At 71.9% G+C, this 57,671-nt stretch carries 46 protein-coding genes, 1 tRNA gene, 1 pseudogene and 1 riboswitch (2 of these 49 cut by a window edge); of the genes and pseudogenes, 30 read left to right on the top strand and 18 right to left on the bottom strand.

Annotated features, from left to right (window positions below):
• Together ACFWV2_RS21810 and ACFWV2_RS21805 are read left to right on the top strand one after the other, a co-directional pair.
• Positions 1–8,120: the 3' portion of a LamG-like jellyroll fold domain-containing protein gene (locus ACFWV2_RS21810; RefSeq protein ID WP_384406729.1), read on the top strand. The gene continues 2,509 nt to the left of window position 1, outside the view; 8,120 of the gene's 10,629 nt are visible here — the last part of the coding sequence; the start codon falls outside the window, past its left edge; the stop codon is at positions 8,118–8,120.
• Positions 8,095–8,580, top strand: coding sequence for a DUF4265 domain-containing protein (locus ACFWV2_RS21805; protein WP_384406727.1), 486 nt, complete (start codon positions 8,095–8,097; stop codon positions 8,578–8,580). Before ACFWV2_RS21810 ends, ACFWV2_RS21805 begins: the two co-directional genes overlap by 26 nt.
• A 28-nt stretch (positions 8,581–8,608) precedes the next feature.
• Here the strand turns inward: ACFWV2_RS21805 and ACFWV2_RS21800 are convergent, their stop codons facing one another.
• Entirely contained in the window at positions 8,609–9,232 is a 624-nt protein-coding gene (locus ACFWV2_RS21800; RefSeq protein ID WP_384406725.1) for a HEAT repeat domain-containing protein, read from the bottom strand.
• A 557-nt stretch (positions 9,233–9,789) separates the two neighbouring features.
• Between ACFWV2_RS21800 and ACFWV2_RS21795 the strand changes: the two are divergent.
• Positions 9,790–10,426, top strand: a pseudogene (locus ACFWV2_RS21795) (serine/threonine protein kinase); the annotation flags it as partial.
• A 121-nt stretch (positions 10,427–10,547) separates the two neighbouring features.
• Positions 10,548–10,949, top strand: coding sequence for a hypothetical protein (locus ACFWV2_RS21790; RefSeq protein ID WP_360793412.1), 402 nt, complete (start codon positions 10,548–10,550; stop codon positions 10,947–10,949).
• Between the two features lie 97 nt (positions 10,950–11,046).
• On the opposite strand, the gene ACFWV2_RS21785 is transcribed toward ACFWV2_RS21790, so the two are convergent.
• The 3 genes from ACFWV2_RS21785 to ACFWV2_RS21775 all read right to left on the bottom strand — a co-directional run bounded on the left by ACFWV2_RS21785 (position 11,047) and on the right by ACFWV2_RS21775 (position 12,554).
• The gene (locus ACFWV2_RS21785; protein WP_384406723.1) at positions 11,047–11,430 is read right to left on the bottom strand and encodes a hypothetical protein; all 384 of its coding nucleotides are present in this window, start codon (positions 11,428–11,430) and stop codon (positions 11,047–11,049) included.
• Positions 11,427–12,050, bottom strand: coding sequence for an RNA polymerase sigma factor (locus ACFWV2_RS21780; protein ID WP_384406721.1), 624 nt, complete (start codon positions 12,048–12,050; stop codon positions 11,427–11,429). The genes ACFWV2_RS21785 and ACFWV2_RS21780 overlap by 4 nt, the downstream gene beginning before the upstream one ends.
• Positions 12,051–12,134: 84 nt before the next feature.
• On the bottom strand, positions 12,135–12,554 hold the full coding sequence (locus ACFWV2_RS21775) for a hypothetical protein (RefSeq protein WP_384406719.1): 420 nt from the start codon (positions 12,552–12,554) through the stop codon (positions 12,135–12,137).
• 477 nt (positions 12,555–13,031) lie between these two features.
• Here ACFWV2_RS21775 and ACFWV2_RS21770 point away from each other — a divergent pair, with 477 nt between their 5' ends.
• Both ACFWV2_RS21770 and ACFWV2_RS21765 read left to right on the top strand, forming a co-directional pair.
• The gene (locus ACFWV2_RS21770; protein WP_384406717.1) at positions 13,032–14,360 is read left to right on the top strand and encodes a collagen-binding domain-containing protein; all 1,329 of its coding nucleotides are present in this window, start codon (positions 13,032–13,034) and stop codon (positions 14,358–14,360) included.
• 234 nt (positions 14,361–14,594) lie between these two features.
• On the top strand, positions 14,595–15,239 hold the full coding sequence (locus tag ACFWV2_RS21765) for a GNAT family N-acetyltransferase (protein ID WP_384406845.1): 645 nt from the start codon (positions 14,595–14,597) through the stop codon (positions 15,237–15,239).
• Here ACFWV2_RS21765 and ACFWV2_RS21760 read toward each other — a convergent pair.
• On the bottom strand, positions 15,175–17,577 hold the full coding sequence (locus ACFWV2_RS21760) for a YfhO family protein (RefSeq protein WP_384406715.1): 2,403 nt from the start codon (positions 17,575–17,577) through the stop codon (positions 15,175–15,177). The two genes, ACFWV2_RS21765 and ACFWV2_RS21760, sit on opposite strands and share 65 nt — an antisense overlap.
• A 126-nt stretch (positions 17,578–17,703) precedes the next feature.
• Between ACFWV2_RS21760 and ACFWV2_RS21755 the strand changes: the two genes are divergently transcribed.
• The 3 genes from ACFWV2_RS21755 (at position 17,704) to ACFWV2_RS21745 (ending at position 20,442) form a co-directional block, all read left to right on the top strand.
• Positions 17,704–18,732, top strand: coding sequence for a glycosyltransferase family 2 protein (locus ACFWV2_RS21755; RefSeq protein ID WP_384406713.1), 1,029 nt, complete (start codon positions 17,704–17,706; stop codon positions 18,730–18,732).
• Between the two features lie 80 nt (positions 18,733–18,812).
• On the top strand, positions 18,813–19,457 hold the full coding sequence (locus tag ACFWV2_RS21750; RefSeq protein ID WP_384406711.1) for a SurA N-terminal domain-containing protein: 645 nt from the start codon (positions 18,813–18,815) through the stop codon (positions 19,455–19,457).
• A 19-nt stretch (positions 19,458–19,476) separates the two neighbouring features.
• Complete coding sequence (locus ACFWV2_RS21745; RefSeq protein WP_384406709.1) at positions 19,477–20,442, top strand: nucleoside triphosphate pyrophosphohydrolase; 966 nt, start codon at positions 19,477–19,479, stop codon at positions 20,440–20,442.
• A gap of 15 nt (positions 20,443–20,457) precedes the next feature.
• Here the strand turns inward: ACFWV2_RS21745 and ACFWV2_RS21740 are convergent, their stop codons facing one another.
• Entirely contained in the window at positions 20,458–21,654 is a 1,197-nt protein-coding gene (locus tag ACFWV2_RS21740) for a globin domain-containing protein (RefSeq protein ID WP_384406707.1), read from the bottom strand.
• A 98-nt stretch (positions 21,655–21,752) separates the two neighbouring features.
• Between ACFWV2_RS21740 and ACFWV2_RS21735 the strand changes: the two genes are divergently transcribed.
• From ACFWV2_RS21735 to ACFWV2_RS21695, 9 genes are all read left to right on the top strand, one after another.
• Positions 21,753–23,060, top strand: a complete 1,308-nt coding sequence (locus ACFWV2_RS21735; RefSeq protein WP_384406705.1) for a cytochrome P450 — start codon at positions 21,753–21,755, stop codon at positions 23,058–23,060.
• Between the two features lie 93 nt (positions 23,061–23,153).
• On the top strand, positions 23,154–24,284 hold the full coding sequence (locus tag ACFWV2_RS21730; protein WP_384406703.1) for a transglycosylase family protein: 1,131 nt from the start codon (positions 23,154–23,156) through the stop codon (positions 24,282–24,284).
• 258 nt (positions 24,285–24,542) lie between these two features.
• Positions 24,543–24,714: riboswitch (cyclic di-AMP (ydaO/yuaA leader) on the top strand.
• A gap of 3 nt (positions 24,715–24,717) precedes the next feature.
• The gene (locus tag ACFWV2_RS21725) at positions 24,718–25,437 is read left to right on the top strand and encodes a transglycosylase family protein (protein WP_360793429.1); all 720 of its coding nucleotides are present in this window, start codon (positions 24,718–24,720) and stop codon (positions 25,435–25,437) included.
• A gap of 323 nt (positions 25,438–25,760) precedes the next feature.
• Positions 25,761–27,041 carry a phosphopyruvate hydratase gene (eno, locus tag ACFWV2_RS21720; protein WP_384406700.1) on the top strand — a complete coding sequence of 427 codons (1,281 nt, stop codon included), beginning with the start codon at positions 25,761–25,763 and terminating at the stop codon, positions 27,039–27,041.
• A gap of 161 nt (positions 27,042–27,202) precedes the next feature.
• Positions 27,203–27,673: a septum formation initiator family protein gene (locus tag ACFWV2_RS21715; protein WP_360793433.1), complete on the top strand. Its 471-nt coding sequence runs from the start codon at positions 27,203–27,205 to the stop codon at positions 27,671–27,673.
• 30 nt (positions 27,674–27,703) lie between these two features.
• Positions 27,704–28,246: a DUF501 domain-containing protein gene (locus ACFWV2_RS21710; protein WP_384406698.1), complete on the top strand. Its 543-nt coding sequence runs from the start codon at positions 27,704–27,706 to the stop codon at positions 28,244–28,246.
• A complete protein-coding gene (locus ACFWV2_RS21705; RefSeq protein WP_384406696.1) occupies positions 28,243–29,181 on the top strand; it encodes an exopolyphosphatase in 939 nt (312 codons plus the stop codon). Before ACFWV2_RS21710 ends, ACFWV2_RS21705 begins: the two co-directional genes overlap by 4 nt.
• 369 nt (positions 29,182–29,550) lie before the next feature.
• On the top strand, positions 29,551–30,930 hold the full coding sequence (locus ACFWV2_RS21700; RefSeq protein ID WP_384406694.1) for an NAD(P)/FAD-dependent oxidoreductase: 1,380 nt from the start codon (positions 29,551–29,553) through the stop codon (positions 30,928–30,930).
• A gap of 172 nt (positions 30,931–31,102) precedes the next feature.
• Positions 31,103–32,410, top strand: coding sequence for a class I SAM-dependent methyltransferase (locus ACFWV2_RS21695; protein WP_384406692.1), 1,308 nt, complete (start codon positions 31,103–31,105; stop codon positions 32,408–32,410).
• Positions 32,411–32,470: 60 nt separating this feature from the next.
• On the opposite strand, the gene ACFWV2_RS21690 is transcribed toward ACFWV2_RS21695, so the two are convergent.
• Both ACFWV2_RS21690 and ACFWV2_RS21685 read right to left on the bottom strand, forming a co-directional pair.
• Complete coding sequence (locus ACFWV2_RS21690; RefSeq protein ID WP_384406690.1) at positions 32,471–35,002, bottom strand: ABC transporter permease; 2,532 nt, start codon at positions 35,000–35,002, stop codon at positions 32,471–32,473.
• A 59-nt stretch (positions 35,003–35,061) separates the two neighbouring features.
• Positions 35,062–35,832: an ABC transporter ATP-binding protein gene (locus ACFWV2_RS21685; protein WP_384406688.1), complete on the bottom strand. Its 771-nt coding sequence runs from the start codon at positions 35,830–35,832 to the stop codon at positions 35,062–35,064.
• A 409-nt stretch (positions 35,833–36,241) separates the two neighbouring features.
• Here ACFWV2_RS21685 and ACFWV2_RS21680 point away from each other — a divergent pair.
• A tRNA-Leu gene (locus tag ACFWV2_RS21680) sits at positions 36,242–36,326 on the top strand.
• 167 nt (positions 36,327–36,493) lie between these two features.
• Positions 36,494–37,396 carry a Bax inhibitor-1/YccA family protein gene (locus ACFWV2_RS21675; RefSeq protein ID WP_360793447.1) on the top strand — a complete coding sequence of 301 codons (903 nt, stop codon included), beginning with the start codon at positions 36,494–36,496 and terminating at the stop codon, positions 37,394–37,396.
• Between the two features lie 87 nt (positions 37,397–37,483).
• Here the strand turns inward: ACFWV2_RS21675 and ACFWV2_RS21670 are convergent, their stop codons facing one another.
• The gene (locus ACFWV2_RS21670) at positions 37,484–38,041 is read right to left on the bottom strand and encodes a TetR/AcrR family transcriptional regulator (RefSeq protein ID WP_384406686.1); all 558 of its coding nucleotides are present in this window, start codon (positions 38,039–38,041) and stop codon (positions 37,484–37,486) included.
• Positions 38,042–38,151: 110 nt separating this feature from the next.
• Between ACFWV2_RS21670 and ACFWV2_RS21665 the strand changes: the two genes are divergently transcribed.
• Both ACFWV2_RS21665 and ACFWV2_RS21660 read left to right on the top strand, forming a co-directional pair.
• Positions 38,152–39,024, top strand: coding sequence for an alpha/beta fold hydrolase (locus ACFWV2_RS21665; protein WP_384406684.1), 873 nt, complete (start codon positions 38,152–38,154; stop codon positions 39,022–39,024).
• Between the two features lie 71 nt (positions 39,025–39,095).
• Positions 39,096–39,425 carry a hypothetical protein gene (locus ACFWV2_RS21660; RefSeq protein WP_384406682.1) on the top strand — a complete coding sequence of 110 codons (330 nt, stop codon included), beginning with the start codon at positions 39,096–39,098 and terminating at the stop codon, positions 39,423–39,425.
• A 15-nt stretch (positions 39,426–39,440) separates the two neighbouring features.
• Here the strand turns inward: ACFWV2_RS21660 and ACFWV2_RS21655 are convergent, their stop codons facing one another.
• From ACFWV2_RS21655 to ACFWV2_RS21645, 3 genes are all read right to left on the bottom strand, one after another.
• Positions 39,441–40,274 carry a hypothetical protein gene (locus ACFWV2_RS21655; protein WP_360793455.1) on the bottom strand — a complete coding sequence of 278 codons (834 nt, stop codon included), beginning with the start codon at positions 40,272–40,274 and terminating at the stop codon, positions 39,441–39,443.
• A 230-nt stretch (positions 40,275–40,504) separates the two neighbouring features.
• Positions 40,505–41,725, bottom strand: coding sequence for an acetyl-CoA C-acetyltransferase (locus tag ACFWV2_RS21650; RefSeq protein WP_360793457.1), 1,221 nt, complete (start codon positions 41,723–41,725; stop codon positions 40,505–40,507).
• 180 nt (positions 41,726–41,905) lie between these two features.
• Complete coding sequence (locus ACFWV2_RS21645; RefSeq protein WP_384406843.1) at positions 41,906–42,895, bottom strand: SGNH/GDSL hydrolase family protein; 990 nt, start codon at positions 42,893–42,895, stop codon at positions 41,906–41,908.
• A 118-nt stretch (positions 42,896–43,013) separates the two neighbouring features.
• Here ACFWV2_RS21645 and ACFWV2_RS21640 point away from each other — a divergent pair, with 118 nt between their 5' ends.
• Positions 43,014–44,402 (top strand): cystathionine beta-synthase, encoded by a 1,389-nt coding sequence (locus tag ACFWV2_RS21640; protein ID WP_384406680.1) that lies wholly within the window; start codon positions 43,014–43,016, stop codon positions 44,400–44,402.
• 321 nt (positions 44,403–44,723) lie between these two features.
• Positions 44,724–45,566, top strand: a complete 843-nt coding sequence (locus ACFWV2_RS21635; protein WP_384406678.1) for a MurR/RpiR family transcriptional regulator — start codon at positions 44,724–44,726, stop codon at positions 45,564–45,566.
• Positions 45,567–45,590: 24 nt separating this feature from the next.
• On the opposite strand, the gene ACFWV2_RS21630 is transcribed toward ACFWV2_RS21635, so the two are convergent.
• From ACFWV2_RS21630 to ACFWV2_RS21605, 6 genes are all read right to left on the bottom strand, one after another.
• Positions 45,591–45,962: a hypothetical protein gene (locus ACFWV2_RS21630; RefSeq protein ID WP_384406676.1), complete on the bottom strand. Its 372-nt coding sequence runs from the start codon at positions 45,960–45,962 to the stop codon at positions 45,591–45,593.
• A gap of 25 nt (positions 45,963–45,987) precedes the next feature.
• A complete protein-coding gene (locus tag ACFWV2_RS21625; protein WP_384406674.1) occupies positions 45,988–46,404 on the bottom strand; it encodes a roadblock/LC7 domain-containing protein in 417 nt (138 codons plus the stop codon).
• Between the two features lie 41 nt (positions 46,405–46,445).
• Positions 46,446–47,216, bottom strand: a complete 771-nt coding sequence (locus ACFWV2_RS21620) for a transcriptional regulator (RefSeq protein WP_384406672.1) — start codon at positions 47,214–47,216, stop codon at positions 46,446–46,448.
• Positions 47,213–47,605, bottom strand: coding sequence for a hypothetical protein (locus tag ACFWV2_RS21615; RefSeq protein ID WP_384406670.1), 393 nt, complete (start codon positions 47,603–47,605; stop codon positions 47,213–47,215). The genes ACFWV2_RS21620 and ACFWV2_RS21615 overlap by 4 nt, the downstream gene beginning before the upstream one ends.
• A 149-nt stretch (positions 47,606–47,754) precedes the next feature.
• Positions 47,755–48,234, bottom strand: a complete 480-nt coding sequence (locus ACFWV2_RS21610; protein ID WP_360793473.1) for an SRPBCC family protein — start codon at positions 48,232–48,234, stop codon at positions 47,755–47,757.
• Between the two features lie 4 nt (positions 48,235–48,238).
• On the bottom strand, positions 48,239–49,636 hold the full coding sequence (locus ACFWV2_RS21605; protein ID WP_384406841.1) for a diaminopimelate decarboxylase: 1,398 nt from the start codon (positions 49,634–49,636) through the stop codon (positions 48,239–48,241).
• Positions 49,637–49,741: 105 nt separating this feature from the next.
• Between ACFWV2_RS21605 and hutU the strand changes: the two genes are divergently transcribed.
• From hutU to ACFWV2_RS21575, 6 genes are all read left to right on the top strand, one after another.
• Positions 49,742–51,424: a urocanate hydratase gene (gene hutU / locus ACFWV2_RS21600; RefSeq protein WP_384406668.1), complete on the top strand. Its 1,683-nt coding sequence runs from the start codon at positions 49,742–49,744 to the stop codon at positions 51,422–51,424.
• Between the two features lie 17 nt (positions 51,425–51,441).
• Positions 51,442–52,638 (top strand): allantoate amidohydrolase, encoded by a 1,197-nt coding sequence (locus tag ACFWV2_RS21595; RefSeq protein ID WP_384406839.1) that lies wholly within the window; start codon positions 51,442–51,444, stop codon positions 52,636–52,638.
• Positions 52,629–53,969 (top strand): formimidoylglutamate deiminase, encoded by a 1,341-nt coding sequence (locus tag ACFWV2_RS21590; RefSeq protein ID WP_384406666.1) that lies wholly within the window; start codon positions 52,629–52,631, stop codon positions 53,967–53,969. The genes ACFWV2_RS21595 and ACFWV2_RS21590 overlap by 10 nt, the downstream gene beginning before the upstream one ends.
• A 17-nt stretch (positions 53,970–53,986) precedes the next feature.
• Positions 53,987–55,288: an imidazolonepropionase gene (gene hutI, locus ACFWV2_RS21585; RefSeq protein ID WP_384406664.1), complete on the top strand. Its 1,302-nt coding sequence runs from the start codon at positions 53,987–53,989 to the stop codon at positions 55,286–55,288.
• A gap of 277 nt (positions 55,289–55,565) precedes the next feature.
• On the top strand, positions 55,566–56,657 hold the full coding sequence (locus ACFWV2_RS21580) for a GNAT family N-acetyltransferase (RefSeq protein ID WP_384406662.1): 1,092 nt from the start codon (positions 55,566–55,568) through the stop codon (positions 56,655–56,657).
• A 147-nt stretch (positions 56,658–56,804) separates the two neighbouring features.
• Positions 56,805–57,671, top strand: the 5' portion of a protein-coding gene (locus ACFWV2_RS21575) for a glycosyltransferase (RefSeq protein ID WP_384406660.1). 459 nt of this gene lie beyond the right edge of the window; only the first 867 of its 1,326 coding nucleotides appear in the window; the start codon lies at positions 56,805–56,807; its stop codon lies off the right edge, out of view.

The following is a 57,671-nucleotide window of genomic DNA, read 5'->3' as shown; positions in this document are numbered from 1 at the left end:
AGCTCACCAAGGTGTGCCCGCCCGCCGACTGGACCAAGTGCACGACGTACACCTACGCCACCGGCAACCACTACCGCACCACCGTCCTGGACGCCGACCCGTTCGCCTACTGGCGCCTCGGCGAGACCTCCGGCACGCTCGCGGCCGACACCATCGACGCCAACCAGGGCCAGTACAACGCCACGTACAAGAACGTGACCCTGGGCAGCTCCCCGGTGCTCGCCGGCTCCACCCAGAAGACGGCCACGTTCAACGGCACCACCTCGTACGTCGAGATGCCGAGCGCCCCCGGCGCGACGCCCTCGTACACCTCGGTCTCGCTCTGGTTCAAGACCACGCAGGCCGGCGGTGTCCTCTTCTACTACGGTGACAAGCCGCTGAGCGACCCCAACCCGGTCGCCAACACCACCAAGAACACCCCCGCGGTCTACGTCGGCATGGACGGCAAGCTGCGCGGCTGCCTCGCCATGTCGCCCGGCTGCATGTCGACGATCACGTCCACCTCCACCGTCACCGACGGCCAGTGGCACAACGCGGTCCTCACCGGCATGGCCACCAGCCAGACCCTGTACCTGGACGGCGTCTCCCAGGGCTCCCTCGCGGGCGCCATCAACGACTGGGTGCAGCCCTACATCACCCTGGGCGCGGGCGTGAACACCGACGGCTGGCCGTCGATGAACCCGAACGACCAGCTCGGGCACTTCGCGGGCCAGATGGCCGAGGTGGCCGTCTTCTCCGAGCCGCTCACCGCGTCCGTGATCGCCACGCAGTACCAGGCCGCGAAGCGGGCCGCCGGACTGCTGCAGAAGATCACCACGCCGGGCGGCAAGACCCAGGCCTCCGTCGTCTACGGCACCACCGACGACCTGGTCCAGCAGGCCACCGACGGCAACGGCGGTACGTGGAAGCTCAACCCGGCCACGATCACCGGCTCCTCTCAGGTCTACCGCTCCGCGGTGATGGGCACCGCCCCGGCCGGCTACTGGCGCCTGGACGACACCCAGGCCGCGGCCCAGGCCGCCAACCAGGTCAACACCGGCTTCGGCACGTACAACAACGTCACCCAGGGCGCCGAAGGCCCCTTCGGCGCGGACGACGTGTCGGCGGCGACCTTCGACGGCACCAGCTCCTTCCTGGAGATCCCGTACGGTCCGCTGCACGCCAAGCCCGACCGCTCGGTCGAGCTGTGGTTCAAGACGGCCGAACCCGGCGTGATCATGAGCGACCAGAGCGTCGCCCCGAACAGCGCGGGCGCTCCCACCGGCAGCTGGAGCAACCTGCTCTACGTCGGCGCGGACAACAAGCTGCACGGCCACTGGTGGAGCTCCACCTGCAACGGCGCGGCGACCCTCGGCTCCACGGGCACGGTCACGGACGACAAGTGGCACCACGCCGTCCTGTCGGCCAGCGGCACCACGCAGACGCTGTACCTCGACGGCGCCAAGCAGGGCACCTGCACCGGCGCCCCGAGCGACCAGACGACGTCGCGTACGTTCGTCGGCGCCGGATTCGGCAGCAACTGGTTCAGCTCGCCGGGTGCCGTCAGCTACTTCACCGGCTCCATCGCGGAGGTCGCGGTCCACGCCAAGGGCCTCACCGACGCCGACGTCGCCACCCACTGGTCCGCCTACAAGGCGTCCTCCGGTGTCGCCCCGGTGCGGACGGTCAAGCTGACCGACCCGACGAACAAGACGCTGACCTACGTGTACGACGCCGAGATGGGCAACCGCCAGCTCGCGTCGATCGACACCGAGGGCAAGCGGACCACCTACGGCTACGACACCGGCGGCTTCCTCCACACCATCACGGACGCCAACGGCAACCGCTCGATCACCGGCCACGACGTGCGCGGCAACGCGGTCTCCCAGACCACCTGCCAGAACACGGCCGCCGGCAAGTGCTCGACGGAGTACTACACGTACTTCCCGGACGCCACGACCGCGTTCCCGACCATGGACCTGCGCAACGACCTCGTGCTCACCGAGCGCGACGGGCGTTCCTCGGGCCCGACGGACGACACGTACAAGACGTCCTACACCTACGACACGGCCGGCAACCTGACCGCGGTCACCACCCCGCCGGTCCCCGGATTCCCGGCGGGCCGCACGGCGACGACCACGTACACCACCGCCACCACCCCGGCGATGGAGGGCGACCCGGTGAAGGCCCCGGCGGGGCTCGTCGCCCAGGTGACCACCCCGGGCGGCAAGAAGACGTCGTACACGTACTACGCCAACGGTGACCTCGCGCAGATCACCGACGCCAACGGCGCCAAGGTGCGGTACACGTACGACAACCTCGGCCGGCAGATCACCAAGACCGAGATCTCCGACGCCAACCCTGCGGGACTGACGTCCTCGCAGACGTACGACAAGTACGACCAGGTCGTCACCGACACCGACCCGAAGGTCACCAACCGGGTCACCGGCGCGGTGCACCAGGCGAAGACGACGACGGCCTACGACGCGGACGGCAACATCCTGTCCCAGTCGGTCGTCGACCTCACCGGCGGTGACACGGCGCGCACGACGTCGATGACGTACGACGCGTACAACCGGATGGTGACCAGGACCGACCCGGGCGGCGACACCACGTCGTTCGAGTACGACGTCTACGGCAACAAGGTGAAGGAGACCGATCCCGCGGGCACGGTCAACACCTACACCTTCGACGCCGAACAGAGGCCGCTCACCACGAGCCTGCTGAACTACACAGGCGACCCCTACAACCCGTCGCCGCCCACGACCCTGGTCCAGGAGTCCCGGGCCTACGACCCTGCGGGCCGCCTGGCGTCGATCACCGACGCCATGGGCTGGGTGACGGCGTACACCTACACCGACGACGGCCTGTCGGCCACCGTGGTCCGCAAGGACCCGCAGACCGGCAAGTCCTTCACGGAGCAGGCGAACACCTACGACGCCGCCGGCAACCTGATCGAGCAGGTCACCAACGACGGGCAGACCCGCACCACCTTCACCGTCGACGCGGCCGACCGCACGGTGTCCGAGATCCTCGACCCCAACGGGCTCGCCAGGACCTCGCACACCGCCTACGACCCCGACGACAACGTGGTGACCGAGACGGACCGCGACCCGGCGACGGGTGACGTGTCCACCACGGACACGCGGTACGACTCCCTGGGCAACATCACCGGCACCACCGTCCACGACGGCACCACGGCCCCGGTGGCCCGCTACAAGCTGGACGAGACCACGGGCTTCGGCCTCGCGGACTCCTCCGGCGCCAACAACACCGGCAGCCACGGCACCGGCATGCACTGGAACACCGACCGGAGCGGCAGCGCCGCCTTCGACGGCGACGCCAACTCGTGGGCGCAGAGCACGGGACCGGTCGTGAACACGAGCGGCAGCTTCACGGTCTCCGCCTGGGTCAAGCTGACCTCCACGGCGGCCAACCGCACCTTCGTCGCGCAGGACGGCAAGGAGGCCTCCGGCTTCCAGCTCTACTACTCGACGGCGTCCGGCTGGACCTTCAACCGGCACGCGACCGACACCTTCGACCCCGCGATCGTGCGCGTGTCGTCGGGCACGGCCGCGGTCGCGGTCAACACGTGGACGCACCTGACCGGTGTGTACGACCAGGCGACGGCGAAGCTGCGCCTGTTCGTGAACGGCACGGAGGTCGGCACCGCCGCGACCTTCTCCACCCCCTGGGAGGCCACCGGGCCGCTCCAGCTGGGCCGCCGCTGGTACAAGGGCACCTACGCGGAGAACCACCTCGGCGGCTTGGACGACGTCCAGGTCTACGCGGAGGCGCTGACCCCGGCGCAGGTCACCGCCCTGAAGGGCGGCACTCTGCCGGCCGCCGGCAGCACGGTCCGCACGACCACGTGGAAGCTGGACCAGCGCGGTCTGCCGGTGTCCCAGACGGACACCGCGGGCAACGTCACGGACTACGGCTACGACGAGCTCGGGCAGCAGACGTCGGTCACCGAACCCGCGGTGATGGCGGAGCAGAACGGGGGGACGCCGGTCTCCGTCCGCCCCGTCACCATGACCGGGTACAACACCTTCGGTGAGCCGACGGAGTCGTCGGACCCGAGGGGCAACGTATCGACCACGGCGTACGACGCCGAGGGCCAGGAGTCCTCGACGACCTCGCCGCAGTACCTGGCACCGGGGGCCTCGACCCCGATCACGGCCACGTCCTACAACGAGTACAACAAGCTCGGACAGGTCACGGCCGAGGTCGACCCGCTGGGCAACCGCACCACGTACTCGTACACGCAGCTGGGCGACCTGGCCTCGGTCACCGAGCCGGGCGGCGGTACGACGAAGTACACGTACTCCACCAACGGCGACCAGCTGTCGGCCACCCGGCCGAACGGCGCCCGCCAGGAGAGCACGTACGACTACCTGGGCCGCGAGCTGACCAGCACGGACATCGTGCGTCAGCCGACCCAGCGGGCGTACACGGCGATCAACGAGTACAACGCGCCGGGCGGTGAGCTCTCGCGCGTCGTCTCGCCGACCGGCGTCTCCGAGTCGTACAAGTACAACGCGGTGGGCGAGGTCACCGAGGTCACGGACAGTGCGGGCAAGGTCTCGCGCTTCACGTACGACATGGACGGGCAGCCGCTCACGGTCGTCGAGCCCGACGGCACCGGTACTCGCAACACGTACGACGGCTTCGGTCAGCTGGTGAAGACGGACGACCTGGACGAGACCGGTGCCGTGCTGCGCACGGCGAGCACTGGTTACGACCGGGCCGGCAACCTGGTCTCGGCGACCGATCACCGCGGTCATACGAAGACCTTCTCGTACGACGTCTCGGGGCTGATCACCAAGGTCGTCGAGCCGGTCTCCGCGACCGAGTCGATCACCACGACCTACGGGTACGACGTGGCGGGCAACCGGACCCGCTTCACCGACGGGCGGGGCAACCCGTTCCTGACGACGTACAACACCTGGGGTCTGCCCGAGTCGCAGATCGAGCCGTCGACGCCGACGCACCCGAACCTCGCGGACCGGACCTTCACGGCGGTCTACGACGGCGCGGGCCGGATCAAGGAGTCCCTCTCCCCCGGCGGGGTGAAGATCTCCTTCGAGTACGACGTGAAGAGCCGGCTGGTCCGCCAGTCGGGTACGGGTGCGGAGGCCGTCACGGCCGACCACACGTACGACTACGACGCGGACGACCGGATCACGGCGGTCGCGGGACTCGGTACGGAGAAGAACACCTTCACCTACGACGACCGGGGCCTGCTGCTCTCGGCGAACGGCCCGTCCGGCGCCTCGTCCTTCGGGTACGACGGTGACGGCGGGATGACATCCCGCACGGACGCGTCGGGAACGTCGACGTTCGGCTATGACACCGCCGGCCGACTGAAGACGGTCAACGACGGTGCCACCGGTTCGACGGCGACGTACGGCTATGACGTCAACAGCAACGTGACGACGATCGACTACGGCACGGGCAAGGCGAAGCGCAGCTTCGGCTACGACAAGCTCGAACGCCCGACCAGCGACACGCTGACCTCGCCGACCGGCAAGACGCTCGCGTCCTTCACCTACGGGTGGGACGCGAACGACAACATGACGTCGAAGACGACAACAGGGCTCGCCGGTTCGTCAGCCAACACGTACACGTACGACTGGGCCGACCGCGTCACGTCCTGGAACAACGGGACGACGAACGAGGTCTACGGCTACGACGCGTCCGGCAACCGGACCCGGGTGGCCGGCGACACCTACACCTACGACGCCCGGAACCGGCTGACCTCAGACGGCCACAGCGCCTACACGTACACCGCGCGTGGCACGCTGGCGTCGGTGACGGACGAGGCGAGCCGGGTCACGGCCATGAAGGTGGACGCCTTCAACCGGGTGATTCAGGAGGGCGACCGCACCTACGCCTACGACGGTCTCGACCGGGTCCTGAACGCCAAGGACGACACGGGCACATCGGTCTACTCCTTCCAGTACAGCGGCGCCGGCAACGACGTGGCCTCGGACGGCGTGACGTCCTACAGCCGTGACGCCGGTGGTGACCTCGTCGGCGTGAAGACCGGATCCACCGCCGTGCTGGCCCTGAAGGACCTGCACACCGACGTGGTGGCGCAGTTCACCACGACGGGCGAGGCGCTGGTCGGCTCCACGACCTACTCGCCGTTCGGCAAGGTCGTGCAGTCCTCGATGATGCTCGGTGCGCTGGGCTACCAGTCCGGCTGGACCGACCCGTCGACGGCCAAGGTCAACATGGCCGCGCGCTGGTACTCGCCGGAGACCGGCCAGTTCAACAGCCGTGACACGGCCACCCTCAGCGGGATCCCGACCTCGATCACGGCGAACCGGTACGCGTACGCGGACGGCAACCCCATGACGGGTATGGACCCGACCGGTCACTGGCCGGGCTGGGCCGACAAGATCGTCAAGAAGGTCAAGAAGAAGGTCAAGAAGACCGTCAAGTCGGTCTACAAGAAGGCCAAGAGGGTCGTCAAGAAGGTCGCCAAGGTCGTCAAGAAGGCTGCCAAGAAGGTCAAGAGAGCGGTCAAGAAGGCGGTCAAGAGGGCCAAGAGGGCGGTGCGGAAAGCCGTCCGGTACGTCTCCGACAGCGTCAAAAAGGTGAAAAGATACGTCAAACGCGTCTACAAACGCGTGAAACGTGTCGCCCACAAGGTCGTCAAACACGTCAAGAAGGCTGTACGCAAGGTCGCCAAGGCCGTCAAACACGTGGCCAAGAAGGTGGTCAAGGCAGCCAAGAAGGTCGGCCGGGCCGTCAAGAAGGCGGCGAAGGCCACAGCCAACTTCGTCAAGCAGCACGCCTCCACCATCGCCTCCGTTGCCGTCGGCATCGCCGTCTTCGCGGGCTGCACCGCGATCACGGCCGGTGTGGGCGCCATCGGCTGTGCCGCCCTCGCGGGCGCCGCGGCCAACGGCGTCGGCTACATGATGAGCGACGGTCCGAAGTCGGTCGGCGGCTTCCTCGGCGCGGTCGCCATCGGCGCCGTGACGGGTGCGGCCGGTGGCGTCGGCGGCCGTCTCGCCGCGGGCGCCGCAGGCAGGCTGCTCTCCGGTACGGCCGGCAAGGCCGGCGTGAACGTCGCGGAGAACGCCGGCGAGGAAGCCCTTACGGGCGCGGTCGAGTACGGCACCTCCTGTGTGAACAGCGAGGAGGGCTGCTCGGTCGCCGGAGCTGCGAAGGCGGCGTCGGTCGGTGCCGTCATGGGCGGCGCGTTCGGCGCGAAGGGCAAGGGCAACGGCCCGAAGTCCAAATCGTCTCCGGAGCCGGACGGTGGTTCCGGCGCGGGCTGTCCGAGGCCGCGCGGGGGTACCCCGCACAGCTTCACGGGCAAGACGCCGGTGCTGCTGGCGGATGGCAGGACCAAGGAGATCTCCAAGGTCAAGGTCGGGGACAAGGTCCAGACGGCCGAGCCCGGCAAGAAGACGAAGGAGATCCACGAGGTCAAGGAGGTGATCGTCACCAAGACCGACCGCAACTACGTCGATGTCGTCGTAGCCACGAAGGCCGGTCCCAAGACGATCGAGACCACCAAGCACCACCAGTTCTACGAGGCCACCCGGAACTCCTGGACCCAGGCGGGCGACCTCCGGGTCGGCCAGAAGGTCCAGAACGGCGACGGTGGGCTGACGGCGATCGTCGAGGTCAAGTCGTACACGGCGCAGCGCGTCACGTACGACCTCAGCGTTGAGGGTCTGCACACGTACTTCGTGCTCGCGGGGTCCGCCGCTGTCCTGGTCCACAACGACGACGTCCCGGAGTTCTGCCAGCTTCCGCTCTTCGTGCTGCGAGACGGTGAGGTCGCTTCGCCGAGGCAGATGGCCGCCAGTCGTGGCGGGGCGACGGCGAAGAAGAACGTCCCTAGCTCGATCCGAGACGCGATGGTCGCCAAGGCTCAGGCAGAGGGTGACGGGGTTCTGCAGTGCTGGCGTTGCGGAATGACGACCACCAACCCGGCCAACGTCCAGATCGGACATGTCAACGTGGCCAGGAGCAAGGGTGGCAACCTGGAACCGGAGAACCTATGCATCGAGGGCGCCGCGTGCAATAGCAGTGCCCAGAACAGAGGTGCTCCTTCCAAGGGTAAGTCGTGTGTTGAGAGAGGAGGCTGTGGTGCCGGGTACAAACGGTTCGACTAGCGGCAACAGCTTCGCCGGGATTCGTCTCACAGTAGGTTCCCAAAGCGGGGCGACCGCCGATGAAGTGGTGGCTGTCACCCCGTTGAGTGATGGTCTCTACCTGGTCCGTCTGTCGCCTGGATTCGTCAGGGGAATCGCGGCTGGTGACGTGATCGCTTACGACGAGCACACCAAGAGCGCCAAGGTGGTCGAACGAGGCGGCAACGTCGTGGTCCAGGTCTTCTACAAGGGAATTCCTGCCGACGTCGTCGAATCCCTCAAGAAGAAGGCCGCACGGATCGGTGGACGGGTCGACGGCGAACTCGAGTCGCTCGTAGTCCTGACCTTTCCGGTCCGGGTTGGTTTCCCGACGATCGAGTCGCTCCTGGACGAGCTTCCCGAGGAGGGGGTGGAATGGGAATACGGAAACGTGTTTGACGAGCAGGGAAATCCTCTTGCCTGGTGGAAAGAGACCACCTGACTTGTGACACGTCGGACGTGACGGTAAGTCAGGGCCGCTCCTCGCGGCCCTGACGCCGATCTTCCAGGGACGTGGCCGCAGCGTCGGCCACGTCCGCCCTGGGGCCTGCGGCGCAGGACTCCAAGAACACGCGGACGCGGTCACCGGGCCATCTCGCGGCCGCGGTCGCGGCCCAGAAGCGGAGTCCGTCGTAGGGATCCAGTGGGTCGAGGAAGTCCAGGACGCGGTCAGAGGTCCGGAGGTCCAAGACGGCCTGCAACGCGGCGGTGGCGCGAAGGGCTCCGTCGACCAGCGACGGATCTCCGTGCTCCAGACACCATTCCAGGGGGGCTGTGAAACCCTCTTCCGGGCTTCGCAACCGCACGATGGAGTCGCCCAGTGCCAGGAGCAGCGCATCGGCCTCGGTCGGCTGCTGGGCCAGATCCGCCAGGAACGCAGTGGCGGGGTGGTATTCGCACGCCCCGAGCGCCATGATCATTTCGTACTGGGTCTCCCAGGTGCGGCGGTCGCCGAGTTCGCGCTGGAGCGCTTGCAGCAGGGCAGGCCCCGCTGCTCCGTTCGCCAGTTTGCTCAGTCGCTTCGCTGCCGAGCGGCGTTTCGCCGACGCTCTGTCGCTCAGCTGACTGATCGCTTCTTCCAAGGTCAGCGCCATCGTCCATCCTCCTGAGGGCCCTCGCTGGTGTGTCGAACGCTAAATGATGGTGCAGGCGCGAGGGAGCGCCCCGCCCCGACGAGTCGAGACAGGGCCCTGGTGCAGGCGGTCAGTACAAGAGCGCGCCCCGCTTCAGTGGAGCGCGCTTCTTTTTGATCATCGAGACCGGAGAGGAAGACCGGTCACGAGGGGACCCTACTGACCCACCACCTCGGGCTGAAGCTCTCCTCCTCTTCGAGACGGTGCCCGTGGAGCGGTAGAGGCCGGGCTTCACGCCCGCGCCCACCTCGAAGTCGCCGTCGCCGTCGATCGTGACGGCCTTCCTCCCGGGGGTTTCGGGCGCCTTCGAGTCCTTCGACTCCGGGGCCCTCCTGTCGCCGCCCTGCTGGGCGGGCTGCTCCTGCTTGGCGCCGGTGGCGGGCGACTCGCCGTCGCCACCCCCGCCCGACCGCCGCACCGATCACGACGACCGTGACGACCGCGCCGGCGGCGGTAAGGACCTTGTGGCGGGCGAACCAGTTGCGCTGCTGCTGAGACATGGCTGTGGCACCTTCCGGGGCGCTGTGAGGGATCCCACCTCTCCGCCCATCCCTCAGCCCGCCCCTCCCCCCACCCCTCCGTCCACTCCTCCCCCCGCGGCCAGGGCCGATGTCGCCGCCGCCGTGGACGAGGTCAAGCGGCTGCTGGAGGAGGGCTCGTTGACGCAGGCCGTGGACGTCCTCGGGGGGATCCTGCCCGCCGCCTCGGCCGAGCACGGTGAGGGATCGCCGGTCGTCCGCATCCTGCGCAAGCAGTACGCGTCGACGCTGATGGACGACGGTCAGTACCGGCGCGCCCTGCCGGAGTTGCGCCGCCTCGCGGCGGACCGGGAGGCGGAGGCCGGTCCGGCGGACCCGGGGGCCCTGCAGTTCCGGTACGACGTGGCCCTGTGCCCGGAGCAGCTCGGGGAGCCCGGCGCCGCGCTCGCCGGGTTCCGCGGTCCTGCCGTACTGCGAGCGGGATCTCGCCCGCGCCTTCGACATCCGGCAGCGGATCGGGCTGCTCCTGGCGGCGACAGCTGAGCACACGGCGGGCCAGGGCCAGCTCCAGCAGTTGCTGTTCGACGCGGAGCGCGCGTACGGCCCGTATCACCCGCTTCCGGTGGACTTGCGGCGCGCGCTGGAGCACCAACGGCGGCTGTGGCGAGGTTCCTGACGGGGCGGCAGAGTCACGACTCGGCAACTGATCAGCCAGCGGATCTTCTTGATCCTTTTTGCCTGTTTTGGTGCATGTAGCGTTCGCGTCTGATCATGTCCGCGCTCACAAGGAACACCTCATGACGACGCCTTCCGCGCCCCCCGCCCCCGAGCAGCCCGCCGCACCCGAGCAGCAGCCTGCCGCCCCCGCGAAGAAGGGCAGCCGCATCCTCAAGAAGGTCGGTGGAGTCGTCGTCGCGATCGCCGTCGCCCTGGCCGTCAAGTTCGGCCTCCCGCACCTCACCGGCGAGGCCCCCGTGCACGCCGAGGCCGGCGAGTGCGTCACCGTGACGGGCCCCGACAACGACCCCAAGGTCGACACCACGGACTGCTCCTCCGGCAAGGCCGACCTGTACAAGGTCGTCAAGGTCATCGACGACACCTTCGACGTGAACAAGTGCGGCCCGGAGGTCACGGCTCTCGCGCAGCAGCTGGACTCGGACAAGTTCGTCCTCTGCCTCGAAGCGGTCCCCGCGAAGTAGTCGCGCCACGACTTCGAGAAGGGCCGGAACCCCTGGGGGCTCCGGCCCTTCTTCGTGCGTGCGTGCGTGCGTGCGCCTGCCCCTGGCCGCGGTGCGCTCACCCCTCCCGCGGCGCTCCCGCCGGCCCCGGGGCGTCGCCGGTCTCGGCCACGGACGGCGTGGACGGGGCGGCCGGGCGCGGTGTGGGCGGTGTCGTCGGCACGCCGATGCCCGGGGGGCGGGCGGGTTGCACCGGAGCGGGGGCGACCTGACCGCCCGGCGCCACGGCGAGCAGGTACGCGGCCGCCACGGCGACAGCGGCGCCGAAACCGGCGACGGCGATCCCGCGCACCCGGCGCACCCCCCAGCCGCGTCCCCGCGGGGGCTCGTCGCGCCGCAGGTCGCGGTACGTGACGAGGGCGGCGCGGGCGGCGAACGCGGCGCGCAGCCGGTCCTCGACGGGGGAGCGGTGGTCCTCGTCCTGCGGTGTCAGCGGTCTCATCGGCCCGCCTCCAGCTTCTTCTCCAGGGCGTCGAGGGCGCGGCTCGCGGTGGACTTCACCGTGCCGCGCGACAGCCCGAGCGTCTGCGCGATCTGCGCCTCGGTCAGCTCCGACCAGTAGCGCAGCACGAGCACCTCGCGCTGGCGCCGGGTCAGCTGCGCGAGCGCGTCGAGGACGTGCCGGTGCTCCTCGGCGAGCAGCAGCCCCTCGTCGACGGGGGCCCCGGCACCCGGGTGGGGCGGGGTGTACGCGCGCGCGGTCCGGCGCCTGCGCAGTACGGAGCGGGCGGCGTTGACCACGGCGGTGTGCAGGTACGCGCCCGGGTCCTGGAGCCCGTGGAGGGAGGTGCCGTACGTCCGGCACACGGCGGCGAACGCGTCCTGGACGACGTCCTCCGCGGTGGGGAGGTCGTCGACGAGGAACAGCGCGAGCCGCACCATGTCGAGCCGGCGCGCCCGGTACAGCTCGGTGAGCGTGGGCGGCGGCCCGTGGTCGGGGAACGCGCCGAGAGCCCGCCTGTGACGCTCCCGCGCCGGCGCGTTCCCGGTCCGGGAGGACAGCCGGGCGAGCAGCCGGGACCACCAGGTCGGCGGTGCGGTGGCGGGTATGGCGTACGACAACTGCGAGGTCCTCACTCGTCGCGGGAGGGGCAGCCGGGCCGGCCATGGAAGTCCGGCCCGGCCGCCCGCTCCGTGCTGCTTGTGCTACTTCCCGACGCCGGTTCCGGGCGCGATCACCCGGGGCGCGTCCTCGGCGGGCGCGGGCGCGGGGGTGGCGGGGGCCGGGGCCGCGGGGGCGGTGGTGGGCTTCACGGCGGGCGCGGGCGCGGGAGCCGGCGCGGCGGGTGCGGCGGTGGGCCTACCCGCTTCGACCACCTTCGGAGCGGGGGCCGGGGCCGGGGCGGCGGTGGGAGCGGCGGCCGGGGCGGCGGCGGGGGCCGGGGCCGCGGGGGCCGGGGCCGCGTCCGCCGCCGTGTCGCCCTTCGTCATGGCGGGCGCGGGCCGGGCTCCGGAGTCGGCGAAGGCCTGCGCGGCGAGGCCGCCGCCGAGGAGCAGGGCGGCACCGGCGACGGCGCCCAGGATCCGGGGGCGGGGGCGGAAGTTCCGCTTGGCGTGGCTGGACATGGGGTTCTCCCGAGAAGTGGGACGGACACGGTCTGAAGGGCGCCTTCAACCCACCAGACGTGCGTCACCGCCCGAGGTTGCGACCCGGACCGGGAAAGTTTCGAGGAAGCCGCCCGCCGGAACCGGATCACGGCGCCGGCCCTGGCTGACAGCGCCCTGATCCGGCTGACCTCGGCCCCCGGATCCGGGCGGCTTACCCGGCTGACCTCGGCCCTCCCCGGATTCCGGCGGCTTACCCGGCTGACGCCGACCCGCCCCCGGATTTCAGCCGCCTCCCCGCCTGAACGGCTACCCGCCCCGCATCCCGACGGTTCGAACACCACCCGACTGCGGCCTGAAGGAACCCGCCCGGCCCTTCGCGCACGCCGCCGCGGCCAGCGCTCCCGCGGCTCCCACGCGTGGATTCGTTACGGCATCTGACCGGCGCCCAGGCGTGTCCGGACGCCGGCGGCGGCCGGACGGACGCATGTTCCTCGTATGACGAAGTCGAGCAGGCCCCTCCGGTTCACCGCCTGCGCCGCCGCGTGCGCCGCCGGCGCGCTCGCCGCCCTCCCCGCCGGGGCGGCCGCACCCCACGCCGCCGCCATGGTCGACGTGGGCAACCCCGTCGCCGGGAACCACGGCTTCGGTGTCGTCACCGAGAAGGACACCCTGCTCGGCGGTACGGAGTCCGAGGGCCCCGTCGCCGTCGGCGGCGACCTGTCCTACGGACCCGGGTTCACCGTCGCGCGCCGGACCGCGGGGACGTTCACCGTCCCCGGCGACGCCCGCCCCACCGCCCTGCTTGTCGGCGGCCGGATCGCGTACGGTGCCAGCAGCTCGGTCGGGGTCCTGAAGGTCCTCTCCGACGGTTACGTGAAGATCGGCGACCTCACTGGCAGCGACACCGTCACGAAGGGCGCCGGTAGGGTCCCCGTCGACACCCGGGTCACCGCCGCCGCCGCCGGCCACGACGCGACGCCCCGCATCGAACTGACCACCCGGCAGCCCGCCGCCTCCGTCGGCCCCGCTCCCGGTCTCCTGGACCTCGCCGCCCTCTTCGGCACCTACCGCGACCGCGCCGACGCGCTCGCCGCCTGCGCGCCCACCGTCGCGCTCGCCGACCCCGGCCGCGTCACCCTCGACGACCACCGGACGAACATCCTGCGCCTCACCGGTGAGCAGCTGAACCGGCTCTCCGAACTCACCCTCCCCGACCGCCCCACCGCCACCCGACCGCTGGTCATCGACGTCGATACGACCGGAACCGGGTCGGTCCTCACCTGGGATGTCCCCGAACTCGCCGGCGTCAGCGGTCCCGACGCCCCGTACGTCCTGTGGAACTTCGCGGACGCCACGCACCTCACGATCGCCGAGGGCGGCACGGTCGAGGGAACCGTCTACGCCCCCCGTGCCCACCTCACCGACCGCGACCCGGACGCCATCGAGGGCGCCGTCGTCGTCCGCTCCCTCACGGCGGGCCCGCTCGACGACCTCGACACCCGCGCGGCGACCGGCCGGGGCGGCGCCCAGCGCACCTCACGGGCCCCCGCGCACGCGGGCGAGATCCACCACGCCCCGTTCTCGGCGCACCTGGCCTGCGCCGGCGGCCCGGCCCCGACACCCACCCCGGCCCCGACGTCCACTGCAACCCCCACGCGCCCCGGGACCCCGGCACCGTCGTCGTCCCCGCACCCGGCCGCCTCCCCGCCCCTGACCCCCGGCCTCGCGGAGAGCGGCACGAGCGCCCGGACGTACGCGGCGGCCACCCTCGCCGTACTGAGCACGGTGGCCGGTCTGCTGCTGGTCCGACGGTTCAGGCGCTGAGCCCGCCTGGCCGCGATCCCGTCGCGGTAGGTTCCCGGCATGCCCTCACCCCGGATACTCGTCGGCGACGACGGCGCCGAGACCGCGCTCGACGCGGACGGCCTCAGGCTGGAGGACCGGCGGTCCCGTACCGAGGTCCCGTTCGCGGCGATCGAGGAGGCCCGGACCGGCGGGGGCCAGGAGGTCGAGATCGTGCTCACCGACGGCGTTGTACACCGGCTCGCCGACGGCAACATGACCGCGACGGCCGCGTCCGTGGCCGCCCGGCCCGCCGCGCTGCCCGCCGCCCCACTCACCGTGCCGCCCGCCGCCCCACCCACCGCGCCGCCCGAGCACCGGGACCCCGCCGAAAGCGCCAGGGTCACGGTCACTGCCCTGGAGCGGCCGCAGCCCGCACGGTCCGCCCGGCTCGTTCTCGAACCGCTCGCGGTCCGGCACGCCGAGGAGATGGCCGAGGTGCTGGGTGATCCGGCGCTGCACTCCTTCATCGGCGGCGCCCCTCTCGGTCCCGCCGAACTGCGTGCCCGTTACGTGCGGTTGGTCGCCGGCTCGCCCGACCCGTCGGTCGTCTGGCTCAACTGGGTGCTGCGGCTCCGCCCGGAGGACCGGCTCGTCGGCACCGTGCAGGCGACGGTCACCGACGGCGGCCGGACCGCCGAGGTGGCCTGGGTGATCGGTACGCCCTGGCAGGGCCGGGGGTTCGCCCGGGAGGCGGCCGAGGGGCTCGTCGGCCTGCTCCTGGGGCGGGGCGTGCGGACCGTCGTCGCCCATGTCCACCCGGACCACACGGCCTCCGCCGCCGGCGCGGCCGGCCTCACCCCGACGGACCTCGTGGAGGACGGCGAGACCCGCTGGGAGAGGCGGGCCCCGGCCGGCTGATCCGGCTCGCTGACCGGACCACCCCCGCGAGCAGCAGCGCCGCCAGCGCCCCCGCCGTGAGCCCCGCCCCCAGCCCCGGGGGGCGGAAGGCGCAGGTGACCGACGACCCGCCCGCCACCGGGACGGCGAGGAGGCCCCCGTACGACGCCGTGGGGCCGCCGTCGCAGGTCCAGCCCGCGATCCGGGGGGCCGCCACGACGACCGTGCCCGTCGTGCCGGGCGGGAGGTCGGCCCGTATCCCGTCGGAGGTGACCCGGACCGAGGTCGCCGCATTAGCGCGGAGGGCCGTGACCGCCGCCCGGAGCCGTCCGTGGTCCAGGCAGCCGAGTGCGCCGCCGGGGCCCGGCAGGACCGGCTTCAGGCCGGGTACGCGCTGGACGCCCAGGGACGACAGGGCCGCACGCCGTTTCGGCTGCCCCCCGGCCAGGCGGGTCTCGCGGTCGCCCAGGCGGGCCGGGCCCGTCGCGTCGGGGGCCCACAGGAAGACCTCGGTGCCGACCGGGCACGCGCCCGCGTGCGGAGCCCCGTACACCCGCGCGCCCAGCAGGAGTTCCTGGTTCCGGAAGGGCGAGGGGCCGTAGACGGGGGCCGGGCCCGCCGGCCGTACCGTCACGAGGGGCAGGTACGTCTCCGTGCGCACGACCGCGCCGTCCCGCCACCGCGCCCCCACCCCGAACAGCGCGTCCGTCACCGGGTTGTCCAGGCTCAGCAGGTTCCGGCCCCGGGAGGTCCAGCCGCCGCCGAGCGCGGTCAGCGTCTCCGTCAGGACCGCGGGGGTGTGACTGCTGTAGTACGCCGCGCCCTGCCCGCCGAGCAGCAGCGGATCGTTGCCCGCGACCCGGGGCAGCCCGGCGTCCGTGCGGTACGCGGGCCAGCCGTCGGCCGCCGCGAGGGCCGCCGCCCGGCGCGCGTGCTCCGGGCCCCACGGCGGGTAGTCGTCGAGGCGGGCCGTCCGCTCCCGGTCGGCGTACGCCGTCGTGGCCGCCGACTGCCCGAGCAGGGTCCCGATCACCAGGAACGCGGCGAGCATCCCGCGACGCCCCCGCGCGGGGAGCAGCAGCGCACCCGCCACCGCCGCGAGACCCCCGCAGGCGAGCAGCAGCGCCCAGCCGGTGAGGAAGGGGCTGGGCAGCGCCCCCGCCGTGAGTGCCAGGACGACCGCCGTGCCGCCGAGCAGGGACCGGCGGTCGGGCAGTCCGTGGGTGAGGCCCGCCCAGGCGGCGAGGACGAGGACCCCGGAGAGGACGAAGGTCTGCCGGTACGGGCTGCCGTTGGGCGTGGCGAACGCGTGCCACAGCAGATGCGTCGGACCCCACTGCATCGAGGCCAGGACCGCCACGGGCAGCCCCGCCCAGAGCGTGCGCTCCCGACCCGGCACGTCCCGGCGGAACAGCAGCGCCCCCGCGAGCAGCAGCACCGCCGTGCAGACGAAGGCCGCGGGGGTGGCGAAGCTGTACGTCACCGGGAGCAGCCGGGCCAGGACGTCCGTCGCGGGCGCCGGGTCGAACTCCCGGACGAGGCCCGGGTGGGCGTGGCGCGAGCCGAGGAGGACGGGGACGAGGACGGGCGCCGCGAGACCGACCCCCAGGCCCGTCGTCAGCGCCGCCCGGCCCACGGTCCGCCACCGGAACGACTCCGTCGTCGCCAGGCGGACCAGGAGCACCAGGGCCGCGCCCAGGGTCGCCATGTACGCCGTGTAGAAGTTCGCCGCCCAGCACACCGCGACCACCAGCGGGCCGGCGAGCGGCCGCCGGCCCTCCCGTACCCACTCGCCGACCAGGCAGAGCAGGGGGAAGGCGATCAGGCCGTCCAGCCACATCGGGTTGTACGTGCCCTCCGCGAGCGACCAGCCGCACAGCGCGTACGACGCCCCCAGGACCGCCGCCCACCACCAGGAGCCGGCGCCGAGGGGACGCGCCGCCGACGGTGCCGGGCCCGTACGGCCCCCGAGCCGCCGCAGCAGGAGCGTCATGGCCGCCGCGGCGACCGCCGTCTTCAGGACGGTGACCGCGTACACCGCGTACTCGATGTCCCCGCGCGGGAACAGCGCGACCAGCGGGGCGAACGGGCTCGACACATAGGTGCCGTAGTCGGGGAGGAAGCTCGTGCCCCAGCCCGCCCGCCAGTCCAGGAGCAGCCCGCCGTCGGCGCGGCCGCGCAGCAGGTCCCACAGGTGCGCGTGGAACGGCACGAACTGGTTCGCGAGGTCGTTGACGGCCCGGTGGCGCGGCCCGAAGGGGAAGACCCGGGCGACGGCGTCCCCGCCGCAGACGGCGATCACCGTGAGGAGGGCGGAGAGGAGGGCGGAGCGAAGGGGTGAGCGCGTGGTGTTCGGCATGACGGCTCGAATATGCCAGTGACAGGGCGGGAGGAACCGGACACGGCGACCCCGTTCATTCAATGGTCGCCTCAAGGCCATCCACGCGGACCGGCCGGGTCACCGTGCTCCGTTGTCGTGGTCCGCGTGCTGCTCTCGATCGTCGTCCCGTGCTTCAACGAAGAGGACGTCCTCGCCCGTTTCCATGACCACGTGACCGACGAACTCGCCCGGCTGGACGGCGAGTTCGAGATCGTCTACGTGGACGACGGAAGCCGGGACGGGACCCTGCCCCTCCTCCAGGAGCTCGCCGCGCGCGACCCCCGTCACGTCCGCTACGTCTCCTTCAGCCGCAACTTCGGCAAGGAGGCGGCGATGCTGGCCGGGCTCCGCGACGCCGCGGGAGACGCCGTCGTGATCATGGACGCGGACCTCCAGCACCCGCCCGAGCTCGTGCACCGCATGGTCGCGCTGCACGCCGAGGGATACGACCAGGTCGTCGCGCGCCGCACCCGCGAGGGCGACCGCGTCACCCGCACCCTCACCGCCCGCCTCTACTACTGGGCGATCAACCGGCTCGTCGACGTCGAGCTGGTCGACGGCGTGGGGGACTTCCGGCTCCTGTCCCGCCGTACCGTCGACGCCGTCCTCGGCCTCGGCGAGTACAACCGGTTCTCCAAGGGCCTCTTCTCCTGGGTCGGCTTCCGCACCACGACGTTCTCCTACGAGAACGCCGTACGCGAGCAGGGCCGCTCCAAGTGGACCTTCGGCAAGCTCCTCAACTACGGCCTCGACGGCCTCCTCTCCTTCAACAACAAGCCGCTGCGGGCCGCCGTCCACCTCGGGTTCGTCCTCGTCCTCGTCGCCCTCGGCTACGCGGCCTGGATCGTCGTCGACGCCCTCGCCAACGGCGTCGACACCCCGGGTTACGTCACCCTCCTCGTCGCCGTCACCGCCCTCGCCGGCGTGCAGATGGTGATGGTCGGGCTGATCGGCGAGTACGTGGGCCGCATCTACTACGAGGTGAAGCGGCGTCCCCACTACCTGGTGCAGGAGACGCACGAAGGGGCCCGAGAGGGGACACGCGCGGGCCTGGAGGGGGCCGAGACGGGCGTGATGCGGGCCGACACCCGGCGTACGGGTGAGTCGTTGTGGGAAACAGTCGCACCGAAGTAGTGGCTCCGGCCCCGGCGACTCCCTACCATCGATCACCGCAAGGTCGTTCCACTGACGCACGACCAGCCCGGGAGGCTCCTTTGCACCGCCGCACTGCGCTCACCGTCTCCGCCGCGCTCCTCGCCGCGGCCCCACTGCTCACCGCCTGTGGCAGTGACTCCCACCCGGGAGCGGCGGCCGTCGTCGGCGGTGAACGGATCGACGTCTCCAGCCTCCAGACCGAGGTGAAGGACGTGCGCGCCGCGCAGGAACGTTCCCCGCAGGCCGCCCAGCTCGTCCAGGCCACCGGGGACCTGCCCCGCCGCAAGCTCAACGTCATGATCTTCGACCGGGTCGTCGACAAGGTCGCAGCGGACAACGGCGTCACCGTCACCCGCGCCGAACTCCAGCAGACCAGGACCGCCTTCGTCCGCGAGAGCGGCGGCGAGGACCAGCTCGCCACCGTCCTCCTCCAGGAACAGGGCGTGGCCCCCGGCCAGATCGACGACGTCGTCCGCCGCAACGTCCTCATGAACAAGATCGCGGCCAGACTCGGCGTCACGGACACCCCCGAGGGCCAGAAGAAGCTGACGGACGTCTTCTCCGCCGCCTCCAAGGCCCTCGCCATCGACGTCAACCCGCGGTACGGCGCCTGGGACGACGCCCAGGTCCGGCTCGCCTCCACCACGGCCCCCTGGCTGCGGAAGATCACTCAGGACCCCGGCGCCGTCCCGGCCGGCGCCTGAGGGCGGGTAGGTTCGTGGGGTGACATCTGAGAGCCCCGGCCGCATCGTCCTGCTCACCGCCAGCCACCGTGTGGCGCCCGGACTTCTGTCCTGGCCCGCCTGGCAGGCGCTGCGCGGCGCGGACCGGGTGCTCTGCCCCGACGAGCACCACCCCCAGCTGCCGTACCTGCGGGAGGCCGGGGTCGCCGTCGAGCACCTGACGCCCACCGCGGAGGAACTCGTGGAGGCCTGCGCCGGCGGCCGCACGGTCCTGCTGCTCCCCTCCGGCGAGGGTGACCGGGCGCTGACCGACGGTCTCGCCCGGCTCGCCGGCTCGGGCCGCCTCACGATGCCCGACCTGGAGCTGCTGCCAGGCTCGTACGACCTCCCCGGCGCTCGGCTCCTGGACCTCGTGCAGATCATGGACCGCATCCGGCGCACCTGCCCCTGGACCTCGACGCAGACCCACCGGGGACTCGCCAAGTACGCCATCGAGGAGGCGTACGAGCTCGTCGAGGCGATCGAGGACGGTGACCGGGGCGAACTGCGCGAGGAGCTCGGGGACGTCCTCCTCCAGGTCGTCTTCCACGCCCGGATCGCCGAGGAGGACCCGGAGGAGCCCTTCTCCGTGGACGACGTCGCCGGGACCCTCGTCGAGAAACTGATCCTCCGGCACCCGCACGTCTTCGGCGACGAGACCGCCGAGACGCCGGAGGACGTCCGCGCGCACTGGCTGCGGACCAAGGCGATCGAGAAGCAGCGGGAGTCCGTGACCGACGGGGTGCCGCTCGGCCAGCCGGGACTCGCGCTCGCGACGAAGCTCGCGGGCCGGGTGCGGACGGCGGGGCTCGACGTGCCGCTGCCGAAGGGCGAGGGCATCGGGTACGAGCTGCTCGCCCTCGCCGCGCGGGCGGAGAGGGAGGGCGTGGACCCGGAGGCGGCCCTGCGCGCGGCGGCCCGGGCGTACCGGGACGCCATCCGTACGACGGAGGGCGTCAGGACCTGAGGCCCCCGCCTCGGTCTACGGCCTGGGCGCCCGGGACTGCGGGTCGTGCCAGGGCGGTGCCGGCGGGGCCAGGAGGCGTTCGGCCGCGGAGTTGGGGCGGACGGTGAAGCCGTCCACGGGCGGCAGGGCGTCGTGGTGGACGCGGGCCGGGTCGGTGCCGAGCTCCACGAGCGCCTCCGTGACCTCCGTGAGGAAGGCGGGCGGCCCGGCGAGGTAGACGTCGTGCGAGGCCCAGTGGACGCAGGCCTGCAGTGACTGGAGGAGCCGCTCGGTCGCCTGGTCCTTGGGGTGGCCGGGCGCCGAGGTGATGTAGGTGACGCTGAGACCGGGGAGCAGCCGTTTCAGGCGCTCGGCGTCCCGCCGTCCGTACAGGTACTCCTTCGCCCGCGCCACGACGAAGAGCCGGCCCGTCAGTTCCGGCTCGGCCTCCGCCGCCTCGGCGAGCAGCGCCCGCACCGGCGCCCAGCCCGTGCCCCCGCATATATAGGTACGCAGTCCGCCGGGCTCCGTGCGCGCGGTGAGGCCGCCGCCGGGGGCGCTGAGCCGCAGGGTCTCGCCCGGTCCTGTCCGGTCGACGAGCACCGTGCTCATGGCGCCGCCCGGGACCCGGCTCACGTGCAGCTCCACCGTGCCGTCCGGGCGGGGCGCGTCCGCGAGGGAGTAGGTGCGCCAGACCCGCGGGACGCGCAGCGAGCTGACGCTGACGTACTGGCCGGGGCGGTACGGCAGGGGCTGCCGGGGCCGCAGGGTGAGGACGGCCAGGTCCTCGCCGTACCGCTCGTGCCGGACGACGTCCGCGTCCCACCAGGCCGGCTCCTCGGCCGCCACCGCCTCTGCGGCACCCGCCAGCATCAGATCGGCGACCTGCTCGTACGCCTCTGCCCAGGCCTTCTCGGCCTCCGGGGTCCAGGCGGATCCGGCGGCGTGCGCGAACGCGGCGAGCAGGCTCGACCCGACGGCGGCGTAGAGCGCGGGGGAGGCGAGGAACTTGCGGTGGTCGCGGCCCAGGCGCCCCAGGTACTCGGGGAGCCCCGGCTCCCCGAGGTGGGACACCACGTGCGCGAGCGCGGCGAAGAGCCGGTCCCGCTGGGGCCGCATGTCCTCGGGGAACAGCTCGCGCATGCCGGGGTTGTGCCAGAAGAGATGCGAGTAGAAGAAGGTGACGGCGTGTTCGGCCCGTCTCTCGACGACCGCGAACGTGCTTCTGAGCATCTGGGGATCCACCGACACGAATCTAGGGCACGGCCCCCCTTCTTGATCACAGGATCTCCACACACCTCACCGCCGGGGCCGCCCTGTACCGTCGGGGGGTGAGCACCACCCCCGGCCCCGCCCCCGCCTCCTCGCCCGACCGCACCCCCGTCCCCGAGCTCTTCACCTGGGAGTTCGCCGCCGATCCGTACCCCGCCTACGCCTGGCTGCGGGAGCACGCGCCCGTACACCGGACGACGCTGCCGAGCGGGGTCGAGGCCTGGCTCGTGACCCGGTACGCGGACGCCCGGCAGGCCCTCGCCGACCAACGGCTCTCCAAGGACCCGGTGCACCACGCGGAGTCCCCGCACGCGAAGGGCAAGACGGGTATCCCGGGCGAACGCAAGGCCGAGCTGATGACCCATCTGCTCAACATCGACCCGCCCGACCACACCCGGCTGCGGCGCCTCGTGTCGAAGGCCTTCACCCCGCGCCGCGTCGCCGAGTTCACCCCGCGCGTGCAGGAGCTGACCGATCGCCTCATCGACTCCTTCGTGGAGCGGGGCAGCGCGGACCTCATCCACGAGTTCGCCTTCCCGTTGCCGATCTACGCCGTCTGTGACCTGCTCGGCGTGCCCGAGGAGGACCAGGACGACTTCCGGGACTGGGCCGGGATGATGATCCGGCACGGCGGGGGACCCCGGGGCGGGGTCGCCCGGTCGGTGAAGAAGATGCGCGGCTATCTCGCGGAGCTGATCCACCGCAAGCGGCTCGAACCGGGCGACGACCTGATCTCGGGACTCATCAGGGCGTCCGACCACGGCGAGCACCTCACCGAGAACGAGGCCGCCGCCATGGCCTTCATCCTTCTCTTCGCGGGCTTCGAGACGACCGTCAACCTCATCGGCAACGGCGTGTACCAACTGCTGCGCCATCCCGAGCAGCGCGCACGACTCCAGGCCTCCCTCGCGGCGGGCGAGACCGGACTCCTGGGGACGGGCGTGGAGGAGCTGCTGCGGTACGACGGGCCGGTCGAGATGGCGACCTGGCGGTACGCGACGGAGCCGCTGACCATCGGCGGGCAGACGATCCCGGCGGGGGACCCGGTGCTGGTCGTGCTGGCCGCCGCGAACCGGGACCCGGAGCGGTTCACGGCGCCGGACAGCCTGGACCTCACGCGGCGCGACAACCAGCACCTCGGGTACGGGCACGGCATCCACTACTGCCTCGGCGCGCCGCTCGCCCGCCTGGAGGGACAGACGGCTCTCGCGACCCTCCTGACGCGCCTTCCGGACCTGCGACTTGCCGCGGACCCGGCCGAACTCCGGTGGCGCGGAGGGCTCATCATGCGCGGATTGCGCACGCTTCCGGTGGAGTTCTCCCCGTCCGTACCGCTCCAGCACACTGACGGCGTATCAGAAATGTGATCTTCGCGTGATCGCGGGGCCATCGACTTGTGACGAGCGTTCGAATACCGCTACGTTCGCGGCACTCTCAGCCGTCACGCGAAAGGCGCTCCTATGCGTTCCGGGAACGGACGACACCGTCGCCCCCGTCAGGCCCCCGCCCTCGTCGTCGCAGCCGGTGTGACCGGCTCCGCCATGGCGCTGCCGCTGCTCGCCACGGGCTCCGCCTCCGCGGCCGACGCCGCCACCTGGGACCGCGTCGCCGAGTGCGAGTCAGGCGGCCAGTGGAGCGCCAACTTCGGCAACGGCATGTACGGCGGGCTCCAGTTCACCCAGGACAGCTGGGAGCGGCACGGCGGCCTGGCGTACGCGCCCAGCGCCGACCTGGCCAGCCGGGCCCAGCAGATCGCGGTGGCCGAGAAGGCCCTCGCCAGGGGCTCCGCCGAATGGGCCACCTGCGCGCCGATCGCCGGCCTGACGAACGACGGCACGGCCCCCGGTGTGAATCCCGGCCCGGCCTCCGTCCCGAGGGCGCCCACGGGGCCGGTCGTCGAGTCGAACAGGACGGCGGGGCTGCCGGGGGCCTCGACGGGCACCTCCGCGACCGCGAAGCCGAGCGCGGGGACGGCCGCGACGCCGACCGCGCCCGTCGCACCGGCCACTTCCGGGACGTCCGGCAGGCCCGTCACGCCGACGGCTCCCGTCTCGCCGACCACCCCGGTGAGCCCCTCCGTGCCGACCGCCCCGACCGACGCGACCCACCCGGCCGTGCCGACGTCGCCGGGCGCGCCGACCACGCCGGTCACCCCCGACACCCCTGACGCCTCTGTCACGCCCGGTACGTCCGTGATGCCCGGTACGTCGGCGGGTGACGGGTCGTCGGCCACCGTCGGCACCGGCAAGCACCGGGGCGGCGCCGCACCGGAGGAAAGCGGCAAGGGGGACACTTCTACCGAATCAGGTAGACATGCCTCATCCGCTAACAAGTTCGGCGAAAGCCCCCTCACCGCGACCCCGGTCGGCGCGGTGAAGAATTCGGGTGCAACGGACAGTCAGGACACTTCGGACGCGTACACCGTGCGGCCGGGTGACAACCTGTCCGACATCGCGCGGGCGAACGAGCTCCCCGGCGGCTGGACCGCCCTCTATGACGCCAACCGGCGGACGGTCGGTGTCGACCCGGATCTCATCCTCCCTGGTCAGAGCCTCGATCTGACGGAAGGTTCGCCCGCGAACGCCGAATGATTCGAGCGCTTATGTCCGGTTCTGGGTAAGTGAGACATGGGTCTCTTCGCCCCAACTGGCGTGTCCCGCCCGCACGGTCGGCTCCCGTCACCCCTCACCTGCACAAATGCCACTCGCCGGAGGGCAAGTAGGGGCGATATTTCCGCAATACGCCTCTTTGAACTTCCGGCGGGTCTGTGTCTACGGTCGTCACTGCTCGCCACCGCGGGCCCCGTCGACCGAAACGCCGAATCCTGCCGTCGGCCGATGGGAACAGTCGTCGCGTAAGCGCCGAAGGCAGGAGTGGGGGACCCAAGGTAAGTGCCGGTCCCGGCCGTTGAGAGACGGCCGGCGAACGGCTTGGGGTGAAGCCGCGTGCCACAGCACGCGGCCGGGCAACTTTCCGGCCCGAACCCGACAGCTCACCTCACAGGCGTCGGTGAGGAGAATCTCCATGCTGTTTTCCGGCAAGGGCAAGCACCGCCGTCCCTCCAAGGCCACCCAGGTCGTCACGCTCGTCGGCGTCACCGGTGTCGCCGTCGCGGCCCCGCTGATGACCGCGGGCACCGCCTCGGCCGCCACGGCCTCCGAGTGGGACCGCGTCGCCCAGTGCGAGTCCGGCGGCAACTGGTCCATCAACACGGGCAACGGCTACTACGGCGGCCTGCAGTTCTCGGCCTCCACCTGGGCCGCGTACGGCGGCACCGCCTACGCCTCGACCGCCAACCAGGCGTCGAAGTCCCAGCAGATCGCCATCGCCGAGAAGGTCCTCGCGGGCCAGGGCAAGGGTGCCTGGCCGAGCTGTGGCGTGGGCCTCTCCAACGCCTCCTACAGCGGCGGCTCCGCCGAGTCCGCCCCGCAGCAGCAGGAGCGGAAGGCCGAGCAGCCGACCACCCGCAGCGAGCAGCGCCAGGCCCCGAAGAAGTCCGCGCAGCAGACCCCGCAGCGCCAGGCCACGCCGAAGGCCGCCACCAAGAAGACCGTCACCACCCCGACCGGCAAGTCGGTCAAGAAGGGTGACGGCGAGTACAAGGTGGAGTCCGGCGACACCCTCGGCACCATCGCCCGGGCGCACGGCGTCCAGGGCGGCTGGAGCAAGCTCTTCGAGCTGAACAAGGACGTCGTCGAGAACGCCGACCTCATCTACCCGGGCCAGCAGCTCCACCTGAAGTGAGCCCGGCGGTCCGCGTGAGTCCGGCGGCTCACGCGGCCCCCACGACCCTCCCGCGGTGACCACCCCGGTCCGGCGCGCCTCCCCCCTGTGCGCGCCGGGCCGGGGTTCCCGTCTTTCCGCAGCACGCCGGACATGACGGTTACCGCCCAGTAGATCCGGGGCCCTTCGTCCCGGGATGCATGCCCTTGGGTCCTTTTTCGTCCCAGGGGGCGGGCGCCCGGCCGACCGGAGCCCCCGCGCCGGTTAGGCTCTTGTCGCAAGGCCGAGCGACCCCGCACCGACCTTGCGTCACATCCAGCGTCACATCCCAGAAGGAGATGCTCGTGCCGTCCATCGACGTCGTCGTAGCCCGGGAAATCCTGGACTCCCGAGGCAACCCCACGGTCGAGGTCGAGGTCGGCCTCGACGACGGCAGCACCGGCCGTGCTGCTGTTCCGTCCGGCGCCTCCACCGGTGCGTTCGAGGCCATCGAGCTTCGCGACGGTGACCCCAACCGCTACCTGGGCAAGGGTGTCGAGAAGGCCGTCCTCGCCGTCATCGAGCAGATCGGCCCGGAGCTCGTCGGCTACGACGCCACCGAGCAGCGCCTGATCGACCAGGCCATGTTCGACCTGGACGCCACCGAGAACAAGGCCTCGCTCGGCGCCAACGCCATCCTCGGCGTCTCCCTCGCCGTCGCGCACGCCGCGTCCGAGGCCTCCGACCTCCCGCTCTTCCGCTATCTCGGCGGTCCGAACGCGCACCTGCTGCCCGTTCCGATGATGAACATCCTCAACGGTGGGTCGCACGCCGACTCCAACGTCGACATCCAGGAGTTCATGATCGCCCCGATCGGCGCGGAGTCCTTCTCCGAGGCCCTCCGCTGGGGTGCGGAGGTCTACCACACCCTGAAGAAGGTCCTGAAGACCAAGGGCCTGTCCACCGGTCTCGGCGACGAGGGCGGCTTCGCGCCGAACCTCGAGTCGAACCGCGCCGCTCTCGACCTCATCATCGAGGCCATCAAGGAGGCCGGTTACGAGCCCGGCCGTGACATCGCGCTCGCGCTCGACGTCGCCGCCTCCGAGTTCTACAAGGACGGTTCGTACGCGTTCGAGGGCCAGTCCCGCACGGCCGCCGAGATGACGGACTACTACGCCGAGCTGGTCTCCGCGTACCCGCTGGTCTCCATCGAGGACCCGCTGTACGAGGACGACTGGGACGGCTGGAAGACCATCACCTCGCGCCTCGGCGACCAGGTCCAGATCGTCGGAGACGACCTGTTCGTCACCAACCCGGAGCGCCTGGCCCGTGGCATCGAGGAGGGCTCCGCGAACGCCCTCCTGGTCAAGGTCAACCAGATCGGCTCGCTGACCGAGACCCTCGACGCCGTCGAGCTGGCCCAGCGCAACGGCTTCAAGTGCATGATGTCCCACCGCTCCGGCGAGACCGAGGACGTGACCATCGCCGACCTCGCGGTCGCCGTGAACTGCGGTCAGATCAAGACCGGCGCCCCGGCCCGCTCGGACCGCGTCGCCAAGTACAACCAGCTGCTGCGCATCGAGGAGATCCTCGACGACGCCGCGGTCTACGCCGGCCGCAGCGCTTTCCCGCGTTTCAAGGGCTGAGCGACGCAGGAAGAGCTGAGCAGACGCACCAGGGCTGAGCAGGCGCCGTAAGGGCTGATCAGCCACAGCGAGGGCTGACACCCCCGCTCATCCGTACGTCCCCGTACTCGGTCCCGTACCGTGTGCGGGGACGTCCGCGTGAACAGGGGAGGCGACACGACATGGCCGCGAAGGACCGGGACCGGTTCTCGACCGCGACCCGGATCAGGCTGCTCGGCGAGCAGACCGCCGCCCGTGTCTACCGCTCCCAGACCCGCCGCCAGGCGCGCCGCTCCCGGCTCACCGGCCGCGCGGCCTTCCTCGCCCTGGTCGTCTGCTCCCTCGTCGTGGCGCTCGCCTACCCCATGCGGAGCTACGTCTCCCAGCAGGGTGAGATCGCCGAGCAGGAACGCCGGGCCGCCGAGGCCGCCCGGCGGGTCGAGGAACTGAAGGACGAGAAGGCCCGCCTCCAGGACCCGGCCTACGTCCGCCGCCTCGCCCGCGAGCACCTGCACTACGTGCTGCCCGGCGAGACCGGGTTCACCGTGAACGACCCCGGCGCGGAGCAGAGGCCCCGCGCCGACCAGGGCGCGGCGGACCGCCCCTGGTACGACAACCTCTGGGACGGCGTGGACCGCGCCGACCGCCCGTAAGCCCGTAACGACCTGACGAGCAAGGCAGACATGGAAACGCCCCCTCCGCAGACCGAACGCACCGAGCCCACCGAGGCGGACATCGCCGCCTTCGAGCTCCAGCTCGGCCGGCCGCCCCGCGGCCTGCGCGCCATCGCGCACCGCTGCCCGTGCGGCAACCCGGACGTCGTCGAGACCGCGCCCCGGCTGCCCGACGGCACGCCGTTCCCGACCACGTACTACCTGACCTGCCCCCGGGCGGCCTCGGCCATCGGGACCCTGGAGGCCAACGGGGTCATGAAGGAGATGCAGGCCCGGCTCGCCACCGACCCGGAGCTCGCCGCCGCCTACCGGGCCGCCCACGAGGACTACCTCGCCCGCCGTGACGCCATCGAGGTCCTGGAGGGCTTCCCGAGCGCCGGCGGCATGCCGGACCGGGTCAAGTGCCTGCACGTCCTCGTCGGTCACTCGCTGGCCGCGGGCCCGGGCGTGAACCCGTTCGGCGACGAGGCGCTCGCGATGCTGCCGGAGTGGTGGGCGAAGGGCGCGTGCGTCAGCCCGTGCGCCGACAAGGAAGAGGGGAAGGGCGCGTGACCCGGGTCGCCGCGATCGACTGCGGTACGAACTCGATCCGCCTCCTCGTCGCCGACGTCACCGTGCCCGACAGCGCCTCCGGCGCGGGCTCCACGGGTGACCTCGTCGAGCTGGACCGGCGGATGACGATCGTCCGGCTCGGCCAGGGCGTCGACAGGACGGGCCGGCTCGCGCCCGAGGCCCTGGAGCGCACCTTCGCCGCCTGCCGCGAGTACGCCCGGGTCATCGAGGAGCTCGGCGCCGAACGGATCCGCTTCGTCGCCACCTCCGCCTCCCGCGACGCCGAGAACCGCGACGAGTTCGTGAACGGGGTCGTGGAGATCCTCGGTGTCGAGCCCGAGGTCATCACCGGCGACCAGGAGGCCGAGTTCTCCTTCACGGGCGCCACCGGCGAGCTCCACGGCTCGGAGACGTACCTCGTCGTGGACATCGGCGGGGGCTCCACCGAGTTCGTCACCGGCAACCGGCACGTGGAGGCGGCCCGTTCCGTGGACATCGGCTGCGTCCGGCTCACCGAGCGGCACGTACGGCACGACCCGCCGACCGCCGAGGAGGTCGAGGCGATCCGCGCCGACGTCCGGGCCGCCCTCGACCTGGCGGCCGAGACCGTGCCGATCGGCACCGCCGGGACCCTGGTGGGGCTCGCCGGCTCGGTCACCACGGTCGCCGCGATCGCGCTCGGGCTCCCCGAGTACGACTCCGAGAAGATCCACCACGCCCGCGTCTCCGCCGCCCGGGTCGCCGAGGTCACCGAGCGGCTGCTCGCCTCCACGCACGACGAGCGGGCCGCGATCCCCGTCATCCACCCCGGCCGGGTCGACGTGATCATCGCCGGGGCGCTCGTCCTGAGGGAGATCGTGGAGCGCGTCGGAGCCGCCGAGGTCGTGGTCAGCGAGCACGACATCCTCGATGGGATCGCTCTATCCGTCGCATAGCGGGGGGCTATCGAGCCTCCTGACGACACCGCGTCGGGAAAGTTCGTGAAGTTCTTCACAAGGAAAAGGGCCCTGATGGCGCCCGAGGGGGGCCGTGAGGCCTTCCGAGGGGTCGCCCAGGGCCCTTTCGCAGGCGCGGAGGCCGATTCGCTCGATGTTTCCATCGTGTGAATGCACCCCGTGGTTCAGCGTTAACGGAAGCTCTCCGGGCCAGTTCACAGGGGGTGAACAACGTTCGCCCGCGCACCCCGGTTCCTTTGCAGCACCATGACCTGGATCACGTGGGCCGCGCAGTGTAGCAGAGGTACCCGAGGAGCTTGTGAAGGGGCGCACGAGCACCCCCTTCTGACGGGGTGGATACTCGATGGCATGAGCACCACGGAGCGTCCCAGGATCCTCGTAGTTGGAGGCGGGTACGTAGGCCTGTACGCAGCTCGGCGCATCCTCAAGAAGATGCGCTACGCGGAGGCGACCGTCACGGTCGTCGACCCGCGGTCGTACATGACCTACCAGCCCTTCCTCCCCGAAGCCGCCGCCGGCAGCATCTCGCCGCGCCACGTCGTCGTCCCGCTGCGACGCGTCGTCCGTGGAGCCGAGGTGCTCACCGGCCGGGTCACCACCATCGACCAGGACCGCAAGGTCGCCACGATCGCGCCGCTCGTCGGCGAGGCGTACGAGCTGCCCTTCGACTACCTCGTCATCGCGATGGGCGCCGTCTCCCGTACCTTCCCGATCCCCGGCCTCGCCGAGCAGGGCATCGGCATGAAGGGCATCGAGGAGGCCATCGGCCTGCGCAACCACGTCCTCGAGCAGCTCGACAAGGCCGACTCGACCACCGACGAGGACGTCCGCCGCAAGGCGCTGACCTTCGTCTTCGTGGGCGGCGGCTTCGCCGGCGCGGAGACCATCGGCGAGGTCGAGGACCTGGCCCGTGACGCCGCGAAGTACTACCAGAACGTGTCGCGCGAGGACATGCGCTTCGTCCTGGTCGACGCGGCCGACAAGATCCTCCCCGAGGTCGGCCCCAAGCTCGGCCAGTACGGCAAGGAGCACCTGGAGAGCCGCGGGATCGAGATCTACCTCCAGACCTCCATGGACTCCTGCGTCGACGGCCACGTCGTGCTGAAGAACGGCCTCGAGGTCGACTCCAGCACGATCGTGTGGACCGCCGGTGTGAAGCCGAACCCGGCGCTCTCCCGCTTCGGTCTGCCGCTCGGCCCCCGCGGCCACGTGGACTGCAACGAGAAGCTCCAGATCAACGGCCTCGACTACGCGTGGGCCGCGGGCGACAACGCCCAGGTGCCGGACCTGGTCGGCCGCAAGGCCGGCAACCCGAACGCCTGGTGCCCGCCGAACGCCCAGCACGCCCTGCGCCAGGCCAAGGTCCTCGGCGACAACGTGGTGGCCGGCATGCGCGGCTTCCCGCAGAAGGAGTACAGCCACGCCAACAAGGGCGCGGTGGCCGGACTCGGTCTGCACAAGGGCGTCGCGATGATCGTCATGGGCAAGGTGAAGATCAAGCTCAAGGGCCGCCTCGCCTGGTACATGCACCGTGGCTACCACGGCATGGCGATGCCGACCTGGAACCGCAAGATCCGCGTCTTCGCCGACTGGACCCTCGCGATGTTCCTCAAGCGTGAGGTCGTCTCCCTCGGCGCCATCGAGACGCCGCGCGAGGAGTTCTACGAGGCGGCCAAGCCCGCCCCCGCGCCGGCCGCCCCGGTGCAGGAGAAGGCCAAGGCCTCCTAGCGCACCCGCAGTACCGCAACACCCCCGCAAGGGCCGTCCGCCATCCGTGGTGCGGACGGCCCTTCGCGTGTTCCCCGGAAAGATTGCGCTGCGGCGGGACTGGAAATACCTACGGACGGTGTTCCCCTGGTGACGATGATGTCCGGGGCACGAGATCACGGAGGTGCGCACCATGGGCGACGCCGCAACGCGGCTTGCGACTCTCGCCGAGGAACTCCTCGGAGGACCGCTCCCGGTCCGACTGCGCGCGTGGGACGGCAGCGAGGCCGGTCCGGTGGGCGGACCCGTCCTCGTCGTGCGGGACCGCCGCGCCCTGCGGAGGATGACCTGGAAGCCCGGCGAACTGGGCATGGCCCGCGCCTGGGTCGCGGGTGAGCTCGACGTCGAGGGAGACCTGTACGAGTTCCTGGACGGCGTCTCCGGCCTCCTGTGGGCGCGCGCCGAGGACACCCGCGGCCTCCTCGACTCCGTACGCGACCCGAGGCTCCGCGCCGCCGCCCGTTCCCTGCTGCGGCTCGTGGGGCCGTATCCGCCGCCGCGTCCGCCCGCGGAGGAGATCCGGGGCCGCAGCGGAGGCCGGCACAGCAAGCGCCGCGACAAGCAGGCGATCAGTCACCACTACGACGTGGGCAACGACTTCTACGAGATCGTCCTCGGCCCGTCGATGGTCTACTCGTGCGCGTACTGGGCGTCCGACGGGCCCGACGCGACCCTGGAGGACGCCCAGCGGGACAAGCTGGACCTCATCGCCCGCAAGCTGAACCTCAGGGCCGGCGACCGGCTCCTCGACGTGGGCTGCGGCTGGGGCTCCATGGCCCTGCACGCCGCCCGGGAGTACGGCGCCCGGGTCGTCGGCATCACCCTCTCCCGCGAGCAGGCCGCGTACGCCCGCAAGCGGATCGCCGACGAGGGCCTGACCGACCTGATCGAGATCCGCGTCCAGGACTACCGGGACGTCGACGACGGCCCGTACGACGCGATCTCCTCGATCGGCATGGCCGAGCACGTCGGCGCGGTCCGCTACCGGGAGTACGCCGACACGCTGTACGGGCTCCTGAAGCCCGGCGGGCGGCTCCTCAACCACCAGATCTCCCGGCGCCCCGAGCCCGAGGAGGAGGCGTACGAGATCGACGCCTTCATCGACGCGTACGTCTTCCCCGACGGTGAACTCGCCCCCATGGGCCGCACGCTGAGCACCCTGGAGGACGCCGGCTTCGAGGTCAGGGACGTGGAGGCGATCCGCGAGCACTACGGGCTGACCCTGCGCCGCTGGGTGGCGAACCTGGAGCGGGAGTGGGACCGGGCGGTCCGGCTCGTCTCGCCCGGCCGGGCCAGGGTCTGGCGGCTGTACATGGCGGCCTCCGCCGTCTCCTTCGAGCGCAACCGGATCGGCGTGAACCAGTTCCTCGCCGTGAAGACCCCGGCGTCGGGGAGGAGCGGGACGGCGCTGCGGCCGCGCGTGTGGAACGAGAAGGCCTGACGTACGGGAAGGGCCGGCCTCCCGGGTCGGGAGGCCGGCCCTTCGCCGGTGGTGCGGTGCCTACTCGGTCTTGATGGCGGCCAGCATGTTCAGCCTGGCGGCGCTCCGGGCCGGCCACAGGGAGGCGAGGACGCCGACCAGGGCGGCCAGGACCAGGAAGAGCCCGATCCGTTCCCAGGGCAGGACCAGGGCGTAGCCCGGCAGGCTGTTCTTGAAGGTCTCGCCGATGGCCCAGCCGAGGAACGAGCCGAGGCCGATGCCGACGACCGCGCCGAACACCGAGATCACCACGGCCTCCAGACGGACCATCCGCTTCACCCGGCGCCGGTCGAGACCGATCGCCCGCAGCATGCCGATCTCCTGCTGGCGCTCGAAGACGGACATCGCGAGGGTGTTGACGACGCCGAGGACGGCGACGATCAGGGCCATCGCGAGCAGGCCGTAGACGATGTTCAGAAGCATGTTGATCTGCCCGCCGAACAAGTCACGGATGTCCTTCTTGTCCATCACGGTGATCGCCGGGTTCTCCCCCAGGGCCTTCGCCAGCGCCTTCTCGTGCGCCTCGGACGGGCCGCCGTCCGTCGCGACGAAGATCTGCGGCGTGTGGGCCTGCTGCTCGTGCGCGTCGATCACCTTGTGGTCGATCATGACGGGCGAGAGGAACTCGCTGTCCTCGTAGACCGCGCCGACCGTGAGCTTGCCCTTGACCCCGTCGAGGTACTCGACCGGCACGGTGACGCCGACCTTCAGTCCGCGCTTCGTCGCGGTCTTCTCCGCGACGGCGATCTTCCCCTGGCCGAGGGAGGCCAGCGAGCCGTCCACGACCGTGACCTTGAGGACCTTCTCGATGGAACCGGGGGTGACACCGGACGCCGCGGCGAAGTCGCCCTTGATCTGCAGCGCGCCGGACTGCTGCGGGGAGACCGCCGTGACGCCCGGCGTCTTCTCCAGGGCGGCCAGCGCCTCCTTGCTGAGGCCGTCACCGCTCGCCATGGTGATCATGTAGTCGGCCTTGATCTGGTCGACCGTCATCTTGTCGAGGGCCGTGCCGACGGTCGAGCCGATCACCGAGAGACCGGTGACGAGGGTCAGGCCGATGGCGAGCGCGGAGGCGGTGGCGCCGGTGCGGCGCGGGTTGCGGACCGCGTTCAGGCCGGCGAGCTTGCCGGAGACCCCGAAGGCCTTCACGAAGACCGGACGGATCACGGCGATCACGGGCCGGGACAGGAACGGGATCAGCACGATCACGCCGATGAGGGTGAGGAACGCGCCGCCCGCGATGAGCAGCCGGCCGTCGTCGCCGCCCTGACCCGCGCCGAGCACGATGAGCACGGCGCCGAGCGCGGTGACGGCCGCGCCGATCGCGTTCCGTACGACGAGGGACTTGCCGTTGGGGGTCGCGTGCACGCTGTTCATGGCGGCGACCGGGGGGATCTTCGCGGCGCGGCGGCCGGGCAGCCAGGCGGCGAACATGGTGATCAGGACGCCGACGCCGAAGGCCGAGAGGGCCGGGGTGGTCTCCAGGACCAGCGGGCCGTCCGGGACCTTCAGTTCGAAGGCGGCCATCGCGGAGCGGAGACCGACCGCCATGCCGATGCCCAGGAGGTAGCCGACGGCGGAGGCGACCAGACCGACGAGACCGGCCTCGGCGAGGACGGAACGGGTGATCTGCTTGCGCGAGGCACCCACCGCGCGCATCAGCGCCAGTTCCTTGGTGCGCTGGGCGACCAGCATGGTGAAGGTGTTGGAGATCAGGAAGACGCCGACGAAGAGCGCGATGCCCGCGAAGCCGAGCAGCACCTGGTTGAGCGCGCCGAGACCGGCCTCGATGTCCTTGGCCTCCTGGTCGGCGAGGGCCTGGCCGGTCTGCGCGGTGGCCGCCTTCGGGACGACCTTCAGGACCTCGGGGACGAGCTTGTCCGCGTCGGTGCCGGGGGTGGCGGTGACGGTCAGGTCCTGGAAGAACCCGGGCTTCAGGTAGAGCTTCTGGGCCACGGAGGTGTCGAAGAGGACGAGGCTGCCGCCGGCGTTGACGGCGCCGTCCTCGGTCGTGAAGACACCGGAGAGCTCGAACTCCTTCACCGGACCGTTGGTGGCGACGCGGACGGTGTCGCCGACCTTGTAGCCGCCCTTGTCGGCGGAGGCCTTGTCGAGCGCGATCTGGCCGTCCTGGACCGGCCCGCCGCCCGCGGTGAAGGTGTACGCGCGGTCCTTGCCGTCCTTGCCGGGGGCGAAGTTGGTGCCCTTGTTGGACCAGCCGACGCCGATCAGCTTGCCGTCCTTGTCGGGCACACCGGCGAAGCCGTCGACGCGGGGCGTGACGGAGGCGACCCCGTCGAGCTTCCCGACGCGGTCGACGACCGCCTGGGACAGGCCGGGGGTCTTCTTGGCCTCCTCCTCGCTCGGGTACATGCCGACGGCGACGGCGACGTCGTCGTAGCTCTTCGCGGACTGGCTGCGGAAGGCCTGGGAGAGGGTGTCGGTGAAGACGAGGGTGCCGGAGACGAAGGCCACGCCGAGCATCACGGCGAGGACGGTCATCAGCAGTCTCGCCTTGTGCGCGAGCACGTTGCGCAGGGCGGTACGGAACATGGGTGTGTCCTGAACGGAAGGGGGTGGGACGGAGGTCGGGGCGGGGCCGCGTTACGGCGTCAGCTCGTACGGCCCTTGGCGTCGAAGGCCTTCATGCGGTCGAGGACTCCGTCCGCCGTCGGGTGGAGCATCTCGTCGACGATCCGGCCGTCCGCGAGGAAGATGACACGGTCCGCGTATGAGGCGGCCACCGGGTCGTGGGTGACCATGACGACGGTCTGGCCCAGTTCCCGTACCGAGTTGCGCAGGAAGCCGAGGACCTCGGCGCCGGAGCGGGAGTCCAGGTTTCCGGTGGGCTCGTCGCCGAAGATGATCTCGGGGCGGGAGGCGAGGGCGCGGGCCACGGCCACGCGCTGCTGCTGGCCGCCGGAGAGCTCGGTCGGGCGGTGGCTGAGCCGGGCGGAGAGGCCGAGCATGTCGATGACCTGCTGGACCCACTGCTTGTCGGGCTTGCGGCCCGCGATGTCCATGGGCAGCGTGATGTTCTCCAGGGCGGTCAGCGTCGGCAGCAGGTTGAAGGCCTGGAAGATGAAGCCGATCTTGTCCCGGCGGAGCTGGGTGAGCTGCTTGTCCTTCAGGGTGGACAGCTCCGTCTCGCCGATCCGGACCGAGCCGGAGGAGAAGGAGTCGAGGCCGGCGACGCAGTGCATGAGCGTCGACTTGCCGGAGCCGGAGGGGCCCATGATCGCGGTGAACTCGCCCTGACGGAAGTCCACGCTGACCCCGTCGAGCGCGACCACCTGGGTCTCGCCCTGTCCGTAGACCTTGGAGAGATCCGTGGCGCGGGCGGCCACCGCGGTGGCGCGGGACACGGTGGGGGTGGTGGTCACGAGGGACTCCTGTCACTGCGGGGCTGTTGCGGGAACCCCTCCATCGTGTCGAGCGTTCCGGGCCCGGTCGTCCGCCCACATGCCCGTTCCCGGGGCAGCCTGGAGTCGGACCGGGGGTCCGGTTCGTCCTCCTGAGGTATGACGGCGGCCCTGAGGGGAGCCGTCGTGGACGCCCTTCCGGACACCCTTGTGGCGGTGTTCGGCCGAGGTGACAGAAGTGCGACGACTTTTCGTCATTCCAGGGGGTACGGCTTTGCGCCTGCGACTCCCGTCACAGTTCGACGAAAGCGCCTTCACCTGCACTGACACACCCTCAGGCGCCAATAAAATCAGACAACATCGGGCTCACGTTCCGCTGAACGAGGGAGGCGCCCCGATAGGCTCATGTGCCAACGCGGAGCTTCGCGACGCCCGGATGGTGGAATGCAGACACGGCGAGCTTAAACCTCGCTGGCCTTCGGGCCGTACCGGTTCGAGTCCGGTTCCGGGCACCACCGGGCCCCAGGCGAGTGCCTGCGGCCCGGCGAGGCCCCTCCTCTCCCCCCTTCGCTCCTCGTCAGGCGTTTGAAAAGATCCTCCCCGAGCACTAGAGAGTTTCTTTTGCCTACGCATTACCCTTGACGAGAGGCCGCGCTCATGCGGCACGCCATGGAGGAGTGAGATGAGGAGCAGCAACCCGGTCTTCTCGCGACGGGGGTTCAGCCGCGACAACGGCACCGCGGGCTTCGCCGGCCAGCAGCCGCAGGCCGGGGGCCCCGCCGTCGGAACCAACCCGTACGCCGCCGGCAGCCCGGCTGTCGAGGGCGCGACGAACCCGTACGCGACCAACCCGTACGCCCCGCAGGACACGCAGCTCGGCGCGCCGCAGCAGGTCCGCGGCGACGTGATGACGATCGACGACGTCGTGAGCCGTACGGCCATGACGCTCGGCACGGTCGTGCTCACCGCCGTCCTGTCCTGGTTCCTGCTGCCGGTCGACTCGGCCAACCTGGGCAAGTCCTACGGCATCGCCATCGGCGCCGCCCTGGTCGCGCTCGTCCTCGCGCTCGTGCAGTCCTTCAAGCGCAAGGCCTCGCCCGCGCTGATCCTGGGCTACGCGGCCTTCGAGGGTGTCTTCCTCGGAGTGATCTCGGCCGCCGTCTCGACGTACATCGCCGACGGTGTGGTCATGCAGGCGGTCCTGGGCACGATGGCGGTCTTCGCCGGTGTCCTGATCGCCTACAAGATGGGCTGGATCCGCGTCAACCGACGCTTCTACGGCTTCGTGATGGCCGCTGCCATGGGCTTCATGCTGCTCATGGTGGTCAACCTGCTGTTCTCCGTCTTCGGCGGCGGTGACGGCCTCGGCTTCCGCAGCGGTGGCCTCGGCATCCTCTTCGGTGTCATCGGTGTCATCCTGGGCGCCTGCTTCCTCGCCCTCGACTTCAAGCAGGTCGAGGACGGCGTGAACTACGGCGCTCCGCGCGAGGAGGCCTGGCTGGCCGCCTTCGGTCTCACCATGACCCTGGTGTGGATCTACCTGGAGATGCTGCGCCTGCTGTCGATCCTGCAGGGCGACGACTGACGCACCCCCTGACTCGGGGGGAAGGGCCCGTCCGGCTTCGTGCCGGGCGGGCCCTTCCGCGTGTCCGGCCCCCTCACCGCGTCCGGGCTACCGCGCCGCGTCGAGCAGGGTGCGGGCCGCGGCCTTCGCCTGCGCGGCCGGTTCGGGGGAGCCGGTGATGCCCGCGACGGCCATGGCGCCGTTGGCGAGCAGGGACAGCTGGCCGGCGAGGACGGGCGGGGCGCCGAGAGCGTCCGTCTGCTCGGCGAAGTACGCCCGCAGGGCCTCCTTGTGGTCGCGTGCGGCGGCGGCGACCGACGGGGCGACGCCGCCGAGCTCCCCGAAGGTGTTGATGAACGCGCACCCCCGGAAGCCGGGCTCCGCGAACCATTCGGCCAGCCAGTCGAAGACCGCGAGCGCCCGCTCGTACGGCCCGCCCGCGACCCGCTCGCCGTGCGCGGCGAGTGCGGCGCGGACGGTCTCGTCGCGGCGCCGCAGGACGGCTTCCACCAGGAGGTCCTTCGAGGGGAAGACCTGGTAGAGCCGCTTGAGCGAGACGCCGGACGCGGTGCGGATGGCGTCCATGCCGACCGCCTGCACCCCGCGCTCGTCGAAGAGCCGCCCGGCGGTGTCGAGCACCTTCAGCTCGGCGGATTCCGCGTCCATCGTCCGATCACCCCTTGCGTGGAGAACCATCGTTCTCGTAGCCTACAGGGCACGGGGAGAACGATCGTTCTCCCGGTCGGATTCCGCCCACCCGAAACGGGGAGCCAGCCATGTCTGCCTTCGCCCACCGCGCCCGCACCGTCACCGTCGACGGGCTCGACGTCTTCTACCGGGAGGCCGGCGACCCGGCGAACCCCACCCTCGTCCTGCTCCACGGCTTCCCGAGCAGTTCGCACATGTACCGGGGTCTGATCGCCGAGCTCGCCGACACGTACCATCTGATCGCCCCCGACCACATCGGCTTCGGCGCCTCCGCCGCACCCGCCGTCGACGACTTCACGTACAGCTTCGACCGGCTCACCGAGATCACCCTGGAACTGCTCGACCGGATCGGCGCCGACCGGTTCGCCCTCTACGTCCATGACTACGGGGCCCCCGTCGGCCTCCGGATCGCCTCCCGGCACCCCGAGCGGGTCACCGCGATCGTCAGCCAGAGCGGCAACGCCTACCGGGAGGGCTTCACGCCCTTCTGGGACGTGCTCTTCGCCCATGCCCGGGACCGTGCGGCGAACGAGGCAGCCGTACGGGACCTGCTGACCGCGGAGGCCACCCGCTGGCAGTACACCCACGGCGTACCCGCCGACCGCCTCGACCGGATCGCCCCCGAGACCTGGACCCTCGACCAGGCCGGCCTCGACCGGCCCGGCAACAAGGAGATCCAGCTCCAGCTGTTCTGGGACTACCAGTTCAACCTGGACGGCTACCCGGTCTTCCAGGAGTACTTCCGCACCCACCGGCCGCCACTGCTCGCGGTCTGGGGGCGCGGCGACGAGATCTTCGGCCCGGCCGGTGCCGAGGCCTTCGCCCGCGACCTGCCGGACGCCGAGATCCACCTCCTGGACGCCGGGCACTTCGCCCTCGAGACCCACGGCGAGGAGATCGCCGCACTCGTCCGGGACTTCCTCGGCCGGCACGTGGGGTGAGCCGGGGGCGGGGTGGCCCGACGCCGTCCGGCCGTTGGCGAGGGGGCCGGGGCGGCGCGTAGGGTCACGGGGTGCGCGATACGAGTGAACTGACCGCCGCCGTCGAGCGCTTCGCCGACCGGCTGCGGGCCGCCCCGCAGAGCCGCCTCCAGCGTGGTGCGGCCGCCGAAGGGCTTGCCCTGGCCCGCGAGCTGGCCGTGCGGGCCCAGCGGGCCGAGGACCCGGAGCGGGAGCCGGTGCTCATGCCCGACGTCGGCGTCTTCACCGTCGCCGACCAGCTCCTCGTCGCCGGGAACGACCTGGCCGAGATCCTGCGAACGGCCCCGGCCGATTCCCGCGAGGGGGAACTGGGCGAGGCCGTGAGGCTGGTACGGGAGGCGGCGGAGCGCTCGGGGCTGTGACTGCCGGAGGATGCCCTACAGCGAGGCGATGACGCGGTCCGCCAGGATGTAGACGTTCTCCTCGTCGGACTCGCCGTACGAGAAGGTCAGGGCGAAGGCGCCAGAGACGCCCGAGCCGCCGAGCAGCACCGGCGTACGCCCGGTGCGCAGGGCCTCCGCAAGGCGTTCCGCGGTCTCGCGGTGCCCCGGGGTCATGCAGAGCGTCGTACCGTCCGCGAAGACGTACACGTCGAGCGTGCCGAGCGGGCCCGGCCGCACGTCCGTGAGCGCCGTGCGGGTGTCGGCCAGCTCCTCCAGGCGCGCCACCGTCCGCTCGTGGTCGGTGACGACCGGCGTCTGCACCGGCACGAAGTCCGGGTGCGAGGGGTGACGGCGGCGGGCCGCGGCCAGCTCCGCCGAGTCCTCGGGGTACTCGTCGAAGGCGTCGAACGCGTCGGGGCCGTCGAGCTGGGCCGCCTCCGCCTCCATGGCCTCCAGGGCCATCGCCTCAAGACCCACGAAGTCGGACTGGCGGGGCACGAAGAAGGAGCCGTCCTCGGCCGGGCCCCCGAGGCCGCCGAGCAGCGACGGGGCGTCGGCCGCGTCCCGGGCCTCCTGCGCGGCCCAGAAGGCGCGGGCCTCCGCGAGCTCGCGCTCGCGTTCCTCGGCCAGCGCGTCCGCGACCGCGGCCCGTATCTCCGCGGCGGGCGTGGCGCGGGCTGCGGGAACGGTGACGGCGCGCCCGGCCGCCAGTTCGCTCCGCAGGGCCGTGACCTGCTTGCGGAGACCGTGGACGGCATGCAGGGCGGCAGCGCCCACGGCCGTGGCAGCGGCCGTGGTCAGCAGCAGGGCAAGAGGCATGGTGCTCACTGACGTACTCCCGGTTCCGAGTCGATCCCCCGACTTCCTACATCAGCTTGTCCTGGGGTGGGGCCCGCTGTCAGTGCATTACGTCACGAATTGGACAGGTATTTCTGCCAGGTGTTTGGTCCCGAAACGGCTCTGACCTGGGAAAACGAACTCCCCCGGGATATAGGTCACATCCTGGGGGAGATTCGGTCACGGCTCGGACGCGGGACGGTTGACCGCCCCGCCGACGGTCAGCTCAGACGCTCGATGACCATCGCCATGCCCTGGCCGCCGCCGACGCACATGGTCTCCAGGCCGAACTGCTTGTCGTGGAACTGGAGGCTGTTGATCAGCGTGCCGGTGATGCGGGCGCCGGTCATGCCGAAGGGGTGGCCGACGGCGATCGCGCCACCGTTGACGTTCACCTTGTCCAGATCCAGACCCAGCTCCTGGTAGGACGGGATGACCTGGGCGGCGAAGGCCTCGTTGATCTCGGCCAGGTCGATGTCGCCGATGGTCAGCCCGGCGCGCTTGAGGGCCTGCTTCGACGCCTCGACCGGGCCGAGGCCCATGATCTCGGGGGAGAGGCCGGAGACGCCGGTGGAGACGATGCGCGCCAGCGGCGTCAGGCCGAGCTCGCGGGCCTTGGTGTCCGACATGATCACGAGCGCGGCGGCGCCGTCGTTCAGCGGGCAGCAGTTGGCGGCGGTGACCATGCCGTCGGGGCGGAACACCGGCTTGAGGCCCTGCACGCCCTCCAGGGTGACGCCGGCGCGCGGGCCGTCGTCCGTGGAGACGACCGTGCCGTCCGGGAGGGTCACCGGAGTGATCTCGCGCTCCCAGAAGCCGTTCTTGATGGCCTGCTCGGCGAGGTTCTGCGACCGTACGCCGAACTCGTCCATCTCGCGGCGGCCGATGCCCTTGACGCGGGCCAGGTTCTCGGCGGTCTGGCCCATCGCGATGTACGCGTCCGGGACGACGCCGTCCTCGCGCGGGTCGTGCCAGGTGGAGCCCTCGGAGGCGGCGACCTCGGCGGTGCGGGCCTCGGCCTCGGCGAAGAACGGGTTGCGCGTGTCGGGCAGCGAGTCCGAGTTGCCCTTCACGAAGCGGGACACCATCTCGACGCCGGCCGAGACGAAGACGTCGCCCTCGCCCGCCTTGATCGCGTGCAGCGCCATGCGGGAGGTCTGGAGCGAGGAGGAGCAGTAGCGGGTGACCGTGCAGCCCGGCAGGTGGTCCATGCCCATCTGCACGGCGACGATCCGGCCCAGGTTGTTGCCCTGCTCGCCGCCGGGGAGGCCGCAGCCGAGCATCAGGTCGTCGATGTCCCGGGGGTCGAGCTCGGGGACCTTGGCGAGGGCGGCCTGGACGATGGTCGCGGTGAGGTCGTCCGGCCGCAGGTCCTTCAGGGAGCCCTTGAAGGCCCGGCCGATGGGCGAACGGGCGGTCGAGACGATCACGGCTTCGGGCATCACGGCTCCATGAGGGTGCGGTGTGAGCGGACTGAAAGGGAAGTTACCCGTACGTACCGCAGGGGTCACCGCCCAGGCGATGTGACACAGCCCTCTTTTCTAAGCGAGCGCTCAGTCATCCGGGAGTCCCCAGCCGGAGGAACGGCGTCCCGACGGGACCACCGCCTCCCGGCCAGGGCCTCACGTCTGGGCGTCCTCGGGCGCCGGCTCCGGGGTCTCCGCCGCGGGCAGACGCCGCCGCCGGCGGTGCTTGAGCAGGGCCCACGGCCCCCGCGCGCCCGTCACCTCCGTGCCCGCCTCCCTCGCCGCCTCGGCCGCCGCCTTCGCCACCGGCAGCATGTTCTCCCGCCGGGCCGGCTCGAGACGGTCGGTCTCCGGCCAGACGCCGAGCACCGCGCACATCGTCGGCAGGACGGCCATCGCCGCCGTCGCGTACCCCTCCGCCGACGGGTGGAAGCTGTCCACCCCGAACATCTCGCGCGGGTTCGCCGCGAACTCGGGGCCGAGGAGGTCGCCCAGCGACACCGTCCGCCCGCCCTGCTCCACCACCACGATCGTCTGCGCCGCCGCGAGGTGCCGCGAGGCCCGCCGGGCCAGCCAGCGCAGCGGCTGGTACACCGGCTCGATGGTCCCGAGGTCCGGGCAGGTCCCGACCACGACCTCCGCGCCCGCCGTCCGCAGCCGCCGTACCGCCGACGCCAGGAGCCGTACCGACTCCGTCGGCGGCATGCGATGCGTCACGTCGTTCGCCCCGATCATGATCACGCACACGTCCGGCGGCCCCAGGGGCTGGGCGAGCAGCAGCGACACCTGGCGCTCCAGGTCGTCCGAGCGCGCCCCGGACAGCGCCACGTTCCGCAGCACCACCGGCCGCTCCGCCACCGCCGCGAGCCCCGAGGCGAGCAGCGCGCCCGGCGTCTGGCCCGAGCGGCGCACCCCCTGACCCGCCGCCGTGGAATCACCCAGAAGGGCCAGTCGCAGCGGGTCGTCCGTGCCGAACGCGCGCCCGTACAGGCCGTCCGCGCCGGGCGGCAGCGGGGCCGCCCCGCCCCCGCCCACCGTCCGCTTCGCGAGCTGCATCTCGGCCAGCAGGACGCCCGCGGCCGCGACCCCGAGCAGCCCGATGCTCCCGCCGCCGTACGCCGCACCCGCCGCGATCCGCCGCGCCACCCTCGCCCTCGACATGAGGCCGTCACCTCCTTCAAGCCGTTCAGGGTGTAACTGCCCCGTAACCCGCTCCGACTACGCATACGCTGGCCACACCATTACGGAGACCCCGGAGATTACGGTGCAATTCCACGACTCGATGATCAGCCTCGTCGGCAACACCCCGCTGGTGAAGCTCAACAACGTCACAGCGGGCATTCAGGCGACCGTCCTGGCCAAGGTCGAGTACTTCAACCCCGGCGGCTCGGTCAAGGACCGCATCGCGCTGCGGATGATCGAGGCGGCCGAGCAGAGCGGGGCGCTGAAGCCCGGCGGCACCATCGTCGAGCCCACGTCCGGCAACACCGGCGTCGGCCTGGCGATCGTGGCCCAGCAGAAGGGCTACAAGTGCATCTTCGTCTGCCCCGACAAGGTGTCGCTCGACAAGATCAACGTCCTGCGGGCGTACGGCGCCGAGGTCGTCGTCTGCCCCACGGCGGTCGACCCGGAGCACCCGGACTCGTACTACAACGTCTCGGACCGGCTCGTCCGTGAGACGCCCGGCGCCTGGAAGCCCGACCAGTACTCCAACCCGAACAACCCGCGCTCCCACTACGAGACCACCGGTCCCGAGCTCTGGGAGCAGACGGACGGGAGGATCACCCACTTCGTGGCGGGCGTCGGCACCGGCGGCACCATCTCCGGCACCGGCAACTACCTCAAGGAGGTCAGCGGCGGCTCCGTCAAGGTCGTCGGCGCCGACCCGGAGGGCTCCGTCTACTCCGGCGGCTCCGGCCGCCCGTACCTGGTCGAGGGCGTCGGCGAGGACTTCTGGCCGACCGCGTACGACCGGAACGTCACGGACCGGATCGTCGCCGTGTCCGACAAGGACTCGTTCCAGATGACCCGCCGCCTCGCCAAGGAGGAGGGCCTCCTCGTCGGCGGCTCGTGCGGCATGGCCGTCGTCGCCGCCCTGGAGGTCGCCAAGGAGCTCGGCCCGGACGACGTCGTCGTGGTCCTCCTCCCGGACTCGGGCCGCGGGTACATGTCGAAGATCTTCAGCGATGAATGGATGGCCGACTACGGCTTCCTGGAGGACACCTCCACCGCCACCGTCGCGGACGTCCTGCGGCACAAGGAGGGCGTCATGCCCTCGCTCGTCCACATGCACCCGGACGAGACCGTCGGCCAGGCCATCGAGGTGCTGCGCGAGTACGGCGTCTCCCAGATGCCCATCGTGAAGCCGGGCGCCGGCCACCCCGACGTCATGGCCGCCGAGGTCGTCGGTTCGGTCGTCGAGCGTGAGCTCCTCGACGCCCTCTTCACCCAGCGGGCCTCCCTGGAGGACCCGCTGGAGCGTCACATGAGCTCGCCGCTGCCGCAGGTCGGCTCCGGCGAGCCCGTCGCCGACCTGATGTCCGTCCTCGGTGAGTCCGCCGACGCGGCGATCGTCCTGGTCGAGGGCAAGCCGACCGGTGTGGTGAGCCGCCAGGACCTGCTGGCCTTCCTGGCCAACGGCGGTACGAAGTAGCTCGTGCGGCCGGGCGCGGGCCGTTCGTGCAACTGGTACGAGCGCGTCACGTACCGGCAGCACCCGCTTAACACGCGTCCGGCACATTGGTGGTTGTCGGCGTCACGGACTTCCGGAGCGGCTCCCGGGCCTCCACGGACGCCACGGATGCGGAGACCGGCCCTGACCCGGGCCCGTGTCCCTCGCGGGGACCGCCGTCGTCCCGCCCCCCGGTAACGGGGGTGCGGCGGTCCCCGCGCAATCCCTCGCGCTGGCCGTCCCGGCACCCGGCTGCATATCCTTATGCAGAGTTTTCGACGGGTGAATACGGGAGGGGGCGGCATGGGGGACAGCCCGGCCGGTCGGCTGCAGGCGCTCTTCGAAGGGCACCGGCTGACGCCGACGCAGCGGCGGATCGCGCACTGCATGGTCCGGCGCGCCGGGGACGTGCCGTTCCTGTCCAGCGTCGAGCTCGCCGACCTCGCCGGGGTCAGCCAGCCCTCCGTCACCCGGTTCGCCGTCGCCCTCGGCTTCGACGGGTACCCGGCGCTCCGCCGCCACCTCCGCGAGGTCGCGCCCCCCGAGCCCGGCGGCGACGACGGGGGCGAGACGCTCAACGAGTACCAGCAGGCCGTCCTCGCCGAGATCGAGAACCTCAAGCACCTCGCCGGGCTCCTCGCCGACCCCGCGCCCGTCGAGCGGGCCGGCCGGCTGCTCGCCCGCTCCCGTCCGCTGCCCGTCCTCGGGCTGCGGGCCGCCTCCTCGCAGGCGCGTGGCTTCGCCTACTTCGCGGCCAAGGTGCACCCCGACGTCCGGCTCCTCGACGAGGGCGGTTCGATGCTCGACGACCGCGTCGACGCGGCCGTACGGGCCGGTGCCACGGCGCTGCTGTGCTTCGCGCTGCCCCGGCACCCGAGGGAGGTCGTCGAGGCCCTGGAGTACGCGCGGGCGGCCGGGCTCACGGTCGTGACCGTCGCCGAGTCGGCGTTCGCGCCCGTCGCCGCCCACAGCGACCTGCTGATCCCGGCCGCCGTCGGCACCGGGCTCGCCTTCGACACCGCATGCGCGCCGATGATGCTCGGCCGGGTCCTCCTGGAGGCCATGGCCGACGAACTCCCGGACGCGCAGGCGCGCCTGGAGGAGTTCGACACGAAGGCGGCGGCGCGGGGCCTGTTCGTCGAGTAGCCCCCACGCGCGCGGGGAGCGGGGTCAGACCTCCAGCTCGTTCTCGATCTTCTTCAGCTGGTGGCGGGCCATCGCCAGGTTCGCCCGGCCCTTGTCGAGGGCCAGGTACAGGAACAGGCCGTTGGCGCCGCGTCCCTTGAGCAGCCGGATCAGGTGGTAGTGCTTGCCGAGGGTGATGAGGATGTCCTCGATCTCGTCGTCGAGGCCCAGCATCTCCATCGCCCGGACCTTCGCCCGGACCACGTCCGTGTTGGCGGCCGCGGCCACGTTCAGGTCCAGCTCCTTGCCGCCGCCGATGGTGCCGAGCGCCATGCCGCTGGTGTAGTCGACGAGGGCCGCGCCGATCGCGCCGTCGATGGAGGCCGCTTCCTTGAGGGAGGTCTCGGTGTTCGCCATGGTGTCGTACTTCTTCCTTCTCGGGTTACGGGTTCGGTTGGTGTGCGGGTCGGTTCAGGTCCCTGCGCTCCAGCGCGCCGTCGACGAGTTCGCCTATCCGGACGCTGGACCTGCGGGCCTCCAGATGGAGCCGCCCCACGTTGATGCGGGGCTCGGCGAGCAGCGTCAGGACGGCCGAGGCGCCTGCCGCGTACGTGGCCACGTAGCCGTTGTCGCCGCGTACGAGCAGTTCGCGGAAGCGGCCCTGGCCGGTGGAGTCGGTCAGCCGCTGGCCGACGCCGAGGGCGGCGGCGGTCAGCGCGGCCACGCTCTCGGCCTCGCCGTCCACGGTGTCGTGGGCCAGGACGAGGCCGTCGGCGCTGGCCGCGAGCGCCCCGGTGAGCTGGGGCAGCCGGGCCCGCAGCCGTCTGAGCTCGCCGAGGACCTCGGCTTCTGCCGTCATGAGCTGTTTCCTTTCGGCGCGCAGGCGCAGGGCACGCCTCATCACAGGTGTGCCTCCAGGGCGTCACGGAGCCGGCGCAGCAGGGCGATGTCGGGATCGGCCACCGGCGGCGCCGGGAGGGGGGACGGTGGCGTGGGGTCGGGGCCGGGGTCGAGCGGTGTCTCGACGAGCCCGGCGGCGGCGAGCCGCCGTACGTCGAGGAGGGTGTGGAAGGCGGGCCGGCCGAGCAGCCGGGCCAGCTCCGCCGGGGTGCGCTCGCCGTCCGCCGCGGCGAGCAGGGCGCGCTGGCGGGCCCCGACGGTCTGGCCGGGGGCGGCCGGGCGGGGCACGACCGGGGCGGTGTCCACGGAGGCGTACGGCCAGACGGCGTCGAGGAGTTCACGGCGGCGTACGGTCTCGCGCTCGACGGCCTCGGCGGAGACCGGCCGCACCGTCCCGAACCAGTGCCCCACCCCGTACCGGAAGCGGGTGGGTCCGCTGGTGGGGGAGAGGGCGAAGAAGGCGGCGTCGAAGACGGCGCCCAGGTGGCAGATCTCCAGCTCGCCGTCGTGGAGCCGACCGCTGTCGACGAGGAAGCGGCCGACGGCGCGGTGGGCGCCGGCCCGGTCGACGGCCTCGTCCCAGCCCTCGCGGGGCAGGCGTCCGCCCGTGGTCAGGAGGACGTCGACGCCGGGGGAGGCGGGGCTCTCGGCGTGCACGACCCGGCCGTCGACGAGGTAGAGCGTGCCGTGGTCGCGGAGCAGGGCACCGGTGGCCTTCTCGGCGGCGAGCCGGACCAGCATGGGGGAGACGGGGGTGGCGACGGCGCTCATCCGAGGACCAGCCTTTCGGCGAGGTCGCGGAGGCGGAGCCGGGCCAGGGCGAGGTTGCCGGTGTCGCGGTCGAGCCAGAGGTGCAGGAAGACGCTGCTGTCGAAGGAGGTCTCGACGAAGCGCAGGACGTGGTAGCCGGCGCGGGTGGTGACGATCACGTCCTCGACGGGCGGCCCGTCCTCCGTGCCGTCGCCCGCCGCCACGAAGGTGTCGAACTCGGCGGCGGAGCGTGCGAGTTCGGCGGTCTCGGCGGCCGTGGTCTCGTGGTCCCCGACCGGTGAGTCACCCGCCGTCCCGAGGGCGAGCCCGCTGGTCCAGTCGACCAGGGAGGCTCCGCGAGCGCCCGGCAGGGCCATGGCCTCCAGAAGGCACTCGTCGATTCCGGGCACGCGGTTTCCCCTCCCGATGCGGCGTGCGAACGTGTGGCAGTGACGGTGACGTTACTGAACGCAGCGCTCCGGGGGAGGGGTTCTGGCATTTTCCATATGAACATGCCAGCGTCTGGGGAGAATTGTGCCCGGCGGACGGGCGGACCTTGTCAGGTCCGCGACTCCACGGCGTTCGCGATGTCGGACAGGTCCTTCGCGAGCGCCTTGGCGACCGCCTTCGCGCCGAAGCGGGTCATGAGGCGGCCGAGGAGTCCCGGGCGGCGGCCGTGGGCCGGCCGTGCGGAGAAGGTCATCCGCAGGGTGGTCGCCCCCGTTCCGTCGGGCGTGAGGGTGAGCTCGGAGACGTAGTGCATGCCGTGCGAGTCCGCGACCGTGACGTACCGGTCGGGCGGCACGCACTCCGTCACGGTCATCTCCTCCGTGGCCTCCTTGCCCAGCATCCGCCGGGTCTCCCGCCAGCGCGTCCCCACCCCGAAGCCGCCCTCGGTGAGCACCTCCACCCGCTCGACGCCCGAGAGGACGCGGGGCATGTCCCGCAGGTCGGTGATCGCCTCCCAGACCCGCCCGGGGGAGGCGTCGACCCGCCGCTCGACGACGACGGATGTGGTGTCCGTACCGGTTCCAGTCATGGCCTCATCGAAGCCGGGCCGCCGGTCCCCCGCTACCGGAACCGCCCGGTCCGTGCTGTCCGTGTCCGTGCGCCGCCTCCCGGACCAGCGCGTCCGCGTGGGCCCCGCCCGATTCGGCGACGATCTCCGCGAGCGTCTGGGGCGTCCGCACGGTCGCGAAGGTCACCGCTCCGTCGTCGGCCACCGTGAAGCCGTGGATACCGGGCCGGGGCAGGCTGTTGTACGCGTAGTGGTGGGCGAAGTAGTACGCGCCGGTGTCGGGGACGGCCACCACGTCGCCCGGGTGGAGCAGCGGCAGCTCCCGGTTCACGGCGAGCAGGTCCCCGGCGAAGCAGGCGGGGCCCGCCACGTCCTGGGCAACGGTCTCCCCGGTGCGGGGGCGGCCTTCGGAGTCGTACGCGAGGACGCGCAGCGGCCAGGACCCGGGGGCGTAGACCGTACGGGTGGCCAGCTGCACGCCCGCGTGGGTGACGGCGATCGGGCGACCCCCGGAGCTCTTGGTGTACTCCACCCGGGCGAGGATCGTGCCGTGCTTGGCGAGCAGCGAGCGGCCGAACTCGGTCACCAGGCGGTAGCGGCCGTCGAAGAGCCCCGGGACGGTGTCGGCGAGCAGCCCGGCGTACTCCGCGTACGTCGGTGTCTCCTCGTCGGAGCCGAAGTCGACCGGCAGTCCGCCCCCGATGTCGAGGGTGTCGATCCGCTGCTCGCCGGCGGCGCGGTTGATCTCCTCGGCGAGCGCGTAGGCCGCCCCGACCCCTTCGGCCATGAGGGCGAGCGGGACGCCCTGGGAGCCGGTGTGGGTGTGCAGCCGGGTCAGCCACGGCCGGTCGAGGAAGGCCTGGACGACGGCCTCGCGCGCGCCCTCGTCGCGGAGCGCCACGCCGAACTTGGAGGTGGCGGTCGCGGTCGAGAGGGAGCCGATGGAGCCGGGTCCGACCTGGGGGTTCACCCGCAGGCCGAGCGGTGAGGAGGTGGGGGCGGAGGCGACGAGGGCGTCGAGGCGGGCCAGCTCCTGGAGGTTGTCGGCGTTGACGGCGATGCCGAGCGCGAGGGCCTGGCGGAGTTCGGCGGGGGTCTTGGCGGGGGAGTCGAGCACGGTGTGGGTGGGCGGGACCCCGGCGGCGCGCGCGAGGGCCAGCTCGCCGGGGCTGGCCACCTCGACGCCGAGCCCGGCTTCGTGGAGCAGGCGCAGGACGGGCACGAGCGGGGCGGCCTTCACGGCGAAGGCGTGCAGCACCCTGGCGTCGGTGACGGCGGCGAACGCGCTGGTGAGGGCGGCGGCGGAGGCGCGGATGCCGGCGGTGTCGAGGAGGGCGACGACCGGTTCGGCGGCGGAGAGGAGTCCTTGGTCGACGGAGGCTCGGACGGCGAGATCGCGGCGGGAGGAGGCCATGCGGTCCATCCTCGTCGACGGGTTCACCGGCATGCGTGAGGGCGGCCCTGTTGACTACATCTATTCATATCGCCAGGATGTGAATAACTGAACGACATTCGAGGAGGCACCGCCATGTCAGGACCCCGCCCCGTACGGGCCCCGCGCGGTACGGAACTGAGCGCCCTGGGATGGCAGCAGGAGGCCGCCCTCCGGATGCTCCAGAACAACCTCGACCCCGAGGTCGCCGAGCACCCCGACAAGCTCGTCGTCTACGGCGGCACCGGCAAGGCCGCCCGCGACTGGCGCTCCTTCGACGCCATGGTCCGCACCCTGCGCACCCTCAAGCAGGACGAGACGATGCTCGTCCAGTCCGGCCGCCCCGTCGGCGTCATGCAGACCCACGAGTGGGCCCCGCGCGTCCTCATCGCCAACTCCAACCTCGTCGGCGACTGGGCCAACTGGGAGGAGTTCCGGCGCCTGGAGCAGCTCGGACTCACCATGTACGGCCAGATGACGGCCGGGTCCTGGATCTACATCGGCACCCAGGGCATCCTCCAGGGCACCTACGAGACCTTCGCCGCAGTCGCCGCCAAGAAGTTCGGCGGCACCCTCGCCGGCACCATCACGCTGACCGCCGGCCTCGGCGGCATGGGCGGCGCCCAGCCGCTCGCCGTGACGATGAACGACGGCGTCGCGATCTGCGTCGACGTCGACCCGCGCGCCATCGAGCGCCGCATCGAGCACCGCTACCTCGACGTCAGGGCCGACGACCTCGCCCACGCCCTCGCCCTCGCCACCGAGGCACGCGACGCCCGCCGCCCGCTCTCCATCGGCCTCCTCGGCAACGCCGCCGAACTGGTCCCGCAGATGCTGGCCGAGGGCGCCCCGATCGACATCGTCACCGACCAGACGAGCGCCCACGACCCGCTCTCCTACCTCCCCGTGGGCGTGGCCTTCGAGGACATGGCCTCCTACGCGGCCAAGGACCCGGCGGGCTTCACCACCCGGGCCCGCGAGTCGATGGCCCGGCACGTCGAGGCCATGGTCGGCTTCATGGACGCGGGCGCCGAGGTCTTCGACTACGGCAACTCGATCCGGGGCGAGGCCCGGCTCGCCGGCTACGACCGCGCGTTCGCCTTCCCCGGCTTCGTCCCCGCGTACATCCGGCCGCTGTTCTGCGAGGGCAAGGGCCCGTTCCGCTGGGCCGCGCTCTCCGGCGAGGCCTCGGACATCCACAAGACCGACAAGGCGATCCTGGAACTGTTCCCCGAGAACGAGTCCCTGCACCGCTGGATCAAGATGGCCGGCGAGCGCGTCCACTTCCAGGGCCTCCCGGCGCGCATCTGCTGGCTCGGCCAGGGCGAGCGCGACAAGGCGGGCGACATGTTCAACGACATGGTCGGCGACGGCACCCTCGCCGCGCCCCTCGCGATCGGCCGCGACCACCTCGACTGCGGCTCCGTCGCCTCCCCGTACCGCGAGACGGAGGCCATGCTCGACGGCTCCGACGCGATCGCCGACTGGCCGCTCCTCAACGCGATGGTCAACGTCGCGTCCGGCGCCTCATGGGTGTCCCTGCACCACGGCGGCGGCGTCGGCATGGGCCGCTCCATCCACGCCGGCCAGGTCTCGGTGGCGGACGGCACGGCCCTCGCGGGCGAGAAGATCCGCCGCGTCCTGACCAACGACCCGGGCATGGGCGTCATCCGCCACGTCGACGCGGGCTACGACATCGCGGAGCGGGTCGCGGACGAGAAGGGCGTCCGCGTCCCGATGCGCGAGGGCGCCCAGGACGACGAGGGTGTCTCCGCGTGAGTGCCACCTTCCACGCCATGTGGCGGTCGCTGCGCCCCATCGGCCGCAGCGCCGCCTCCGGCGGCTACCGGCGCTACGCCTGGACGGACGCCGACGCCGACTGCCGGCTCTGGTTCCGGATGCAGGCCGAGGCCCGCCGCCTGGACGTCGAGACCGACCGCAACGGCAACCAGTGGGCCTGGCTCGGCGACCCGACGGCCGGGAACGCGGTCGTCACCGGCTCCCACCTCGACTCCGTCCCCGACGGCGGCGCCTTCGACGGCCCCCTCGGCGTGGTCTCCGCCTTCGCCGCGCTCGACGAACTGCGCTCCCGGGGCGTCTCGTTCAAGCGGCCCCTCGCCATCACCAACTTCGGCGACGAGGAAGGCGCCCGCTTCGGCCTCGCCTGTGTCGGATCCCGCCTCACCGCCGGACGCCTGACGAAGGAGCAGGCGTACGAGCTCCGCGACGCCTCCGGGACCAGCCTCCCGCAGGCCATGGAGGCCGCCGGGTACGACCCGTCCGCCATCGGCCCCGACCCGGAGCGCCTCTCCCGCATCGGCGCGTTCGTCGAACTGCACGTCGAGCAGGGGCGCGCCCTGGACCTGTCCGGGGACGCCGTCGGCATCGCCTCCTCCATCTGGCCGCACGGCCGCTGGCGGTACGACTTCGCCGGCGAGGCCAACCACGCGGGTACCACCCGGCTCGTCGACCGCCGCGACCCGATGCTCAGCTACGCGGAGACGGTCCTCGCCGCCCGCCGCGAGGCCGAACTCGCCGGCGCCGTCGCCACCTTCGGGAAGATCGCCGTCGAGCCGAACGGCGTCAACGCCATCCCGTCCCTGGTCAGGGGCTGGCTCGACGCCCGCGCCGCCGACCAGAGCTCCCTGGACAAGGTCGTCACGGGCATCGAGGCGGAAGCCCGCGCCTACGCCGAACGCCACGGCATCGACCTCACCGTCGTCCAGGAGTCCTTCACCCCCGTCGTGGACTTCTCGCACGCCCTGCGCGACGAGATGTCCCGGATCCTCGGCGCCTCCGGGAAGGTCCCGGTCCTCGGCACGGGCGCCGGCCACGACGCGGGTATTTTGTCCGAATCGATCCCGACCGCCATGCTGTTCGTGCGGAACCCCACCGGCGTCTCGCACTCCCCGGCCGAGTTCGCGGCCGAGGACGACTGCGTGGCCGGGGTCCTCGCACTCGCCGACGTACTGGAGGAGCTGGCGTGCCGCTGACGACGTACTGGCTGGAACACGCCTGGCTCGACACGTACGCCGAACCGGGCGTCGCCCTGGACGTGGACTCCGACGGCCGCATCGCCGCGGTACGCACGGGGGTGGACGCCCCGCCCCCGGGCGCCGTCGTCCTGCGCGGCCTCACCGTCCCCGGCCTCGCCAACGCCCACTCGCACGCCTTCCACCGCGCCCTGCGCGGCACCGTCCAGGTCGGCTCCGGCACCTTCTGGACCTGGCGCGAGGTCATGTACACCGTCGCCCAACGCCTCACCCCCGACACCTACTTCGCCCTGGCCCGCGCCGTGTACGCGGAGATGGCGCTCGCGGGCGTCACCGCCGTCGGCGAGTTCCACTACCTCCACCACGCGCCCGGCGGCACCCCGTACGCCGACCCCAACGCCATGGGCGAGGCCCTGATCGCCGCCGCCGCCGACGCCGGCATCCGCATCACCCTCCTCGACACCGCCTACCTCTCCTCCGGCTTCGGCGCCGCACCCGAACACCACCAGCTCCGCTTCACCGACGGCACGGCGGACGCCTGGGCCGAACGGGCCGAGCGGCTGAAGGACCGCGACGGCGTACGGATCGGAGCGGCGATCCACTCCGTACGGGCGGTCCCGGCGGACCAGCTGGCCACGGTGGCCCGATGGGCCCAGGACCGGCAGGCGCCCCTCCACGTCCACCTGTCGGAGCAGACCGCCGAGAACGACGCCTGCCTCGCGGCCCACGGCCTGACCCCGACGCGGCTCCTCGCCGAGCACGGCGTCCTCGGCCCCCGCACCACGGGCGTCCACAACACCCACCTGACGGACGGCGACATCTCCCTCCTCGGCTCGTCGGCCACCGGCACCTGCATGTGCCCGACGACCGAACGCGACCTGGCCGACGGCATCGGCCCGGCGATGGCGCTCCAGCGGGCGGGCTCGCCGCTGTCCCTGGGCAGCGACAGCCACGCCGTCATCGACCTCCTGGAGGAGGCGCGGGCCATGGAACTGAACGAACGCCTGCGCAGCCGCACCCGCGGTCACTGGACGGCGGCGGCACTGCTCCGCGCGGCCACCGCCGACGGCCACGCGGCCCTCGGCTGGGCGGACGCGGGCACCCTGGAGGCGGGCGCGCTCGCCGACTTCACGACGATCGCCCTGGACAGCGTCAGGACAGCGGGACCGGTACCGCGTCTGGCAGCCGAGACGGCGGTATTCGCCGCGTCGGCCGCGGACGTGCGTCACACGGTCGTGGCCGGACGCCATGTCGTACGGGACGGGGTCCACTCCTCCGTACCGGACGTGGCGCGGGCCCTCGCGGACTCGATCGCCGCCCTGCGCGGCTGAAGGAGACACCCCTCACCATGGACACCGGCCCCGCGGCGATGAACAACCCGGCGGCGACCTCCGCCCCCACCAGCGCGAACAGCGCCGTGGCGAACACCGCCACCGCCATCGTCAACATCGCCAGTCTCGTCACCAACGACCCCTCCCTCGGATGGGGGTCCCCCCGCTCGAGCAAGTTCGAGAGCGGGGGAGGCACCCCCCTGGGCCTGATCCAGGACGCGGCCGTCGTCATCGACGGCGACCGCGTCGTCTGGGTCGGTGAATCCAGCAAAGCACCCGCCACTGACAACCGGGTCGACGCGGGCGGCCGGGCCGTGATCCCCGGCTTCGTCGACTCCCACTCGCACCTCGTCTTCGCGGGCGACCGCACGGCCGAGTTCAGCGCCCGCATGTCCGGCCGGCCGTACCAGGCGGGCGGCATCCGCACCACGGTCGCGGCGACGCGCGCCGCGAGCGACGCGGACCTGGAGCGCAACCTGAGGCGCTACCTCGACGAGGCCCTCCGGCAGGGCACGACCACCTTCGAGACGAAGTCCGGCTACGGCCTGACGGTCGAGGACGAGGCCCGCGCCCTGCGCATCGCGGCCGGCCACACCGACGAGGTGACCTACCTCGGCGCGCACATCGTCTCCCCGGACTACGCGGACGACCCGGCGGCGTACGTGGAACTCGTGACGGGCGAGATGCTCGACGCCTGCGCCCCGTACGCCCGCTGGATCGACGTCTTCTGCGAGAAGGGCGCCTTCGACGGCGACCAGGCCCGCGCCATCCTCACCGCCGGCAAGGCGAAGGGCCTCCACCCCCGGGTGCACGCCAACCAGCTCACGTTCGGCCCGGGGGTCCAGCTGGCGGTGGAACTGGACGCGGCCAGCGCGGACCACTGCACGCACCTGACGGACGCGGACGTGGACGCCCTGGCGCACTCGTCGACGGTGGCGACCCTCCTGCCGGGTGCCGAGTTCTCGACCCGGGCCCAGTGGCCGAACGCCCGCCGCCTCCTGGACGCGGGCGCGACGGTGGCCCTGTCCACGGACTGCAACCCGGGCTCGTCGTTCACGTCCTCCGTCCCGTTCTGCATCGCGCTCGCGGTACGGGACATGGGCATGACCCCCGACGAAGCGCTCTGGTCCGCCACGGCCGGCGGCGCGGCAGCCCTCCGCCGCACGGACGTGGGCCGCCTGACCGCGGGCGCGCGGGCGGACCTGCTCCTTCTGGACGCCCCGTCCCACGTCCACCTGGCGTACCGGCCGGGAGTGCCGCTGGTGGCGGGGGTGTGGCGCGCGGGCGTACTGTCCTGGCCGCCGCGCTGGGCCGCATGACCCTGAACGCCTGCGGCGCGGCGGACCCGAGCGGCAGGACGTCCGCCGTGGGCGCCACCGTCCCGGAGAAGCCGAAGCGGAAGCCGTAGCCGGACGCGCCCCTGCCCTGACCGATCCGTCAGGGCGGCCGTGCCGACCGCCCCTCGGACAGACCGCTCCCCACCCTGTCCGCTCCGCACGGCCTGGTCAGGGAAAGACCGAGTATCCCTGTCTCGGAGGGTTCCGGACGGGTACCGTCCTGTCCTGGCAGTACTCAGGGGACCGGGGGGTCGGCAAGGTGAGCGCTTTTCGGGTGCGGATCGTGAGGCCGGGGGAGCTGAGCGAGCGCGAGATCGAGGCGTGGCGGGGCCTGCGGGCCACGTCCGGCACGCCCGCCAACCCCTTCATGGAACCGGAGTTCACGCGCGCGGTGGCCGAGGTGCGGCCCCGGTCGCGGGTCGCCGTGTGGTGGGAGGGGGACGAGCCGGTCGGCTTCCTCCCCTTCGAGAAGGGGCCGCTGGGCCAGGGCCGTGCCATCGGCTTCGGCGTCTCCGACAGCCAGGGCGCCGTCCTCCGCCCCGGGCTGCGGCCGGGCCCTCGGGCGGTGCTGCGCGCCTGCGGGATCACGATGTGGGAGTTCGACAACCTGGAGGCCGGCCAGCCCGTCTTCGCAGGCGCCGTCGACGAGTCCTTCGCCTCACCCGTGATCGACGTCGGCGAGGGATACGCGGCCTACGAAACGCTGCTGCGCGCCCAGTCGCCCAAGTTCCTCAGGACCACCCTCGCCAAGGAGCGCCGGCTCGGCCGACAGGCGGACGGCGAGGTGCGGTTCGTCTTCGACGACCGCGATCCCGCCGCGCTGCGCACCCTCATGGACTGGAAGTCCGCCCAGTACCGCAGGACCGGCCGCGGTGACCGCTTCGCCAAGGAGTGGATCACCACCCTCGTCCGGCGCCTCCACGAGCAGCGCACGCCCGGCTGCTCCGGTGTCCTGTCCGTGCTGTACGTCGGGGAGCGGCCGATCGCCGCGCACTTCGGGCTGCGGTCCGCGACCGTACTGTCCTGCTGGTTCCCCTCGTACGACCCCGAGTTCGCCAGGTACTCGCCCGGCCTCGTGCTGCACCTGCGGATGGCGGAGGCCGCCGCCGCGGCCGGGATCGGGATGCTGGACCTGGGGCGCGGTGAAGCCGAGTACAAGGACGCGCTGAAGACCGGGGAGTTGACGGTGTACGAGGGGGCCGTCTTCGTCCCGGGAGCGCGGGCCGCCGTGCACTGGCTGGGCCGGGAGCCCGCCCGGCGCGTCCACCGCTTCGTCCGCGACCGCCCCGCCCTCGCGGCCCGCGCCCGCGCCACGCTCAACGGGGTCGCCCGGCTGCGGGGGAACCGTTAGCCCCGACCCGCCGACGGCCTCCGAGGCCTCCGCGCCTTCCGTCACCCCGGTGGCCCCGCCGCCATCCCCGTCGCCCTCCCACCACCTCCCCCGTCGTCGAACCCGTGCCCGCCTCCGTACCTCCCTGACCTCCCTGGGGGATCCCCGTTGAGCAACCCTCCGCCCCGCGCCGTCTCCGTCGCCGAGCTCGATCTCGCCGCCGGGCCGGACGGGCACGTCCTCTCCCTCCGTCCCGCGCCCGGCGGGCCGGACCTCGTGGACGGTGACGTGTACGCCCTCGTCCGGGTCGAGGGGCGCCCCGCCGCCACCGTCCTCGGCGCCGTGGCGGACGGCGAGGACCCCGCCGAGGTGCTCGCCGCGCTCGCCCGCGCGCGGCTCGCGGAGGCCCGGCCCCCCACCGACGCCGAACACCTCGCCGCCGCGCGGCCGCTCGCCCGGCCCGACCTCCGGGAAAGCAACCGGAAGGGGCAGCCCGCGCCCCGTACCTCCGTCGTCGTCGCGACCCGTGAGCGGCCCGAGCAGCTCGCCCGTGCCCTCGACTCGCTGCTCGCCCAGGACCACCCGGACTTCGAGGTCGTCGTCGTCGACAACGCGCCCCGGACCACGGACACGTACAACCTCGTCAGCCGCGCGTACGCCGACCGCGTCCGGTACGTCCGCGAGGACACCCCCGGTCTCGCCGTCGCCCACAACACCGGGGTCGCCGCCGCCGACGGCGAGGTCCTCGCCTTCACCGACGACGACGTGATCGCCGACCCGCACTGGCTGACCGCGCTCACCGAGCCGTTCGCCGACGACCCCGGTCTCGGCTGCGTCACCGGCCTGATCCTGCCCGCCCGGCTCGCCACCCCCGCCCAGGTCCTCCTCGAATCGCACGGGGGCTTCGCCAAGGGCTTCGCACCCCGCCTGTACGACCCGGCCCGGCCGCCCGCCGACGAACCGCTCTTCCCGTTCACCGCGGGCAGCTTCGGCTCCGGAGCCAACATGGCCTTCCGGGCCGCCGCCCTCCGAAAG

The organism is Streptomyces sp. NPDC058671 (assembly GCF_042716475.1).
Taxonomy (GTDB): Bacteria; Actinomycetota; Actinomycetes; order Streptomycetales; family Streptomycetaceae; genus Streptomyces.
The sequence above is the reverse complement of the archived record's forward strand: the minus strand, read 5'-3'. Positions and strand labels throughout refer to the sequence as shown.

Excerpts from the sequence above, each read along its gene's own strand:
- ACFWV2_RS21630 (WP_384406676.1), bottom strand. The coding sequence starts at position 45,962 with ATGGCGAACACCGAGACCTCCCTCAAGGAAGCGGCCTCCATCGACGGC.
- ACFWV2_RS21665 (WP_384406684.1), top strand. The coding sequence starts at position 38,152 with ATGTCTGCCTTCGCCCACCGCGCCCGCACCGTCACCGTCGACGGGCTC.
- ACFWV2_RS21690 (WP_384406690.1), bottom strand. The coding sequence starts at position 35,002 with ATGTTCCGTACCGCCCTGCGCAACGTGCTCGCGCACAAGGCGAGACTG.
- ACFWV2_RS21605 (WP_384406841.1), bottom strand. The coding sequence starts at position 49,636 with ATGGACCGCATGGCCTCCTCCCGCCGCGATCTCGCCGTCCGAGCCTCC.
- ACFWV2_RS21670 (WP_384406686.1), bottom strand. The coding sequence starts at position 38,041 with ATGGACGCGGAATCCGCCGAGCTGAAGGTGCTCGACACCGCCGGGCGG.
- ACFWV2_RS21710 (WP_384406698.1), top strand. The coding sequence starts at position 27,704 with ATGGAAACGCCCCCTCCGCAGACCGAACGCACCGAGCCCACCGAGGCG.
- hutU (WP_384406668.1), top strand. The coding sequence starts at position 49,742 with ATGTCAGGACCCCGCCCCGTACGGGCCCCGCGCGGTACGGAACTGAGC.
- ACFWV2_RS21650 (WP_360793457.1), bottom strand. The coding sequence starts at position 41,725 with ATGCCCGAAGCCGTGATCGTCTCGACCGCCCGTTCGCCCATCGGCCGG.
- ACFWV2_RS21725 (WP_360793429.1), top strand. The coding sequence starts at position 24,718 with ATGCTGTTTTCCGGCAAGGGCAAGCACCGCCGTCCCTCCAAGGCCACC.
- ACFWV2_RS21760 (WP_384406715.1), bottom strand. The coding sequence starts at position 17,577 with ATGCCGAACACCACGCGCTCACCCCTTCGCTCCGCCCTCCTCTCCGCC.
- ACFWV2_RS21715 (WP_360793433.1), top strand. The coding sequence starts at position 27,203 with ATGGCCGCGAAGGACCGGGACCGGTTCTCGACCGCGACCCGGATCAGG.
- ACFWV2_RS21675 (WP_360793447.1), top strand. The coding sequence starts at position 36,494 with ATGAGGAGCAGCAACCCGGTCTTCTCGCGACGGGGGTTCAGCCGCGAC.
- ACFWV2_RS21765 (WP_384406845.1), top strand. The coding sequence starts at position 14,595 with ATGACCGCGACGGCCGCGTCCGTGGCCGCCCGGCCCGCCGCGCTGCCC.
- ACFWV2_RS21695 (WP_384406692.1), top strand. The coding sequence starts at position 31,103 with ATGGGCGACGCCGCAACGCGGCTTGCGACTCTCGCCGAGGAACTCCTC.
- ACFWV2_RS21790 (WP_360793412.1), top strand. The coding sequence starts at position 10,548 with ATGACGACGCCTTCCGCGCCCCCCGCCCCCGAGCAGCCCGCCGCACCC.
- ACFWV2_RS21635 (WP_384406678.1), top strand. The coding sequence starts at position 44,724 with ATGGGGGACAGCCCGGCCGGTCGGCTGCAGGCGCTCTTCGAAGGGCAC.
- ACFWV2_RS21785 (WP_384406723.1), bottom strand. The coding sequence starts at position 11,430 with ATGAGACCGCTGACACCGCAGGACGAGGACCACCGCTCCCCCGTCGAG.
- ACFWV2_RS21800 (WP_384406725.1), bottom strand. The coding sequence starts at position 9,232 with ATGGCGCTGACCTTGGAAGAAGCGATCAGTCAGCTGAGCGACAGAGCG.
- ACFWV2_RS21775 (WP_384406719.1), bottom strand. The coding sequence starts at position 12,554 with ATGTCCAGCCACGCCAAGCGGAACTTCCGCCCCCGCCCCCGGATCCTG.
- ACFWV2_RS21770 (WP_384406717.1), top strand. The coding sequence starts at position 13,032 with ATGACGAAGTCGAGCAGGCCCCTCCGGTTCACCGCCTGCGCCGCCGCG.
- ACFWV2_RS21595 (WP_384406839.1), top strand. The coding sequence starts at position 51,442 with ATGTGGCGGTCGCTGCGCCCCATCGGCCGCAGCGCCGCCTCCGGCGGC.
- ACFWV2_RS21730 (WP_384406703.1), top strand. The coding sequence starts at position 23,154 with ATGCGTTCCGGGAACGGACGACACCGTCGCCCCCGTCAGGCCCCCGCC.
- ACFWV2_RS21620 (WP_384406672.1), bottom strand. The coding sequence starts at position 47,216 with ATGAGCGCCGTCGCCACCCCCGTCTCCCCCATGCTGGTCCGGCTCGCC.
- ACFWV2_RS21700 (WP_384406694.1), top strand. The coding sequence starts at position 29,551 with ATGAGCACCACGGAGCGTCCCAGGATCCTCGTAGTTGGAGGCGGGTAC.
- ACFWV2_RS21610 (WP_360793473.1), bottom strand. The coding sequence starts at position 48,234 with ATGACTGGAACCGGTACGGACACCACATCCGTCGTCGTCGAGCGGCGG.
- ACFWV2_RS21625 (WP_384406674.1), bottom strand. The coding sequence starts at position 46,404 with ATGACGGCAGAAGCCGAGGTCCTCGGCGAGCTCAGACGGCTGCGGGCC.
- hutI (WP_384406664.1), top strand. The coding sequence starts at position 53,987 with ATGGACACCGGCCCCGCGGCGATGAACAACCCGGCGGCGACCTCCGCC.
- ACFWV2_RS21740 (WP_384406707.1), bottom strand. The coding sequence starts at position 21,654 with ATGCTCAGAAGCACGTTCGCGGTCGTCGAGAGACGGGCCGAACACGCC.